Genomic DNA, 49,284 nt, shown 5'->3' with positions numbered 1-49,284 from the left:
CTCGAGTTCCATCAACTGCCGGACGGCCTGTTCACTGCAGTCCTCGCGCAGGCCGAGTCCTGCCTGGTAGCCATAGTCCTGCGGGTTTCCCAGCGAATGATCAAAGCAGCCGTATCGTGCTCGGGCACGACGGCCGGCCTCGGGGTCGACCTCGTCGAGATAGTGGATGACCGCGTCCGCCGAGCGGTACAGGCTGTAAAGGTCCAGGCCGTAGAAACCCGCGCGATCCGCCGCGTCATGGGAGGCGTTGAAGGCCGCCAGCCATTCGACAAAGTCCACTACGGCGGTATTGCGCCACATCCACTGCGGAAAACGCTCGAAGTCGGCCAGGGCCGCGGTGGCCGAAGGGTCGTTTCCCTGTCCGCGGACGTAGCGATTGACACGATAGGCGTCCGGCCAGTCGGCCTCCACGGCCACGGCATCAAAGCCCTTCTCTTCGAACAGGCGGCGGGTGATGCGCGCGCGCAGGTCATAAAACTCATGCGAGCCGTGTGTTGCCTCCCCCAGAAGAACCAGGGGCGCGTCGCCGATCGTCTCGAGGACCGCGTCCAGGGACGAGGGCCCCTCACGCAGGTGTGTGACTTGCCGACGAAGTTCGTCTGAATCGACTCGATGAACGCGAGGCATGGTAACTCCTTTTCTTCGTGAAGCGCATGCCAACCCTGCAGGCTGCTTCCGGCGACCGTTGCTTCGTCCAGGGGCGCGCGCAGAAATGAACCGGCGATCCCCTGAAACCTTAGGAGAACTCCCTCCGAGCAAAAAAGGGGTGGTAATACCAGTGCGGATAAATACGCCCCCAAAACAGGGGCAGGGGAGCGAACAGAACATGCCGAAACCCTGCCGAAACCACGGCAGTTCCTCCTGGCTCAAAAAGACCATGAAGTCCGGCAGCACCGGGTTGACCTTCAGCGCGCCGCTCAGCCATGCGGGACGGGCGGGATCAGCGCACCGGCCTGGTGCGTCGGACCGGTCAGCGGCCCCGGCCGAGCAGGTGCTCGCGCACGATGAACAGGCCGGCGATGGAGCGCGCCTCGGAGCAGTCCTCGCGCAGGAGCAGGGGGCCCAGGTCGCGAATCGGCCAGGGAACGACCTCGATCTCCTCGGGCTCGTCCCCCGGCAGGCGTTTCTCGTAGAGTCCCTCGGCCAGTACCAGATGGGTGGCGTGGGACATGTAGGCGGGGGCGAGCGAAAGGGTACGCAGGCGCGTCAGGCGACGCGCACCAAAGCCCACTTCTTCCATGATTTCGCGGTTTGCGGCCGCCAGGATGTCCTCATCCGGCTGCATTCTGCCCTTCGGCAGTCCGAGTTCGTAGCGATCGGTTCCCGCGGCGTATTCCCGGATCAGCAGCACCGTGTCGGGATCGGGCATGGCCGCGATGGCCACCGCGCCGTGGCTGCTTCCGACCAGCCGTTCGAAACGCGTGTGGACGCCGTTGCTGAATTCGAGATGCATCTCCTCGACCTCGAACAGCCGGCTGCATGCGACTGTCCGGCGGGCGTGCACTGCGGGCGGTGGCCGGCGCATTGGCGATCAGGGCCCTTCGCCGTTCACCAGCCGCAACTCGGTCTGCAGCCGCCCCTCGAAGGTGGTCTCGACGATCACGCCGTGTGGGGATTCCATGACCTCGAATCCCGGTTGTGCCTCCGGCTCGATTGCCGCCAGCGACAGGTCCAGATCCCCCCAGCTGACCGCGACGGTTACGCGCATCGGAAAATATCCGTCCAGGAAGCGGCGCATGAAGGGCCCGTTTTCCAGCAGGTATTCGCCCTCGCCCAGGACCTGGAGGATCCGGGAGCGCGCGTTCACGCAGAGTTCCGCGTCCGGCCGGACCTCGCGCAGCTGGACGCTGGCCCCCTCGACCCAGGTTTCCTCGATATTGCTCTGCGATTCGATCTCGATATCGCGCGTCGTGTCACCATTGTAGAGAATCTGGGCTCGGCGCACGCTGTCGATGTCGCTGTGGCACTGGCGCAGCATCACCCAGCCGTTGTCGAGGCTGCTGGCGGCAAGGGTGATCTGGTTGTGGTGGTGGTGCACCCGGTTTTCGGGCGGATCCGTCAGGAAGTTCAGGGTGCCCTGGTTGCTCTCGGAGCGGGGCGGATCCCAGAGGCTGTCGTCATCGAACGGGTCGGTCTCCGCAGCCGTTGCCAGCGACAGGGAAAGAGCCGTAACTGAAGCGAGCGCCATTCGATGCAGACCGCGTGCCGGTATCGTGGCCATGATCACACCCTCACTGTTTTCCGAGTATTACGCATGGACATTGCGAGCGCGTCAAAAAATCCGATGGATCCCGCCTTTTCTGCTGCCCTTCCGTGGGCGCAGATTGACACGGTACTGTTCGACATGGACGGCACCCTGCTCGACCTCCACTTCGACAACCGCTTCTGGCGCGAGCTCATTCCCGACGAGTACGCGCTGATGCACGCGCACGAACCCGAGGCGGCACGGCAGCGGCTGTTCGCGGAGATGGAACGGATTCGCGGTCGCCTGCAGTGGTACTGCCTGGATCACTGGGTGCGCTTCACCGGGCTTGACCTGCTGGCGCTGAAGCAGCGGCTCGCCGGTCACATCGCGTTCCAGCCGTACGCCACGCACGTGCTCGACACCCTGCGCCTGCAGGGCAAGCGCCTGGTGCTCGTGACCAACGCGCACCCCGAGGTGTTCGCGTTCAAGCACGCGCACACGCAGATCGGCGATCACCTGGATCAGGTGGTTTCGGCCCACACGCTCGACTGTGCGAAGGAAGAGCCCTGTTTCTGGGAACGGCTGCAGCGCGTAGAACGGCATCACACCGGACGGACGCTGCTGGTGGACGACAACCTGGTCGCGCTCGGCACGGCGCGCGAGGCGGGCGTCCGGCACCTTCGGGGCATGCGCTTCCCGGATACGCGCGGCCCGGCGCTGGAGTCGGTGGAATTCCACCTCCTGGAGAGCCTTGCGGAACTGCTGCCGGACCGGCTCCTGCACCGATGAGCCCGGAAGAGGTCACCGCACGTCCGGCCAGGTCGTGAATCGCCATCCAGGATGGGGTTGAACTGGAAGTCACGGCGATTGCCCAAACCATGTGAGCATCGGAGACAAGCACGAGGTACTCATGCGCAACGCGGCATTTGCTATTGGACAGATCATTCATGTGCGCGACGTGGACATGCGCGGCGTCGTCGTCGACGTCGACGGGCATTTCGAGGCGCCGGCGGATCTCTCGGAAAGTGTCCGTTCGTCGCTGCCCAATCCGGAACAGCCCTGGTACTACGTGCTGGTCGATGGTTCCGAGGACCGCATCTACGTGGCGGAGGAGAGCGTGCAGCCCGATGCCGACGATACGCCGGTGGATCACCCGGGCATTGACCAGTTCTTCCGCAACTTCGACGACGGCCGCTATGAGCCGCAGTATCGGCTGAACTGAGACGGCGCCAGCCACGAGGCCCGCCCCCGCCCGGGATGCCCCGGAACCGAATCGCCGAGAGGACCGGCATCGCACACGGGCGCGCGGCGCGGTATCCGTGTGCACACCGTTTCGATGATGCACAATCGGGGCATGTCCGCATCCCGCCTTCCGACCCGCCGCGCTGAGCCCCGTCCCCGCGTGCGCGGGAGGGGCAGCGCCACGTCCTGATGGATACCGGGACCCTCCTTGCCGCCTTCGCGGTCGGTGTGCTCGGTGGCGTGCACTGTCTGGGCATGTGCGGCGGTATCGTGGGGGCGATCTCCGTGAGTCATGCCGGATCGGCATCCGCGACCTGGCCGCGTCTGCTCGCCTACAACCTCGGCCGGATGAGCAGTTACGTGGTCGCCGGCGCCCTCGCCGGGCTGCTCGGTGGCGCATTGCTCGGCGCCTTGCCCCAGGGCCAGCGCCTTCTGGAACTGCTGGCCGCGGTCTTCCTGATTCTGCTGGGCCTGTATCTCGGGGGCTGGTGGCCGGTGCTTGCGCGCCTGGAGCGCGTCGGAGGGCGGGTCTGGCGCCGGATCGAGCCTCTCGGGAGGCGTTTCATCCCGGTCCGGCACGTCGGACAGGCCTTCGTCGTCGGCGGTGTCTGGGGGTGGCTGCCCTGCGGACTGGTCTACAGCGTGCTGGTGTGGACGCTCGCGGCAGGAAGCGCGGCGGATGGCGCGCTGCTGATGGCCGCCTTTGCACTGGGGACGCTGCCGAATCTGATGCTGATGGGCCTGTTCGCGGCACAGCTGGCGCGCTTCGTGCGTAATGATCGGTTCCGGCAGGGTGCTGGCGGGCTGTTGATCGCCTATGGCGTGTGGCGGATCTTCAGTATCCTCGCGTGACCCGCGTCCTCCCGGCGCTGGCCAGCCCCGGGAACCCGCTCAGTAGCGGTAGATGACCTTCTGGAAATTGACCGGCATCACCTCGTCGTCGTTGGCGGCCGTCACCTGCAGGTTGAAATCAAGTACCTCGCCCGGGCGTACCCGGACCTCCGCCAGGTGATAGACGGAATCGCCGTCCCGAACCTCCCGGAAGCGGAGGTGGCGGACCTGCCGGTTCAGATTCACGGCCTGTCCGCTGACCGTCCCCGGCACCGGCTGCATCTCCTCGCCATCACGTTTCATGATGACGACATTGACCAGGGCACGGCTCCTGCTTCGGTGCAGGTCATAGGCCCTCGCGACATCGGGTGACAGCAAATGGGTGCTGAGTACGGTGTAATGCACGACGTAGCGGTCGAACTCCACCTCGTTCGCCTGCACCGGGGCCGCCGCCACGAGCAGTGCAAGCGCGCCGAACCAGGTGATCACCAACAGATTGCGCATGCGTTCCATCCTGAAGTCTCCTTGCTGGTGCACCGGTGGCCGGTGCCGGATGTCAGTAGGCCGGGGCGGATGTGCCTTGCTGCGTCGACAGGGTTCGCAGCAGTGTAACAGCGCCCGGTACCTGGATTGCCTCTGTGCTGATTCTAGATCGAGCGCACCACAATGAGCAGTACGTAGAGACCGATAAGCGCGAGCATCGGCGAGAAATCGATCGCGCCGGTGTTCGGCAGGGTCCGGCGCAGCGGCCCGAGGATCGGCTGGTTCACGTCGGCGACCAGCCGGCCGATCGGATTGCCGGTGCGGGCCCCGCCGGCCTGAAGCCAGCTCATCACCACCTCGATCACCAGGCTGATGATGAAGATCCAGATCGTCGTGACGAGCACCTCGCGGATGGATGCGATCAACACCGCTCCGGGGGCGATGTCGATACCCGTGAGGCTCAAGCGCAGCCAGAACTCGATGAACTTGAGCAGGATGATCAGCACCACCGCCGCGAGATCCAGGCGGCCGACCGGCGGGATCACGCGCCGCAACAGCTTCAGCGGGGGATTCGTGAGCTGCACCACGGCCTGGGAGATCGGGTTGAAGAAATCCGCACGGACCAGCCCGAAGATCACGCGAAGCAGCAGCAGGATGATGTAGATTCCGAACAGGGTGCTGATCAGGAAATCGAGGATCTGGTCGAAGGGGCCTGGCATCGCTTGCTCCGCTCTACGTTAGGCCGGGCAGCGCCCGGATCAGGAAGTCTTCACGGCGGCCGTCCGCAGGTGTGGCGCCGGTGGCCGGGTGGGCATTATCCACCAAGCTCGCGGCTGCGTGCAGCCGCCGCCGCCATGGCCTGGGCAACCACCTCCGCGAGTCCGGACTCCTCGAACACGGTGAGCGCCCGCTCCGTGGTGCCACCGGGCGAGGTGACGCGGGCACGCAGTTCGGCCGGATCGGTGCCGCTTTCCTGCGCCAGCCGCGCGGCGCCGCCGACCGTGGCCAGCGTCAGCTGCCGGGCGGTGGCCTGATCCAGCCCCAGCCGCCGCGCTGCCTGCGTCATCGCCTCGATCAGCAGGAAGACGTAAGCGGGGCCGCTGCCCGAGGTCGCGGTGACTGCATGCATCTGCTCCTCGTCCTGCAGCCACACGGTCGCGCCCACTGCGCGGAGCAGCCGATCCGCGGTCTTCCGGTCGGCATCGGTCGCGAGTGGACTGGCATACAGTCCGGTGATGCCGGCGCCTATAAGCGCCGGCGTGTTCGGCATCGCGCGTACGATCCTGGTCTCCGGTCCGAGCCAGCCACCGAGGCGTCGGGTGCTGATCCCGGCGGCAACCGAGACCACCAGCGGGTCTGCGGCGGCGACCTGCGCGGCCAGATCCACCGCGAGCTCCGGCAGCATCTGCGGCTTGACGGCGAGGACCAGGGTCCGGACCCTGCCCGCCAGCTGGGCCGGGCCGAGCAGGACCAGGCCGGGAAACTGCGTGCGCAGAGTCGCCGCGCGGTCGGTGTCCGGCTCCGCGAAGCCGATGGACTCCGGGTGCACCCCGCTGCGGACGAGACCGGCGATCAGCGCCTGTCCCATGTTGCCGGCGCCCACGAAGCCGGCCTCGAGTTGCTGTTCGTTCATCACTGCCTCGCTTTCGGCCTGCGCGGCCCGAAGAGTGCGGTCCCGACACGGACCAGGGTTGAGCCCTCGAGGATCGCCGCCTCGAGGTCGTCGGACATGCCCATCGACAGGGTATCGAGCTCCAGCCCCCGTGTGTTCAGGGCGTCGCGGAGTTCGCGCAGCCGCGCGAACGGGCGCCGCTGTGCGGTCGGGTCCTCCGCGGGGGCCGGGATCGCCATCAGGCCGCGCAGCACCAGATTGGGCAGAGGGGCGACGGCTGCGGCCAGCCCGCCGGCCTCCCGCGGCGGCACCCCGGCCTTGCCCGGTTCTCCGCTGAGATCGATCTGCAGGCAGACCTGCAGCGGCGCCATGCCCGCGGGCCGCTGCCGGGACAGCCGTTCGGCGATCTTCAGCCGGTCGATGCCGTGCACCCATGCGGCGCGCTCCGCAACGGCACGGGTCTTGTTGGTCTGCAGGGCCCCGATGAAGTGCCACTCGAGCGGCGGCTCCAGGCCGGTCAGCGCATCGTGCTTCGCGATGAATTCCTGGACGTAGTTCTCGCCGAACAGGCGCTGGCCGAGCCGGTGCAGAGCCTGGATCTCCGCGTCGCTGCGGGTCTTGCTGACGGCCAGCAGCCGGACCTCCTCCCGGGCGCGGCCCGCCTGTCTGCAGGCGGTGGCGATGCGCTCTTCGACCCGTGCCTGATCGTCTTCCAGTTGCATCATGTCGCTATGATATAGTCCCAGAGGCGGGCGTGCCGTGGCAGTCCGGCTGCGGGAGTGCGCTGACGAGTGGTCGTCATCGCGAGTGTGGAACGATGGAAGGCGGCGATCCAGGGGACGATGATCGTCCTTTTGCGGTCCGGATCGCCGCACTTGGTTCAGCATGGCGGGCCGGGCAGGCCAGCGCTTCCCTAAAGCAAACGCCTGTGCTGCCGACAGGGTCTGTGAATCGGCCGTCTGCGTAGCTCGAGTTCGGGGGACTCAATGGATATCACCCAGTTGCTCTCTTTTGCCGTGAAGAACGGCGCGTCGGACCTGCACGTCTCGGGCGGCATGCCGCCGATGGTACGCATCGACGGTGACATGCGCCGGGTGAATGTGCCGGTGATGGAGCACAAGGAGGTTCAGGCGCTGATCTACGACATCATGAACGATCGTCAGCGCAAGGACTACGAGGAGTTTCTGGAGACCGACTTTTCCTTCGAGCTCAAGGGTCTGGCCCGGTTCCGGGTGAATGTCTTCGTGCAGGATCGGGGTGCGGCGGCAGTCTTCCGCACGATCCCGTCCAAGGTCCTGACCCTGGAGGATCTGGGTTGCCCGCGCGTGTTCGAGAAGATCTCCGACTACCCCCGCGGCATCGTGCTGGTCACCGGCCCCACCGGCTCGGGCAAGTCGACCACGCTGGCCGCGATGGTCGACCACAAGAACAAGAACGACTACGGGCACATCCTCACCATCGAGGACCCGATCGAGTTCGTGCACGAGTCCAAGAAGTGCCTGGTGAACCAGCGCGAGGTGCACCGTGACACCCACGGGTTCAGCGAGGCGCTGCGCTCGGCGCTGCGCGAGGACCCGGACACCATCCTGGTCGGCGAGCTGCGCGACCTCGAGACCATCCGCCTGGCGCTGACCGCCGCGGAGACCGGTCATCTCGTGTTCGGGACGCTGCACACCAGCTCTGCGGCCAAGACCATCGACCGCGTCGTCGATGTCTTCCCGGCTGCGGAAAAGGACATGGTGCGTGCGATGCTCTCGGAATCGCTGCGCGCGGTCATTTCGCAGACCCTGCTGAAGCGGGTCGGCGGCGGACGCGTCGCAGCCCACGAGATCATGCTGGGCACGCCGGCGATCCGCAACCTGATCCGCGAGAACAAGGTCGCGCAGATGTATTCCGCCATTCAGACCAGCGCGGGCATGGGCATGCAGACACTCGACCAGTGTCTCCGGGACATGATCGCCGAGGGCCTGATCACGCGCGATGACGCGAAGCGCCGGGCGGTGAATCCGGATAGCCTCTGATGGCTGCACTGTTCTTGATGGGTAACGACGTGTTCAGGCGTCACCGACAACGAGGGGTTCCGAGCCATGGATCGTGACAAGGCCATACGTTTCATGCACGACCTGCTGCGCACCATGGTCGAGCGCGGCGGATCCGATCTGTTCATCACGGTGGGCATGGCCCCGGCGGCGAAGATCAACGGGCTGGTGCAGCCGATGACCGACCAGGCCCTGACCCCGGCACACACCCAGGTGCTGGTGCGTTCGATGATGAACGACAAGCAGTCCGCGGAATTCGACCGCAGCCACGAGTGCAACTTCGCGGTCGGGCTGGAGGGTGTGTCCCGGTTCCGCGTCAGCGCCTTCATCCAGCGCGGCAATGCCGGGATGGTGCTGCGCACGATCCAGAGCAAGATCCCGAACTTCGAAGAGATCAACATGCCGCCGCAGCTGAAGGAGATCGCGATGACCCGCCGCGGACTCGTGATCTTCGTCGGCGCCACCTCCTCGGGCAAGTCGACCTCACTGGCGGCCATGATCGGTTACCGCAACCACCACTCGGCGGACCACATCATCACCATCGAGGATCCGATCGAGTTCGTTCATCCGCATGACAAGAGCCTGGTCACACAGCGCGAGGTGGGCGTGGACACCGAGAGCTACGAGGTGGCGCTGAAGAACACCCTGCGCCAGGCGCCGGACGTGATCCTGATGGGCGAGATCCGCGACCGCGAGACGATGGACTACGGCGTGGCCTTCGCGGAGACCGGTCACCTCTGCCTGACCACCCTGCACGCGAACAACACCAACCAGGCCCTCGACCGCATCATCAACTTCTTCCCGGAGGACCGTCGTCCCCAGCTGCTGATGGACCTGTCGCTGAACCTGAAGGCGGTGATCTCGCAGCGCCTGATCCGCACGCAGGACGGTGAGGGCAGGGTTCCGGCGGTCGAGATCATGATCAACACGCCGCTGATGTCGGACCTGATCCTCAAGGGGCAGGTGCATGAGATGAAGGATCTGATCAAGCGCTCCCGCGAGCAGGGCATGCAGACCTTCGACCAGGCCCTGTTCGATCTCTACGAGTCCGGCAAGATCAGCTATCCGGAGGCGATCCGCAATGCGGACTCGATGAACGACCTGCGACTGCGGATCAAGCTCGACAGCAAGCGCGCCCGTCGCGAGGAGGAGCCCGACGTGATGGACGATATGTCCGGGCTCTCGGTATCAGAAACGGCCGACGACTTCGTCTCACGGTGACTGCGATGGCGACTGCAAAGATCGATCCCTATCTGAAACTGATGGCCCAGAAGGGGGCATCGGATCTCTTCTTCATCACCGGCGCCCCCATCAGTATCAAGGTCGATGGCCGCGTCCAGCCGCTGTCCGGCACGTCCCTGAAGCCGGGCGAGGTCGCGGACATCGCCACCGAGATCATGTCGCCGGAACAGAAGGCCACGATGGATCGGGACCTGTCGGCGAATTTCGGGATCTCGCGGCCCGAGGTGGGTCGGTACCGGGTCAACGTCTACCACCAGCGCGGCCAGGTCGCGATGGTGATCCGCCACATCCAGCTCCGGATTCCCACCATCGAGGAGCTCGGTCTGCCGCTGGTGCTGAAGGACTTCGTCACGCAGCGCAACGGCCTGGTGCTGATCGTCGGGTCCACCGGTTCCGGCAAGTCGACCACGCTCGCGGCGATGGTCGATCACCGGGCCCGCCACGAGACCGGACACATCCTTACCGTCGAGGACCCGATCGAGTTCCTGCTTCCGCACCGGCTCTCGATCGTCGGCCAGCGCGAGGTGGGTATCGACACGCCCAGTTACGAACTCGCTCTGCAGGACGGCATGCGCGAGGCGCCCGACGTGATCATGGTCGGCGAGGTGCGCAGCCGGGAGACCATGCGTCAGGCGCTGAACTACGCGGACACCGGCCACCTGGTACTGACCACCCTGCACGCGACCAGCTCCAACCAGGCACTGGATCGCCTGATCCACATGTTCCCGGAGGACTTCCGCGGCCAGATCCTCACCGATCTGTCGCTGAACCTGCGCGCGATCGTCGCCCAGCGGCTGCTGCAGACGCCCGACGGCAAGCGGGTCGCCGCGGTCGAGGTGCTGGTGAACACCCCGTTCGTGTCCGAGCTGATCCGCGAGGACAAGATCGGCGAGATCAAGGAGGCGATGCAGAAGGGCTCCAAGGACGGCATGCAGACCTTCGACCAGGCCCTGTACCGGCTCTACAAGGAGGGCAGGGTCGATCTCGAGGAGGCCCTTTCCAAGGCGGATTCGCGCGCGGATCTCGAGTGGCGCCTGAGCTTCGGGGGCGGCGTGGGCACCCTCGAGAGCCAGGAGGAGGAGGACTTCCGCCTCCCCGGAGAGGCTGCCGGCCGCTGAACGCCAACCGGGCCGCTGCGGCTATCTTCAAACGGGCGGGAAGACCGTCGAGGCGGCAAACACCGGGCCGTCCACACAGACCCGCTTCATCGCGCCCCCCTGCGGCGTGTGCACCTCGACCGTGCATCCGGCGCAGCCGCCGACCGCGCAGGCCATGTATTCCTCCAGCGAGACCTGGCACGGCAGGTCGAACTCGGCGGCCAGTGCCGCACAGGCCGCGAGCATGGCGTGTGGGCCGCAGGCGTAGAGCTCGACCTGGTCGCGCAGTTCCGCACTCAGGCCCGCCAGCCAGGGCCGCGCGAGATCGGTGACGAAGCCGGGGTAGGCGCCCGGGATGTCCGCAAGCGAGGTCAGCCGGCAGGCAACGCCCCAGTCCTCCAGCAGCGGCATGGTCGCGATCGCCCCGTCGGGCAGACCCGGCCAGAGGATCTCCGAGGGCCTGGGCCGAAACGGGAACGGCACCTCCGACCCGAGGATCGCCCGGGTCTGGGCCCCCTGACCCTGCCGGCGCAGGTGATCGGCGAGGAAGATCATCGGCGGGATGCCGACGCCGCCGCCCAGCAGGAGGCGCAGCGGCCGCTCCGGGTTCAGCGTGAACGGGTTTCCGATCGGGCCGAGCACGCTCAGGCGCATGCCCACCGGCTGCCTTGCCAGCGCCTCGGTGCCGTCGCCCACCACCTTGTACAGGAACTCGACCCATCCCGCCGCCGGGTCCACCCGCTGGATGGACAGCGGCCGGCGCATCGGCAGGCGCGGGTCGCACTGCAGGTGCACGAACTGGCCGGGCTGCGCCCGGGCGGCACACTCGGGTGCGCGGAGCTTCAGCACCCACTGATCCGCGGCGTGTGCGGAATGCTCGATGACCTCTGCGCCGTCCTCGAGAAAGATGGTCCCACGGTGGCTGCGGGCGACGTCGGTGTTCATGCGCTGTCCTCGGCGGGCAGGTTCCAGGCGGGCCGCCCAGCGACCCAGGTCTCTCTGACCTGGCCGGAAAACGTCCACCCGATGAAGGGGCTGTTGGCGCCGGCACTCAGCCAGCTCTCCGGGGTGATCTCGTGCACGGCCTCCGGATCGAAGACCACGAAGTCTGCCGGTGCCCCGGGCTTCAGACATCCGCCATTGTGTCCGAGGATACCGGCCGGACCGGCCGTGAGCCGTTCCAGTGCCGCGGACAGCGGCAGCAGGTCTTCCTCGACCAGGCGCAGGGTCAGCGGCAGCAGGGTCTCCAGCCCGCTGATGCCGGGCCGGGTCTCGGCAAAGGGGCCGAGCTTGCTGTCGCTCTCGTGCGGCTGGTGATCCGAGCAGATCGCGCTGATGTCGCCGCGCGCCACCGCCGCGCGCAGGCCCTCGCGATCACGCTGGGTACGCAGCGGCGGCATCACGTGGCAGAGCGGGTTGAAATCGGCCACGTCCATCTCGGTGAGGAAGAGCTGATGTGCGGCAACGTCTGCCGATACCGGCAGGCCATCCGCGCGGGCCTTCGCGATCATCTCGGCGCCGCGGCGGGTGGACAGACGATTCACGTGCACCCGCGCGCCGGTCTGTTCGACCAGTGCCAGGATGCTGCCCAGCGCCGCGGTCTCGGCCGCCTCGGGGATCCCCGCGAGACCGAGACGCGTGGAGACGGCACCCTCGTGCACGCAGCCCGAACCGGCCAGCGAGGCGTCCTGTGCCGACAGCGACACCATCAGTTCGAAGGTGGCCGCGTATTCCATCGCCCGACGCAGCACCAGCGGACTCGCGAGCGGGTGGCGGGCATTGCCGACCCCGACGACGCCGGCGCGCTTCAGCGCCGCCATCTCGGCCAGCTGCTCGCCGTTCAGCCCGCGCGTCAGCGCGCCGATCGTGAGCACACGGACCCCGCAGCCCTGTTCGGCACGCCGCGAGATCAGTTCCACCTCGGCCGGAGAATCGATCGGTGGCATCGTGTCCGGGGACACCACCACCGTGGTGATGCCACCGCGCGCAGCGGCCTGCGTCTCGCTCGCGATCGTCGCCTTGTGCTCCTCCCCGGGCTCGCGCAGGTGCGCGGACAGGTCGATGACGCCCGGGAACAGCCAGCGGCCTGCGGCGTCGATCCGACGGCGCGGCTCGAAGCCGTCCGGAATCGCGCCGACTGCGAGGATCTCGCTGCCCTGGATGCACAGGGGCGCGATCGCATCGAGCCCGCTGGCGGGATCGATCACGCGCGCGTTCTCGATCAGGATGCTCATGCGCCGCGCACACCCATCACCATGGACATCACCGCCATGCGCACCGCGATCCCGTAGGTGACCTGCTGCAGGATCACCGACTGCGCGCCGTCCGCCACCGCCGAGTCGATCTCCACGCCGCGGTTCGCCGGACCGGGATGCATCACCAGGCAGTCGGGTTTCGCCAGGTGCAGCCGCCGCTGGGTCAGTCCGAAGAGCTGGAAGTACTCGTGCTCCGAGGGCAGGTGGGCGTGTTCCATGCGCTCACGCTGCAGGCGCAGCATGATCACCACGTCCACGTCGCGCAGGCCCTGTTCCAGATTGTGATAGACGTGAACGCCGAGATCCTCCACATGGGCGGGCAGCAGCGAATACGGCGCCACCACGCGCACCTCGCCCGCCTGCAGGATGTTCAACGCGTGGATCTGCGAGCGCGCGACGCGCGAGTGCAGGATGTCCCCGACGATCGCGATCTTCAGCCGCGTGAAGTCGCCCTTGTGGCGGCGGATGGTGAACATGTCGAGCAGGGCCTGGGTGGGGTGGCCGTGTCGACCGTCTCCGGCGTTCAGCACGCTGATTCCGGGCTCCACGTGCCGGGCCATGAAATGGGCAGCCCCGCTCTGCTGATGCCGCACCACGAACATGTCCACGTTCATGGCCTCGAGGTTGCGCAGGGTGTCGAGCAGACTCTCGCCCTTCACCGCCGAGGAGGTGCTGACGTTGATGTTGAGCACGTCGGCCGACAGCCGCTTCGCCGCGAGTTCGAAGGTGGTGCGGGTGCGGGTGCTGGCCTCGAAGAAGAGATTCACGATGGTCTTGCCGCGCAGCAGCGGGACCTTCTTCACCGCCTTCTCGTTCATGTTCGCGAAGGATTCCGCGGTGTCCAGGATCTCGCTCAGAAGATCCCGGCTCAGCCCCTCGACGGTGAGCAGGTGCTGCAGCCGACCGTCGCTGGTCAGCTGCAGGCTGTTGGGCAGGGGACCGGCCCGGGGCAATTGGCTGGCCGGATGGGCCACTGCGATCAAGTGCCGCCCTCCAGGTGTATCCGCTCCAGGCGCAGTGGGTCGGGGCCGCGCAGCTTCACCTGCTCGCCGGCGCCGAGCTCGAGATGGGCCCCGACAATGGCCGCCTCCACCGGCAGCTCACGCCCGTCGCGCTCGACCAGTACCGCCAGCGTCACCGAGGCGGGGCGGCCGTAATCGAAGAGCTCGTTCAGTGCGGCGCGGATGGTGCGGCCGGTGAAGAGCACGTCATCCACCAGCAGGATGTGTTCGTCGTCCAGTTCCTCGGGCAGCTCCGAGGGCCGTACCTGCGGATGCATGCCGATCCGCGAGAAGTCGTCCCGGTAGAAGCTGATGTCCAGTTTCCCCATCGGCCGGGTGTAGCCCAGGCGTTGGCGCAGGGCGTCCGCGATCCAGACGCCCCCGGAGTGGATGCCGACCACGATCGGCTCGGCGATTCCCTGCTGCCGGAAGTGGCGCCGGGCCTGCTCGGCCATGCTGTCGAGGAGGGGTGCGATCTCAGGCATTGCGGGTGTTCTCCATTAGCCAGCCTTCCAGGATGATCGCGGCGGCATGGGCATCGAGGCCCGGATCCTTGCCGCGGCGCCGCACGCGCTCCCGTCCCAGGTGGGAGCTCAGGCGCTCGTCCGCCCAGTATACCGCCCGGCCGTGACGCAGGCCGAGCCCTTCGCCAAAGGCGCGGATGGCCGGTCCAAGGGCGGTGGGCTGGCCGTCGTCGCGGGTTGGCCAGCCGACCACGAAGGCGTCCGGCTGCCACCGGGCGATCAGCGCATCGATGGTGCGGTCGCTGTCCGGCCGGCCCGGCCGCACGGTGACCAGACCGCGTGCGCTGCCGGTGAGCTCGTCACCGATGGCGACGCCGATGCGGCGCTTGCCGTAGTCGAAGGCCATCAGCCGCACGTCGGCGTGAACATGCGGCCATCGGGAAACCCGGACAGCCCGGAAGATGAGGCAAGGGTCGGGGACAGATCTGCAAATCTGTCCCCGGGGGGCGCCGATTCGTTTCCGTGCGTTTCCGTGGCGGGTCTTTGCATGGTCAGGGCTGGTGGCCGGCCGTAGCCGCTACGCGTGTCCGGCGACCTGGCTGATCAGGTTCATGTCGATGCCGATCAGCCGGGCCGCGGCGTTCCAGCGCTGCTCGGGGGGCAGCGTGAACAGGATGGCATGCCCGGGCGGCGCCACCAGCCAGGAATTCTCCGCGATCTCGCTCTCGAGCTGTCCGGGGCCCCAGCCGGCATAGCCGAGCGCGATCAGCGCATGCTCCGGCCCTTCTCCGCGGGCAATGGAATCGAGGATGTCGCGGGAGGTGGTCAGCGCGAGATCACCGCCCAGTTTCCGGGTGCCGCTCCATTCGTCGCCAGCCGGGTGCAGCACGAAGCCATGCTCCGGCTGCACCGGTCCGCCGCGGAAGATCGGCCGGCTGGCGGTCTCCGCGGTTGGCTGCAGTTCCAGCTGCCGCAGCATCTGTTTCAGGGTCAGCTCGAGCGTCTGGTTGATCACCAGGCCCATCGCGCCCTCTTCCGTGTGTTCGCAGATGTAGGTGACGGTCTGTGCGAAATAACCGTCCTGCAGGCTGGGCATCGCGATCAGGAACTGATTGCGCAGCCCGTCGGTGGTCGAGTCCGGAGTGCGTAGTGCCATGCCTAGAGTATCGGCCTGCGGGACCCCGGCCCGCAAGCCGTCAGCGGGCACGTTCCACGCGATCGCGGCGGAAGGCCCAGGTGCGGGTGATCACCAGGTGATCATATTGCTCGCGCATGCTGTCGGTGAACGGGGCGAAGGGGGCGGCCAGTTCCACGATGCGGATGGCGGACTGGTCCAGCACCGGTTCCCCGGAACTCTGGGCGATGGCGATGTCCTGCACCCGACCTTCCGCGTCCAGACGCACCGACAGCACCAGGGAGCCGGACAGTTCGCGCCGGCGGGCCTCGTCCGGGTAATTCAGGTTGCCGACGCGCTCGACCTTGCGTATCCAGGCCTCCAGGTAGGCCGCCTCCGGCGCGGTGCGGGCGGCGAGGGTGTCGATATACAGGGTCCTGGAGGCCTGCGAACGCAATTCCTGCCCGGTCTCGTGGGGCATCGAGCGGGCCATTTCCCGCCCGCGGGCCAGGATGGTGGCCGCGGACGGGGTCTCCGGAGCGTCGGCAGTCTCTGCGGGGGCGGGGTCGCGCGGCGCGGTATCGGGCGCCGGCTCGGACGCGGTGACCGGTTCCGGGTCCGCCGGCGGGACCGCATCGACCGCGGATGGCGCGGCCTTCGGTGGCTCGGACGCGGCCGTCTCCTCCATCGGCGGCTCCGGGCTGCGGGCCACCTGGCTGTCTTCGGCCTCACCGCTCCCGGCCTGGGCCTGCACGGCAATGTGGTCGGCATCCTCCGGTTCCGCCGACGGGACCTCCACCCAGGTCACGTCCAGCGTGACCTGCTCGGGTCGTTCTCCCGGGAAGATCTCGAACCCGACGCCCAGGATCACCAGCGCGTGCAGAACGAGCGCCACGAACAGCGTCAGGCCAAGGCCGCCGCCGTCATCGGGTTCCGGTTGTGGGAGTGTTGCGGACATGGCGTTGCATGCGCGGGTCGGAGAGCACGGAGTTGGACAGTATACCGGTGACCACGCCGGCGATCAGCGCCGCGAGCAGCAATGGCGGCAGCAGCAGTGGCAACTGCGGGTGCGGGATGATCAGGGTCCAGGCCAGCAGGAACTGCCCCCCGGTGTGGGCCAGCGCTGCGGCAACCGCGAGGCCCACCGCGCTCAGGTGACCCGGATACAGCCGACACAGCGGTGCGAGCAGCAGCAGCGCGGCCAGTGCACCGGCGAGCGACAGCCAGAACCCCGGGCTCAGCAGGGTGCCCAGCAGCAGGCTGGAACCCACCACGCGCAGCAGCGTCACCGCGACCGCCGCCCGCCAGCCCAGCGTGACCAGCGCCACCAGGGTGATCACGTTGGCGAGACCCGGCTTGATTCCGGGTACCGGGCTCGGGATTGCGGCCTCGATCACCTGCAGGCCGATCGCCAGGGCCGCAAGTGCGGCGATCCGGTGATCCGAGGCGGTGGAATCCGTGGCGACGCGTATCGCCATGATCGTCAGAAGTGCATGCTGTCGAATTCTGCTCCCGGGCCCTGCACCTGGAGCACGAGACGGTTCGGCAGGCTCACCGCCATGTCCCCCGGGCGTGCCAGCCAGCCCGCGCGCTCGCAGATGTCCCGGGTGCCCGGGGAGTCGACGCAGCGGGCCCGCCCCGGCTCGATCCGGATCGTGGTCACGCCTGCAACCCCCTGGACGCCAAATGTGCGGACGGCGTCCAGGGGATAGTGCCGGGGTGCCGCACCGGCCTGGGTCACGACCAGCTCCGTGGCCCCGCCACCCGGCGCATAGGCCAGCCCGAAGGCGGTGCCCACCAGGGCGACGGCCAGCGTCACCACCAGTGCGTCACCCCACCGCAGGCCATGCATCAGCGGGGCTCCGGGCCGGTGCCGGGACCGGACTCCCGGAGACGGTAATCGAGGTCCTGCCGGAAATCCACGCGGCCCTCCATCGCCGGCGTCAGCTCGACCGAACCATCGGCGAGCACCAGCAGGGCGTGGTCGACGCCGAGCCGCCTTGCGTACGCAGGCCACTGCTGCGGGCCGGCGATCATCAGGGTCGTCGCCGCGGCATCGGCCAGGGCCGGATCGCCATGGAGCACCGTGGCGGATGCGATGCCCTGGCTGGGCCTTCCGGTACGGGGATCGATCACGTGATGGATCCGCCGACTCTCCCATTCATAGCCGCGTTCGTAGTCCCCGGAACTGAACAGGGCCTCGCCGGGGCCAAGCGAGATGGCCGCCAGCACCCCGGTGCCCCGGGGATCCCGCACGCCGATGCGCCAGGGCCGGCCGGCGGGCTCCCCGAGGGTCATCAGGTCGCCGCCGGCGTTCACGATCGCGTGTTCCACACCGAGTTCGGTCAGCAGCTCCAGACTGCGCGCGACCGCAAGGCCCTTTGCAAGCCCCCCGAAGTCGAGCTGCAGTTCCGGGTGGCCGCCGCGCAGGCGCATGCCGTCGCGTTCGATGTCCGCGACCCTCGGCGGGTCGGCCAGCATGGTCGCCAGGGTCTCTTCGCTCGGTGGCGGTCCGGAAGGCTCGTCCTGATGAAAGCCCCAGGCGGAGACGAGCCGGCCCAGTGCCGGGTTGAACAGTCCGTCAGTGAGGCGCTCGAGCTCCCGGGCCCGTTCGATCAGCGGCAGCACCGATGCCGGGGCATCGAACTCGACGCCCTGTTCGAGCAGCCGATTGGTGCGGCCGAGAGGACCCGGTTCCCAGGCATGCCAGGCAGCGTGCATGGCATCGAGTTCGTCTCTCAGGGCGGACTCGATTCCCGTCAGATCGTGGGTATCCGCTGGGTGGAGCGTGACGTCCACGAGGGTGCCGAGGGCCTGGAAGGTGAGCCGATCGGTGTCGGGACCGTCCCGCCCGCAGGCGCTCAGGAGCAGGGCCAGGAACACCGGTAACAGCAGACGCAGGATCGCGGGCAGGTCCGGTGACAGCGGGCGCGGATTCATGGGGCGGTGGCGTTCTCCAGATGTTCGACCAGTCGTCCCGCGATGTCGATGCCGCAGGCGGCATCGAGTTCACGGATCCCCGTCGGGCTGGTCACGTTGATCTCGGTGAGATAGCCGCCGATCACATCGAGCCCCACGAAGTCGAGGCCCCTTGCCTGAAGCTCCGGTGCCAGCTCCCTGCAGATCCAGTGTTCGCGTTCGGTCAGCGGAACCGCGACGCCGCGCCCGCCCGCCGCCAGATTGGCCCTCGACTCTCCCTCGGCCGGGATGCGCGCCAGCGAATGATCGACGGGTTCGCCGTGGATCAGCAGAATGCGCTTGTCGCCCTCGCGGTACTCGGGCAGGAAGCGCTGGGCGATCACGGTCCGGCTGTCGAAGTCGGTCATCAGCTCCAGGATCACCGAGACGTTCGGATCGTGCTGGTCCACGCGGAATACCGACGCGCCGCCCATGCCGTCCATTGGCTTCACCACGATGCTGCCTTCCTGTCTCAGGAAGGCGCGGATGCGCGCGCGCTCCCGGCTGATCAGCGTGGGGGGACAGCACTGCGGGAAATGGGCGGTGAAGGCCTTTTCGTTCGCATCGCGGAGCGAAGCCGGACGATTGACCACGTGCACGCCGGCCTGTTCCGCGAGTTCCAGGATGTAGGTGGCGTAGATGTATTCGAGGTCGAACGGGGGATCCTTGCGCATCAGCACGATGTCGAATCGCGCCATCGTGCCCTCAACCGCGTCTGCCAGATCGTGGAAGTCCGTTGCCTGGTCGCGGACCGTCACCTCCCGGCTGCGGGCGTGGGCGATGCCATCCGTGACCCAGAGGTCGGAGAGTTCCATGCAGTGTGCGCGATGCCCGCGCCGGCCCATCGCCAGCAGCATCGCGAAGGTTGAATCCTTTGCCGGCCTGATGCTCTGGATCGGGTCCATCACCACGCCGATATCAAGCGTTCCGGGCATGTGCTGCGGCTCTGCTTCGGGGGCCTCCAGTATGCCACGATCGGCCCCTTCCGCAGGGCATCGGCCCGCCGCCCCTGGGTCCGGGGGCAGCCCTGTGGCACAGTAGCGTGACTGGCGGAACGCGCGGGATGTGGCCGTCTGCCGTCGATCTGTTGCCGCGGGGATGCCGCGGGTCAGCCTGATCGCCGGTGCTCGGCCACCGTTGCCGGCGCGGCCCCGTTCGGCCCCGCGCTGGACCGCGTCCTTCCCCGGTCCGCAGACTGCGCGGCCGCACGCAGCATCAAGGGATTCGAATGGAAAGCGATAGCGTAGCCTGGGACCAGGCCGAGCCCGAGGACCTGCTCTTCTGGGTCGAGCGAGCACTGCAGCGGTACGTCGAGCATCACGCCTGCGAGGAGTGTCTCGGCCTTGCTCGCGAGGGACTCGGTCGTCTCCGCCCCGGGCTCGAGGCCGCCGGGCAGCACGACGCGATTCCGTTGTGCGAGGAGCTGTTCCGCGTGACCACGGCCCTGGACGAGGGTCAGCTGCCGTGGAGCCCCGAGGCCTCGGCGCTGCTGGCGCGGGCGGCACGACGGCTTCCGGGGGCCGCGCAGCCCGCAGGATCGGCCCCGGCGGACGAACCGCTGCTGCCTCTGGTCAACGAGCTGCGTTCGCTGCGCGGCGCCGGGCCCCTGATGATGCCGGCGATCGTGACGGCCCAGGGCCCCGCGTCGTCACCGGGCACGACTGTCGAGGCCGGGGGACGTGCGCCCGGGGCCGATCACCCGGTGGCGCCGGAGCCGCGGGCGGACGAAGAATCCGGAGGGCGCGGGAGTCCCCGAAGGGACACCGGAGCGCAAACACCGCCCCCGGTGGCGGAACCGGGGCCACCGGTCGGAACCGCTTCGGCGGCCCCGGGCGCCGGGGGGAGCGACCGACCCGTGCCATCGCGGCTTGCCCACGACCGCGACCTGCTGGAACGCGCGGTCCTCGCACCGCATCTCGATCGGGCCCCGGCGCGCCTTCCCGAGGTCCTGGCCACCGCGGTCCGGGGGCTCGGAAAGGCCTTCGAGCGCTGGCGGGAGGAGGGCGCTTCCGCGGAGGGGGCCCGTGCCCTCGGTGACCGGCTGCGCATCCTGCGGAACATGGCACGCCCGGTCGCCCTGAGGTTTGGCGAATTCGCCGGAGTCATGGAGGCCCTGGCGGTCGAGCTGGCCGATCGCGGTCATCCCGCCGGCCACGAGGCCCTGCAGGTCATTGCGGACGCGATCGAGGTGATGCCCCTGCTGCTCGACGAGGTGCGCGCGGGCGGTCCCGCGGACACGCCGCTCGTCGACATCGTGCTGCGCGCCGAGGCCGTGGTGTCGGAAGAGCCACAGGCCGCCGAGGAGGAGCTGCCGCCTTCACTGTCCAGTGACCTGCCGGGCCTGGACGCGATCCGCAGCCGCGGCCGGGCCGAGATGGCGCGCCTGGCCGCGGCCTTCGAGGCGCTGGAGGAAGGCGCCGGCTCCGCAGACCGCGGGGAGGAGGGTCCGCGCGCCCCGGCACCGGAACAGACCCCGGAGGGGCTGCGCGCCGCGCTCACGCAGGCCACCGAACTCGCCGACTGGCAGCACCGGGTGGTCGACGCGCTGACCCGGATCGCCGACCAGGCGCAGGCCCTGGAGGCGCTGGCCGGACGGCTGCCCGCCCCTGCGGCCGCAGCCGGTGGCTCCAGTTCCGGGGCCGGATCCGGCGCGGGCGCAGCACTGGATGAACTGCAGCAGCTGCGGCACGCCCTGGGCGAGGCCGTGGGCGATGCCTCGGCGGCCGTGCTGCGGCAGCAGCGGCTGACCCGCATGCTGCGGGACTCGCTCGAGGGCGGCGTTCGACACGAGACCCCCGGAGATTGACCGAGCGGCGCCGCGCCCCACGCCAGCCCTCCCCAGCAAGCAAGGGGGGCGATTCCGGGCGTTCGTGGCGGCGCGTGCCGCGATGATCTTCAGCGCAGATCGCCGAACAGCGTCTGCAGCACCGCCAGACCGGCGACGCTCGCGGTCTCGGTCCTCAGGGTCCGGGGGCCGAGGCGCAGACCGCGGAACCCGGCGCCGCGCGCCAGCGCGATCTCCTCGGGACCGAGGCCGCCCTCGGGACCCACCAGGAAGGCGACGGGATCGTTCCCCGAGTCCGTCTGCACGCCGCGCCAGACCTCCGGCGGGTCGCCCGCTGGATCCGCCAGGGCCCGCAGGCCACGCGTCGGGAGTGCCTCGAGGGCCTCCGGCAGTTCGCGCGGGGGCTCCAGCCGCGCAAGCTCGTTGCGGCCGCATTGCTCCGTGGCGGCGCGCAGCACCCCCAGCCAGTGCCGGTAGCGGTTCTCCACGCGCCGGTGACCGCCACCCGAGCGGCTCCGGGCACTGAGCACCGGCCAGATCTCGGCGACGCCAAGTTCCACCGCCTTCTGGATGGCCAGGTCCATGTGGCCACCACGCGCAATGCCCTGAAGCAGGCGGATCGGCCGGGCGGGCGTGGTTGGCGCGGCCGCGACCTGGCCGATCCGCACGCTGCCCGCGCGCCGACCGGATACGCTGAGCACCGCAGCGTGCTCACGACCCGCGCCGTCGAAGACCCGGCAGGCGGCGCCGTCGCGCAGACGCAGCACCGAGACCGCATGCCGCAGCGTGCCGGCGGGCAGATCCACCACGCGCCCCGTCGCCAGCTCCGACTCGACCAGCAACCGGGGGACGCGCACGCGGTGGTTACCGGACGCCCAGGAACCGCCGGGGACGAACCCGGCTCAGGCGCTGGCCCGGAGTTCGCCGAGCCCGAGGTTCTTCCAGATCGCCTCGGCGGCCGCGGCCTGGTTCATCGAGTAGAAGTGGATGCCGGGGGCGCCATCCTCGAGCAGGCGCGCGCACAGCCGCGTGACGACTTCGATGCCGAAGGCGCGGATCGAAGCGGTGTCATCGCCGTAGGCCTCCAGGCGCTTGCGGATGAAGCGCGGGATTTCGGCACCGCAGGCATCGGAGAAGCGGGCCAGCTGCGTGTAGTTCGTGATCGGCATGATGCCGGGCACGATCGGGATCCCGACCCCCATCGCACGCACCCGCTCGAGGAAGGCCGTGTAGGCATCCGCGTTGTAGAAATACTGGGTGATGGCGGAGTCGGCGCCGGCGGCGACCTTCTGGCGGAAGTGCTCGAGGTCCTTCTCCGCGCTCGCGGCCTGCGGGTGAAACTCCGGATAGGCCGCGACCTCGATCTTGAACTGATCGCCGAAATTCTCGCGGATGAAGGCGACCAGTTCGGCCGCATAGCGGAATTCGCCCAGCCTGCCGCCGGTTCCGGAGGGCAGGTCGCCGCGCAGGGCCACCAGCCGGCGCACGCCGTTGTCCCGGTAGGTCTGCAGCAGGTCGAGCAGCTCCCCGCGCGAGGCGGAGATGCAGGAGATATGCGGGGCGGCTTCGACCCTTCCCTCGCGCTGGATCTCCAGCACCGTGTCCAGCGTGCGGTCGCGGGTGGATCCGCCCGCCCCGAAGGTCACGGAGAAATAGGCCGGCTGAAGCGCGGTCAGCCTCTGCCGGGTGCGGCGCAGCCGCTCCACACCCTCCGCGTTCTTCGGCGGAAAGAATTCGAAGCTGAACACCGGCTTGTAACGTGTAGCCTGGTTCATCACAGGTTCCTCCTTGGATGATCCGGAACACCCCTGTCCGGCCCGCCCCCGGTTCGAGCAGCGCACTGCTCCCCTCTTCCGCGTGCGGAAGAGGGGCCGGGGCGGACCGGACGAGAGGGCCGGGTGAGGGGGCCGGTGTTCAGTAGCGGTAGTGTTCCGGCTTGAACGGACCGTCGGCCGGCAGGCCGAGGTAGGCGGCCTGCTCCTCGGTGAGGTGGGTGAGCTTCGCGCCGAGCTTCGTCAGGTGCAGCGCCGCGACCTTCTCGTCCAGGTGCTTCGGCAGCACGTAGACCCGGTTCTCGTAGCGTTCGCCATGCGCGAACAGCTCGATCTGCGCCATCGTCTGGTTGGTGAAGGAGTTCGACATCACGAAGCTCGGATGCCCCGTGCCGCAGCCGAGGTTCACCAGCCGGCCTTCAGCCAGCAGGATGATGCGCTTGCCGTCCGGGAAGATCACGTGGTCGACCTGCGGCTTGATGTTCTCCCACTCGTACTGGCGCAGGCCGGCGACATCGATTTCGGAGTCGAAGTGCCCGATGTTGCAGACGATGGCCTGGTCCTTCATGCGCGCCATGTGGTCGCTGGTGATCACGTCCATGTTGCCGGTGGCAGTCACGAAGATGTCGGCCTGCTCGGCGGCCTCGTCCATCGTCACCACGCGGTAGCCCTCCATCGACGCCTGCAGCGCGCAGATCGGGTCGATCTCCGTGATCCAGACGGTCGCGCCGAGTCCGCGCAGGGACTGCGCACTGCCCTTGCCGACATCGCCGTAGCCGCAGACCACCGCGATCTTGCCGGCGACCATCACGTCGGTGGCACGCTTGATCGCGTCCACCAGCGACTCGCGGCAGCCGTAGAGGTTGTCGAACTTCGACTTGGTCACCGAGTCGTTCACGTTGATCGCCGGGAACGCCAGTTCGCCCTTCTGCTCCATCTGGTAGAGGCGGTGCACCCCGGTGGTGGTCTCCTCGGTCACGCCGCGGATGTTCTTCTTGATGTTCGAGTACCAGTTCGGGGAGGTCTCGAGACGCTTGCGGATGGCCGCGAACAGCGCCCGTTCCTCGTCGTTGCCCGGGTTGTCGAGGATGGACGGGTCCTGCTCGGCACGGGTGCCCAGCATCACCAGCAGCGTGGCGTCGCCGCCGTCATCCAGGATCATGTTCGGCGTGCCGCCGTCGTGCCACTCGAAGAGCCGGTGGGTGAAGTCCCAGTATTCCTCCAGGGTCTCGCCCTTGTACGCGAAGACCGGCGTGCCGCCGGCGGCGATCGCGGCGGCCGCGTGATCCTGGGTGGAGTAGATGTTGCAGGAGGCCCAGCGCACCTCGGCGCCCAGGGCCTCGAGGGTCTCGATCAGTACCGCGGTCTGGATCGTCATGTGCAGCGATCCGGCGATGCGGGCGCCCTTCAGGGGCTTTTCCTGCGCAAATTCCTTGCGGATCTGCATCAGGCCGGGCATCTCGGTCTCGGCGATCGCGATCTCCTTGCGACCGAAGTCGGCCTCGCCAATGTCCTTGACGACGTAATCCTGCTTACTGCTCGGGTTCATCACAGCATTCATGGTTATAGAGCTCCGTGAGTCTGGACGAGCGCCGTTCCATCAGGAAGACACCGAACTGAGCCTGACGGGGATGCCGCTGCAGCGCTCCTCAGCTGGTGTAATTTTGTAACCCATGTCAAGGGTCTGGATCCGTGCTGCCGTTTGCGTGTGGCGGGCGGCATGGATGCCGCCGTCAAGCCTGCAGGGAGGTATTCACGGCGGTCCGCCCACAGGCAGAGCGCCCCGAAGTCCAGGCACCACCCTAACCGAGTCCGGCCGCGTCGCGGAGTTCCGCCGCCCGGTCGGCTCGCTCCCAGGGCAGGTCGATATCTTCGCGGCCGAAGTGCCCGTAGGCGGCCGTCCGGCGGTAGATCGGACGCAGGAGGTCCAGTGCCTGGATCAGGCCCCACGGGCGCAGATCGAAGTGTTCCCGGATCAGCGCGGCAATGCGGTCGTCGGCGATCCGGCCGGTTCCGAAGGTGTCCACGCTGATCGACGTCGGCTGCGCGACGCCGATCGCGTAGGAGACCTGGATCTCGCACTTGTCGGCCAGTCCCGCGGCCACGACGTTCTTCGCCACATAGCGGCCCGCGTAGGCGGCGGAACGGTCGACCTTCGACGGGTCCTTCCCGGAGAAGGCGCCGCCGCCGTGCCGCGCCATGCCACCGTAGGTATCCACGATGATCTTGCGGCCGGTCAGGCCGCAGTCACCCACCGGGCCGCCGATCACGAACTGCCCGGTGGGATTGATGTGCACCTGGTCCTTCGCACACCGCGCAAGCCACTCTGCCGGGAGCACGGGCCTCAGGATCTCCTCCATCACCGCCTCCCGGAGGCTCTCCTGCGTGATCGCCGGATCGTGCTGGGTGGACAGCACCACCGCGTCGATGCCCGCCGGGATCCCGTCTTCGTAACGCAGCGTCACCTGGCTCTTGGCGTCCGGGCGCAGCCAGGCCAGCGAGCCGTTCTTGCGCACCTCGGACTGCCGCCGCACCAGCCGGTGCGCGTAGTGGATCGGTGCGGGCATCAGCGCCTCGGTCTCGCGGGAGGCGTAGCCGAACATCAGGCCCTGGTCACCCGCGCCCTGGTTCGCGCGGTCCGACACGTCGCGGTCCACCCCCATCGCGATATCCGGAGACTGCTCTCCCAGCGCGTTCAGCACCGCACAGGTGCGGCCGTCGAAGCCGACGTCGGAATCGACGTAGCCGATCCCGCAGACCGTGTCGCGCACGATCTTCTCGTAATCGATGATCGCGGTTGTGGTGATCTCTCCGGCGAGCAGCACCATGCCGGTCTTGGTGAGGGTCTCGCAGGCGATTCGGGCGTGCGGATCCTCCGCGACGATCGCGTCCACTACCGCATCGGAGATCTGATCCGCCATCTTGTCGGGATGTCCCTCCGAAACGGACTCGGAAGTGAACAGGTAACTCGTGGACATGCGTTTGTTCCTCGAACCTCAGGGCGGTGGACCAGGGCGGAAAGCCCGGTAGTGTAACCGCTCAGCACAAACATTTCTAAGCAGGCCCCGGCGGAATCCGTGACCCGCGGCGGCGGGTGCCCGGCCGCAGACTTGCCCCGGCACTCGAAACTGTACAAAATGCACCGCCTTTAAATGGGGCTGAATTCGGCTGAAAGTCGCCGGCCGGCCAAACCGGTCTTCAATGCCGCCGACACCAATAATAAGAAGGCGGCCGGCGCCCGTGCATCGTTGGCACGCAGTCCTGACCCGTTCACACGATCATTCAGCTAGGAGATCCGCATGTCTTCCCGCAGAGAGCTTGCCAACGCCGTACGCGCCCTTTCGATGGACGCGGTTCAGAAAGCCAACTCCGGTCACCCGGGCGCTCCGATGGGGATGGCGGACATTGCCGAGGTGCTCTGGAACGATTACCTGAAGCACAACCCCGCGAACCCCGCCTGGCACGATCGCGACCGCTTCGTGATGTCCAACGGGCACGGCTCGATGCTGGTGTACTCCCTGCTTCACCTTACCGGTTACGACCTGCCGATGGACGAACTCAAGCAGTTCCGGCAGCTGCACTCGAAGACGCCGGGCCACCCCGAGTACGGCTACACCGCGGGGGTGGAGACCACCACGGGTCCGCTGGGGCAGGGGGTCAGCAACGCAGTGGGCATGGCGCTGGCGGAGAAGATCCTGGCAGCGCATTTCAACCGGGACGACCACCGCATCGTCGATCACCACACCTATGTCTTCCTCGGCGACGGCTGTCTGATGGAGGGGATTTCCCACGAGGCCTCCGCACTGGCCGGGACGCTCGGGCTGGGCAAGCTGATCGCCTTCTACGACGACAACGGCATCTCCATCGATGGCGAGGTCGATGGCTGGTTCACGGACGACACCCCCTCGCGTTTCGAGGCCTACGGCTGGCACGTGGTGCGGGGCGTGAACGGTCACAGCGCCGACGAGGTGAAGGCGGCGATCGAGCAGGCGCGGGCCGAGACCGGCAAGCCGACCCTGCTCTGCTGCAAGACCATCATCGGTTTCGGTTCGCCGAACAAGCAGGGCAAGGAGGAATGCCACGGTGCCCCGCTGGGCGCGGACGAGATCGAGCTCGCACGCAAGGAGCTTGGCTGGACGCACGGTCCGTTCGAGATTCCGGAAACGATCTACGCCGGCTGGGACGCGAAGGAGAAGGGAGCCCGGGCCGAGTCCGAGTGGAACGACCGCTTCGAGTCCTACAGGGCCGCGCATCCGGAACTCGCGGCCGAGTTCCTGCGGCGCATGAACGGCGACCTGCCCTCCGACTGGACGCAGAAGGCCGAGGCCTTCATCCGGGAGACCATCGAGAAGGCGGAGAAGGTCGCCAGCCGCAAGGCCTCGCAGAATGCGATCACCGGATACGCGCCGGCACTGCCCGAACTGCTCGGCGGGTCCGCGGATCTCGCGGGTTCCAATCTCACCATGCATCCGGGCTCGAAGGGCGTGAGCCGCGACGACGCGGCGGGCAACTACATCTTCTACGGTGTGCGCGAGTTCGGCATGGCGGCGATCATGAACGGGATTGCGCTGCACGGCGGCTTCATTCCCTACGGTGGCACCTTCCTGATCTTCTCCGACTACGCCCGCAATGGCATCCGCATGTCGGCACTGATGGGGCAGCGTGTGCTCTACGTGCTCACCCACGACTCCATCGGTCTCGGTGAGGATGGCCCCACGCATCAGCCCGTCGAGCAAACGCCGAGCCTGCGGCTGATCCCGAACCTGAATGTCTGGCGTCCGTGCGACGGTGTCGAAACGGCAGTGGCCTGGAGGGCCGGCATCGAGCGCACGGACGGGCCTTCGGCCTTCATCCTCTCGCGCCAGGGCCTCGCGCCGCAGCAGCGTGACGAGGAGCAGGTGGCCAACATCGCCCGCGGCGGCTACGTGCTGCATGACAGCGATGGAACTGCCGAACTGATCCTGATCGCTACCGGTTCCGAGGTGGCCATCGCGGTGCAGGCGGCGCAGACCCTGGCGGAGAGGGGGCGCAAGGTGCGCGTCGTGTCGATGCCCTGCGTCGAACTCTTCGAACAGCAGGACCCCGGCTACCGCAACGCGGTGCTGCCCGCCGAGGTGCGGGCCCGCGTGGCGGTCGAGAGCGCTGCCACAACCGGCTGGTACAAGCACGTCGGCCTGGACGGCGCGGTGATCGGTCTGGACCGTTTCGGCGAGTCGGCTCCCGGTGGCGCCCTGATGGAGTACTTCGGCTTCACCGCGGAAAATGTCGTTAGCGTCGCGGAGTCGCTGCTGACCTGAGCACTGCCGGAAGACAGCACGACAACACAGATTTCCGAGCAAGATCACGCAACCTGGGAGAAAGAGAGTTATGACGATCAAAGTCGGTATCAATGGTTTCGGCCGCATCGGCCGCATGGCGTTCCGGGCGATTCACAGGGAATTCCCCGAACTCGAGGTGGTCGCGATCAACGACCTGCTGGATCCCGAGTACCTGGCCTATATGCTGCGCTACGACTCGGTCCACGGTCGTTTCGACGGCGAGGTGTCGGTGGAAGGCAACAGCATGACCGTCGATGGCAAGAAGATCCGCCTGACCGCCGAACGCGACCCCGCCAACCTGAAGTGGAGCGAGGCCGGTGCGGCCGTGGTGATCGAGTCCACCGGCTTCTTCCTGACCGAGGAAACCTGTCAGAAGCACATCGACGCGGGTGCGCAGAAGGTGGTCCAGAGCGCGCCGTCGAAGGATGCGACGCCGATGTTCGTCTACGGCGTGAATCACAACGAGTACGCCGGCCAGGCGATCCTGTCGGCCGCCTCCTGCACCACCAATGCGCTGGCCCCGGTGGCCAAGGTCCTGCACGACAACTATGGCGTGAAGCGGGGTCTGATGAGCACCGTGCACGCCGCCACCGCGACCCAGAAGACCGTCGACGGGCCCTCGCAGAAGGACTGGCGCGGCGGCCGCGGCATCCTCGAGAACATCATTCCGTCCTCCACCGGCGCTGCGAAGGCGGTCGGCAAGGTGCTGCCCTCGCTGAACGGCAAGCTGACCGGCATGGCCTTCCGCGTACCGACCTCGGACGTCTCGGTGGTCGACCTGACCGTGGAGCTCGACAAGGGTGCGGGTTACGACGACATCTGCAAGGCCATGAAGATGGCCTCCGAGGGCGAGCTGAAGGGCGTGCTGGGCTACACGGAGGAGAAGGTCGTCTCCACCGACTTCCGCGGCTCCAGTACCCCGTCGATCTTCGACGCCGGGGCCGGAATCCAGCTCGACGACACCTTCGTCAAGGTCGTCGCCTGGTACGACAACGAGTACGGCTACACCTGCAACATGCTGCGCATGGTGCAGCACGTCGGGCAGTAAGCGCCGATCCCGCCTGCCCGGCGGCAGCGGAGTCCCTGTGGCGCCGCTGCCGCCGGGCATCCACGCCTCGTGCGAGGAGAGGCTCGGCAAGGAACATCGCTTCTTGCCCAACCTCTTTCCCGTTTCCTGTCCCGTGTCCCCATAGGAGTGGTCTGATGTCCGTGATCAAGATGACCGACCTCGATCTGAGCGGTAAGCGCGTGTTGGTCCGCCAGGATCTGAACGTTCCCGTCAAGGACGGCAAAGTCACCTCGGACGCCCGCATCCGGGCCAGCCTGCCGACCGTGGAGAAGGCCCTCGAAGGGGGCGCCCGGGTGATGCTGATGTCGCACCTGGGACGCCCGCAGGAGGGCGAGTTCTCCGAGGCCGACTCGCTGGCCCCCGTTGCCGCCCACATGGGGCAGTTGCTGGGACGCGAGGTGCGTCTGGTACGCGACTACCTCGACGGTGTGGATCTGGCCGAAGGCGAGGTGGTGCTGCTGGAGAACGTGCGGTTCAACCCGGGGGAGAAGAAGGACGACGAGGGGCTGGCAAGGAAGTACGCCGCACTGTGCGATGTCTTCGTGATGGACGCCTTCGGTACCGCGCACCGCGCGCAGGCATCGACCCACGGCGTCGGCCGCTTCGCGCCCACCGCCTGCGCCGGACCGCTGCTGGCCGCCGAGCTCGAGGCGCTGGGCAAGGCGCTCGACCACCCGAAGCGCCCGCTGGTCGCGATCGTCGGCGGTTCCAAGGTCTCGACCAAGCTGACCGTGCTCGAGTCCCTGTCCGGGGTCGTCGATCAGCTGATCGTCGGCGGCGGCATCGCCAACACCTTCATTGCCGCCCAGGGGCACCCTGTCGGCAAGTCGCTGTGCGAGCACGACCTGATCGACGAGGCGAAGCGCCTGATGGAAACGGCTCGCGCCGAGGGGAGCGAGATCCCGGTGCCGACCGACGTGACGGTGGGTCAGGAATTCTCGGAATCCACTCCGGCCGAGGTCAAGCCGGTGACCGGAGTGGCCGAGGGCGACATGATCTTCGATGTCGGTCCCGACACCGCCTCCTCCTATGCCGAGCTGCTGCGCAGGGCGGGCACCATCGTCTGGAACGGCCCGGTCGGCGTCTTCGAGTTCGATCAGTTCGCCGCGGGCACGAAGGCGCTGGGCAAGGCGATCGCCGAGAGCGACGCCTTCTCCATCGCCGGCGGAGGGGATACCCTTGCCGCCATCGACAAGTACGGCCTGAGTGACCGGATCAGCTACATCTCCACCGGAGGCGGCGCCTTCCTCGAGTTTCTGGAGGGCAAGACCCTGCCCGCGGTGGCGATGCTCGAAGAACGCGCCCGGGACTGAACGGCCACGGCAACCCTGGAATCGCTGCATTCATGAGACGTACCAAGATCGTGGCCACGCTGGGGCCTGCGACCGACAGCGAGCGGGCCCTGGAGCGGTTGGTGGAGGCCGGAGTGGACGTGGTCCGCATCAACTTCTCCCACGGGGATGCCGCGAGCCATCGCCAGCGGGTCGCCCGGATACGGGAGATCGCCGCGCGGTCCGGGCGCTGTGTCGGGGTGCTCGGGGATCTCCAGGGTCCGAAGATCCGCATCGCCCGCTTCCGTGAAGGCCCGATCGAACTGAACGAGGGCGACGCATTCGCGCTGGACGCCACCCTCGCGAACGACGCCGGTGACCGGAGCCAGGTGGGCCTGACCTATCCCGACCTGCCGGGCGACGTACATGCCGGGGACACGCTGCTGCTCGACGACGGCCGGCTGGTGCTGAAGGTCGAGGCGGTCCGGGATCAGCGCATCGAGACGACGGTGCTGGTCGGGGGCATGCTGTCGAACAACAAGGGCATCAACCGAATGGGCGGCGGCCTGTCGGCGCCGGCGATCACCGAAAAGGATCGGGAGGATGTCCGGCTGGCGGCCGAACTCGAGGTCGACTTTCTGGCCGTGTCCTTTCCCCGTTGCGCGGAGGACATCCAGCTGGCGCGCTCCCTCCTGCACGAGGCCGGCGGGGATGCCGCGATCTGCGCGAAGATGGAACGTGCAGAGGCGCTGGAAATGGCCGACGAGATCCTGGCGGCCTCGGACGTGATCATGATCGCGCGCGGTGACCTCGGCGTGGAGATTGGCGACGCGGAGCTCCCGGCCGTGCAGAAGAACCTGATCTCCCGCGCCCGCAAGCTGAACCGCGTGGTGATCACCGCGACCCAGATGATGGAGTCAATGATCCAGAGCCCGATCCCGACCCGGGCCGAGGTCTTCGACGTCGCGAACGCGGTACTCGACGGCACTGATGCGGTGATGCTTTCTGGCGAGACGGCCACCGGGCGCTATCCGCACAGGGCCGTGGACAGCATGGGTCGGATCTGTGCGGCGGCGGAACGCCAGCGCGCGGCACGACAGTCCACCCACCGCATGGACAGCTATTTCGGCCGGGTCGACGAGGCCATCGCGATGGCCACGATGTACACCGCCAACCACCTGGACGTCGCGGCGATCGCGGCGCTGACCGAGTCCGGATCGACCGCGCTTTGGATGTCCCGGATCAGTTCCGGCATCCCGATCTTCGCGTTGACCCGACAGGCAAAGACCAGTCGGCGCATGACCCTGTACCGCGGCGTTTATCCCGTTGTCCTGCCGACGATCCCCGACACCCACGCGGAAACGAACCGGGAGGCGATCCGCCTGCTCCTGGAGGAGGGGGTCGTGAAGGACGGCGAACTGGTGATCATCACCAAGGGCGATCTCGACGGGGTGCCGGGAGGCACCAATGCCCTCAAGATTCTTCGTGTCGGCGAGACCGTCACCGTTCCCTGATACCATCTGCGCGAGAGCAACGATGCACCCCACCCGAATCCTGTAAGGAGGAAGACATGGCTCTGATTTCCCTTCGCCAGCTGCTGGACCATGCCGCCGAGCACGGCTATGGCATGCCGGCCTACAACGCCAACAACATGGAACAGGTCCACGCGATCATGGAGGCGGCCGCCGCGGTCGATTCCCCGGTGATCATCCAGGCCTCGGCGGGTGCGCGCAAGTACGCCGGCGAGCCCTTCCTGCGCCACATCATCCTCGCGGCGGTGGAGCAGTATCCGGACATTCCGGTGGTCCTGCACCAGGACCATGGCTCCGAGCCCGCGGTGTGTCTCCGCTCGATCCAGTCCGGGTTCACCTCGGTGATGATGGACGGCTCCCTGATGCCGGACATGAAGACCCCGGCCACCTACGACTACAACGTCGACGTGACCGCCAAGGTGTCGGAAATGGCCCACGCGGTGGGTGTGTCCGTCGAGGGTGAACTGGGCTGCCTGGGTTCGCTCGAGACCGGCATGGCCGGTGAGGAAGACGGCTCCGGCGCCGAGGGCCAGCTGTCGCACGACCAGCTGCTGACCGACCCGAACGAGGCCGCCGATTTCGTGAAGAAGACCAGCGTGGATGCGCTCGCGATCGCAATCGGCACCTCGCACGGGGCGTACAAGTTCACCCGTCCGCCGACCGGGGACATCCTGGCGATCCAGCGCATCAAGGAGATCCATGCACGCATCCCGGAGACCCACCTGGTGATGCACGGCTCCTCCTCGGTGCCACAGGAGTGGCTGGAGATCATCAACAACTACGGCGGCGACATGGGCGAGACCTATGGCGTGCCGGTCGAGGAGATCCAGGAAGGCATCAAGCACGGCGTGCGCAAGGTCAACATCGACACCGACCTGCGCATGGCCTCCACGGGCGCGGTCCGCAAGTTCCTCGCGGAAAACCCGAAGGAGTTCGACCCGCGCAAGTTCCTGATCCCCTCGACCAAGGCGATGAAGGACATCTGCCAGGCCCGGTACGAGGCCTTTGGCTGCGCCGGCATGGCCTCCAAGATCAAGCCGGTCGACCTTGCGACCATGGTCAGCCGCTACAAGGCCGGCGAGCTGGATCCGAAGGTCAACTGAGGGCCGGCGACACCAGCCCTTGCGCCGCGGATGCCGGGACAGGGAGGACCCGGCCCGGGCGCCGGATGATCGCAGGGGGGGCATTGGCCCCCCCTTGTTGTGACAGAATGCCCCTACCGGATACCCCCGGCGCCGTCGGAATGGCCTTCAGCGCGCGGCGGGCCCCGGATCCATGACCCGCGGAGTCCTGCCGCGAGGCCGTCTTGCAGTCCCCAGGAGGTTTCTGATGAAGAAGTTCGCGCTGCTGTTCCTGCTGTTCGTCTGGGTCCTCCCGGCGATGGCCCAGGCGCAGTTATTCACGCGGGACGTGGACCCGCAGGAGCTGATCGACGATGCGCGCGAGACCCTGCGCGACATGGCGCGGCACCCGGATTACGAGGCCCTGCAGAGCGACCTCGAGTCGGCGCGCGGTGTGCTGATCTTTCCCCGGGTGGTCCGGGGCGGCTTTTTCGTCGGCGGCTCCGGCGGCCTCGGGGTCTTCATGGCCTGGGACGACGAACGCGGGGATTACAGCCCGGTGGCCTTCTACTCACTCGGCTCCGTGAGCCTCGGGATCCAGTTCGGGGGCGAGGTCGCGGAGGTGATCATCATCGCGCGAAGCCGGAACGCGGTGGACTCGATGTTCGCCGACGTCTTCCGGCTCGGTGGCGATGCGTCGGTGGCCGCGGGGCCAGTGGGCGCTGGCCGCAGCGCGACCGTCACGGCCGACTTCGTGTCCTACGCACGCTCCCAGGGGGCCTTCCTCGGAATGAGTCTCGAAGGCTCGCGACTGCGCGTCCGCGATGACTTCAATGAGACCTACTACGGCGAGGAGCTGCGCCCTGTTCAAATCATCGAGGCGCGGCGGGTCGACAATCCCGGCACCCACGCGCTGCGCGAGGAACTTGCGTCCTACCGTCTGCCGTCCGCGGGCGAGCCGGAGGGAGCCGAACCGGAGGAGCAGAAGGGGGAAGCGCAGGGCCAATCCTTGCAGGAAGTTCAGCCGATCGAACCCGGTTCCGGCGGTCTGACCATCGATGAGATGGAGGCCGAGAGCATCTGATCCACTGCCGCCGCAGCTGCGTCCTCCGACAGACCGAGGATCGGCAGGCCGCTGCGGCGCGCCAGCTCCGCGCGGTTGTCCATCGCCGGATGCGCATCCGGGCGGCGGCGGTTCAGGACCACGGCCACGACCCGCAGGCCGCGGCGGTCCAGGGCCTCGAGCGCCAGCAGGCATCCGCTCAGCGTGCCCAGCCGGTCCTCGGCCACCAGCAGCACCGGGTCACCCAGCGCCTCGGCGAGATCGGCGTTCAGGCCGTCCTCGCACAGCGGCGAGTACAGCCCTCCCGCACCCTCGGTGATGCGCCACGCGTCCGCCGGCCGCGCGCTCGCGGCCACCAGATCGGCCAGGTGCAGCGGTGACCCCTCCAGGCGGGCCGCGAGGTCCGGTGCCAGCGGCTCGGCCAGCCGGTAGCGGTTGACCTCGGACAGCCGCTCCGGAGCCAGTCCGGCGGCGGCGGCGAGGAGCGCGGCATCCTCCGGGAAGCGCTGTCCCTCCCGCAGCGAGCAGCCGGATTCCACCGGCTTTCGCGGCGCGACGTTCAGGCCACGGGCGCGCCAGATCCGGGCGACCGAACACGCGACGAAGGTCTTGCCGACGCCGGTGTCCGTTGCGGTCACGAACAGGCCGCCGGCGCGCGGCAGGGGGGCATCGCTGGTGCTCATGCCGGGTCCGCGGTCAGGCGCCGGAGTGCCTCCTGGTAGCGCTCCGCGGTGCGGGCCACGATCTCCGCCGGAATCTCCGGGCCGGGCGCCTGCTTGTCCCAGTCGAGGCCCTCCAGGTAGTCCCGGACGAACTGCTTGTCGAAGGATTCCGGGCTGATGCCCGGCCGGTAGCGCTCCTCGGGCCAGAAGCGCGAGGAATCCGGCGTCAGGACCTCGTCGATCAGGTGCAGCCGGCCGGTCGCGTCCAGTCCGAACTCGAACTTGGTGTCCGCGATCAGGATGCCGCGGCGCCGGGCGTGCTCTCGGGCCATCGCGTAGATGCTCAATGCCGTGTCGCGCACCGCCTCCGCCATCCTGCCACCGAGCAGCGAGACCACGGCCGCGAAATCGATGTTCGCATCGTGCTCTCCCTCGCCGGCCTTGGTGCTCGGCGTGAACAGGGCCTCGGGCAGCCGGGCGGCGAGGGTGAGGCCCTCGGGCAGTTCGATGCCGCAAAGGGTCCCGGTCGCCTGGTAGTCCTTCCAGCCCGAACCGATCAGGTAGCCCCTGACCACCGCCTCGACCGGCAACGCCCGCAGCCGCCTGACCACGAGGCTGCGCCCCTCCAGCGGTTGGCGGATGCCGGGATCCGGCACCACCTCGGACAGCGGGATGTCGGTCAGCTGGTTCGGAATGCCCAGTACCTGTTCGACCCTGCGCATCCAGAAGACCGTGATGGCGGTGAGGATCCGGCCCTTGTCGGGGATCGGTGTCGGCAACACCACGTCGAAGGCCGACAGCCGGTCGGTGGTGACCATCAGCAGATGATCCTCTCCCAGCGCGTAGAGATCCCGCACCTTCCCGCGGTGGATCAGCGGCAGGCCCGGGATGTCGCTCTCGAACATCGCATCTTTCATGGGCGAATCTTAACGTGAAAATCCTGCGCACGCGCACGGCCAAACGGTCCAGTACCGAAGACGGGAATCCAAGCCGGGGACAGATTTACAAGTCTGTCCCCGGGGGTGGTCGGTGGTCCCTTGCCGGGGCACCCGTGGGTCGAGCAGCGGCTCGGTGCGGCTTCCGGCGGTTGTCGGCAGCAGGGATGCTGCCGTCAAGCCTACAGGGAGGTATTCACGGCGTCCCGCCGGAAGCCGCACCGAGCCGCTGCGACAGCGCCCGGCCAGCCCGCATGCCCAAGGCGACCCCCACGTCTTGCCCCTGCCCCGCGTGGGGGCTATCTTTGGCCTCCTATGGACGCTGCAGATGCGAAGGTGGGCGTGGTGATGGGCAGCGGTTCCGACTGGCCCACGATGGAACACGCCGTCGCTATCCTGAAGGAGCTCGAGATTCCCTCGGAGGCGCGCGTGGTGTCCGCCCACCGCACACCGGACCTGCTCTTCGAATACGCCGAACAGGCCGCGGGCCGGGGGCTGCAGGCGATCATTGCCGGCGCGGGCGGGGCGGCCCACCTGCCGGGAATGCTGGCTGCGAAGACCCCGGTGCCGGTGCTCGGGGTGCCGGTGGCCTCGCGGCACCTGAAGGGGCAGGATTCGCTGCTGTCGATCGTGCAGATGCCGAGGGGCATCCCGGTGGCGACCTTTGCGATCGGCGAGGCGGGCGCCGCGAACGCGGCCCTGTTCGCGGCGGCGATGCTCGCCAACGGAGATGCCGCGCTGCGCGCGCGCCTCGAGCGCTTCCGGGAATGCCAGCGTGACGCGGTGCTGGCACAGGAGCTGCCAGCGGTGCACCGGTGATTCTCCCTCCGGCGACCCTCGGACTGCTCGGCGGCGGGCAGCTGGGCCGCTATTTCACCGTCAGCGCCAAGACCATGGGCTATCGCGTCTGGGTGCTCGATCCCGATCCCGACAGTCCCGCCGGTCGGCTGGCGGACCGTCATCTGCGCGCCGGATTCGACGACCCGGACGCGCTCGCGGAACTCGCGGCACATGCGGCCGTGGTCACCTGCGAGTTCGAGAACGTGCCGGCGGCCAGCGCCGAATGGCTGGCCGGCCGTGTGCTGCTGCGGCCGGATCCGCGGGCACTCGCGATCGCGCAGGACCGGCTCGCGGAAAAGCGGTTCCTGGAGGATGCCGGCGTCGCGGTTGCGCCCTGGCTCCCGGTCGAGGACGCTGCGGCCGCGCGTACGGCGGCGCCGGACTGGAACCCGCCGGCCATCCTGAAGACCGCGCGCCTCGGCTACGACGGCAAGGGGCAGTTTCCTGTCCGGACCCGCGAGGCCGTCGCCCGGGCCTTCAGCCAGCTGGGCGAGGTCCCCTGCGTGCTCGAGCAGCGGCTGGACCTGGACCGCGAGGTCTCCGTGGTGCTGGCGCGGGCCCCCGACGGCAGCTGCCGCTGCTTCCCGGTCACGGAGAACGAACACCGCGGAGGCATCCTGCACCTGAGCCGGGTCCCGGCCCGGGTCCCCGAGGAGATCCGGGTCCAGGCGGAAGCGGTTGCGCAGCACATCGCCGAGCGTCTTGATTATCACGGTGTGCTTGCCGTCGAGTTCTTCCTCACCGGTTCGGGGAGATTGCTGGTGAACGAGATCGCGCCGCGGCCGCACAACTCCGGTCACTACACCCTGGATGCGGTCACCGTCTCGCAGTTCGAGCAGCAGGTGCGGGCGGTCTGCGGGCTGGCACTGGCGCCTGCCGAGCTGGTGGCGCCGGCGGCAATGCTGAACCTGCTCGGGGACCTGTGGCCGGCAGGCGCCGCCATGCCCGATTTTTCCCCCCTGCTGTCCCATTCCCGAGCCCGGCTGCATTTGTACGGGAAGCCGGCCGCGCGTCCGGGCCGGAAGATGGGGCACGTGAACATCCTCGGGGCCCCGGAAGAGGCGGATGCCGCGCGGCCGGCCCGGCTAGCCGAGACCCTGTGGGCCGGATTGCGCGGTGCCGTCACCGGGGGCGGCGCCAATGGCTGAGGGCCGGGACCTGAACAATCCCGCGGAACGGCGTCGACTGCAGCGCGAACTCAAGAGGGACATCCGCTTCGCCGACGTGCTGGCCGGGGAGTCGCTGGAGTTTGTGACCACCTGGGGCCTGTTCTCGCCGCGGCGCATCGACGACGGCACGCGGCTTCTCCTCGCTCATGCGGAGGTGCGGCCCGCCGACCGCTGCCTCGATCTGGGCTGCGGCTACGGACCGATCGGGCTGACCTTCGCGCGCAAGGCCCACCAGGGCCGCTGCACGCTGGTGGACAAGGACTTCGTTGCGGTGGAGTACAGTCGCCGCAACGCCGAGCTGAACGGCCTCGCGAACGTCGACTGCCTGCTCAGCAACGGCTTCGCCCAGATCGCCGAGCGACGCTTCGACGTGATCGCATCCAACCTTCCGGCGAAGGTGGGCCGGGAGCTGCTCTACACCTACCTGCTGGATGCGTGGGACCAGTTGAACCCCGGAGGCCGTCTCTATGTCGTAACCATCACCGGCCTGCGGCGCTTCATCGAGCGGGGCTTCAGGGAGGTCTTCGGCAACTACGACAAGCTGAAGCAGGGCCGGGACTACACGGTCGCCGTTGCCCGGCGCGCAAGCGACTGAATCCTGTCCTGCAACCGGTGCGCGCCGCCCGGATCCAATCGAGCCCCGCAGATGCATCACATCGACGTTGCCTTTCCGTTGTGGCTGCAACTCTTCTCGGCCGCCGGCCTGACCCTGCTGCTGGTCTGGATGTTCCGGGGCATGACCTGGGACGAGCTGTTCGTGCCCGGTCGCCTTCAGCAGTTCGTTCTGGCAACCCTTGCACTGGCGCTGATCTGGAGCATGCGTGCTGCCTCGGTGGACGGCCTGGCGATGCATTTTCTCGGCGTGGTTGTGGTGACGCTGGTCTTCGGCTGGCAGCTCGCCATCCTGATGACCACCCTGGTGGTGGCCGCGCTGGCGGTGCTTGGCATCGTCGACCCGATGCTGGCGCCGCTGAAGATCCTTCTGACCGGCGTGGCGCCGGCACTGGGCACCTGGGGACTGCTCCGCTTCAGCGAGCGGCGCCTGCCCCCGCACATGTTCATCTACCTCTACGTGGTCGGCTTCTTCGGCGGGATGCTGTCGGTGCTGGTGGTGATGGCCGGAAACGCCGTGGTCTTCGGTCTCTTTACGGATGCGGCGTGGGAGTCTATCTTCAGGGAGTATCTGCAATACACCCCGTTGCTGGTGTTGCCGGAGGGCGTGCTCAACGGCATGGTGATCACCGGTCTGGTGATGTTCCGTCCGGAGTGGGTGATCACCTATTCGGATGCGCGGTACGTGGACGGCCGTTAATGCCCCGTTCAGGATTGCCGGCGCAATCTGGGATCGTTCGACAGAAAAACAGGCGTCTTGCCCGCTGATCCTTGAAGGAGGATACGAGATGAAGAAACTGATGTTGGTCGCCGCGAGTGTGGTGATGGCCGCCGGAGTGACCGGCGTCGCGCAGGCCGGCGATGCCGTGGCCGGTCAGGCCAAGTACGCGACCTGCGTGGGCTGCCACGGTGCGGAAGGCCAGGGGCAGGCGATCTTCCCGGCGGTGGCGGGCAAGGACCAGGACTATCTCGTCGATGTGCTGAATCAGTATCGCGCCGGTGAGGACGTCGGACCCAACGCCGCGATGATGAAGCCGCACGCGATGAACCTGAGCGACGAGGACATCGCCGACCTGGCCGCATACATGAACTCCCTGGAGTGATACCCCCGGCATCGCAGTCTCCGGACTGCACCCCGACGGGCTGACAGGGCCGCCGCAAGCTCCACTCGCGGCGGCCTCTTTCGTTCCAGGGGAGCTCCACCGGTTTTGCCTAGCGCCAGGCCTTCCGGTAAAGTCTAGCGGCTACGCCGTGCGCCGTCCTGGCGCGGGCGTGCAACTGGTTCCGACCGCGAGGTTCCCATGGCCCTTCCCGATCTGATTGCCCCTTCCATCCTGTCCGCCGACTTCGCCCGCCTCGGGGAGGAGGTCGACAACGTGCTGCGCGCCGGCGCCGACATCGTGCACTTCGACGTGATGGACAATCACTATGTGCCCAATCTGACGATCGGCCCGCTGGTCTGCGAGGCCCTGCGCAAACACGGCGTGACCGCGCCGATCGACGTGCACCTGATGGTCAAGCCGGTAGACCGCATCGTGCCCGATTTCGCGCAGGCCGGGGCCACCTATATCACCTTTCATCCCGAGGCCTCGGACCACATCGACCGCACCCTGCAGCTGATCAAGTCCGAGGGCTGCAAGGCCGGTCTGGTCTTTAATCCGGCAACGCCGCTGTCGCATCTCGACTACGTGATGGACAAGATCGACATGATCCTGCTGATGTCCGTGAACCCGGGCTTCGGTGGCCAGAAGTTCATCCCTGCGACGCTGGACAAGCTGCGCGAGGCGCGCCGGCGCATCGAGGAGTCCGGGCGCGAGATCCGGCTCGAGGTGGACGGCGGCGTGAAGGCGGACAACATCCGCGAGGTCAAGGCCGCAGGTGCAGACACCTTCGTCGCCGGTTCCGCGATCTTCGGTGCGGCCAGCGACACCGACCCGAACCACTACGACAGCGTCGTGCGCAGGATGCGCGAAGAGCTCGCCCAGGCCTGATCCGGACTGCCACCGTGCCCCTGCCGCGTCCCCGGATGATCCTGATCGACCTGGACGGCACGCTGGTCGACAGCGTGCCCGACCTGGCCTTCAGCGTCGATGCGATGATGGACGAGCTTGGCCTGCCGCGGCGTGGCGAGCGGGCCGTGCGCAAGTGGGTCGGCAATGGCGTCGAACGCCTGGTCAAGCGCGCGCTGGTGAACGATCTCGATGGCGATCCGGATCCCGAGCTCTATGACCGGGCGCTGCCGGCCTTCATGCGCGTGTACCAGGAGAACACCTCGCGGCGCAGTCGACTGTATCCGGGCGTGCGCGAAGGCCTCGACCAACTTCAGGCCGAGGGCTTCCGCCTGGGCTGCGTGACCAACAAGGCCGGGCGCTTCACGCTGCCGCTGCTGCGCGACAAGGGCATCCTGGATCGATTCTCGATCGTGGTCTCGGGTGACACATTGGAATTCAGCAAGCCGCACCCGGCGCCCCTGCTGCACGCCGCCGCGGAACTCGGCGTGACGCCCGGGGAGTCGCTGATGATCGGCGACTCCCGCAGCGACGTGAAGGCGGCACGGGCGGCCGGCTTCCGGATCGTCTGCATGAGCTATGGATACAATCACGGCGAGGACATCCGTGCGGAAGGTCCGGACGCCGTGCTCGACCGCCTGGACGAGCTGCCGCCCCTGCTGCAGCCCGAGGCCGCCTGATGCAGTACGGCGAGGGCGACGGACCGCCGCCGGGTGGCCATGGCACCTGAGCAGTACGACCGCCTGGTGGCCGAGGGTCACAACCGCATTCCGCTGGTGCGGGAGGTGCTGGCGGATCTCGACACCCCGCTGTCGATCTTCATGAAACTGGGCAATCAGCCCTTCACCTACCTGTTCGAATCGGTGCAGGGCGGCGAGAAGTGGGGACGCTATTCCTTTATTGGCCTCCCGGCGCGCACGCTGCTGCGGGTGCGTGGCCACCAGATCGAGGTGGAGACGGACGGGGTGGTCGTGGAGAGCCTCGAGCATGCCGATCCGCTGGCCTGGATCGAGGAATTCCAGGCCCGCTTCCGGGTGCCGGACCTCGGGGGATTGCCCCGCTTCACCGGCGGCCTGGTCGGCTATTTCGGCTTCGAGACCGTGCAGCTGATCGAGTCACGGCTGGCCGGCCGGCACAAGCCCGATGCCCTCGGGCTTCCGGACATCCTGCTGATGGTGTCCGACGAGGTGGTGGTGTTCGACAACCTCGCCGGCCGGCTCTACCTGGTGGTGCACGCGGATACCTCGCGTGCCGATGGCCAGGCGGAGGCCTCCCGGCGGCTGGACCGGCTCGAGGCCCGGCTGCTCGAGCCCTTCGAGCGGCCGCAGCCACACCCGAGACCGCACGCGGTGCCGGAGTACTCCGCCGGCTGGTCCGGCGGGGACTTCAAGTCCGCGGTGGCCCGGGCACAGCAGTACATCATCGACGGCGACGTGATGCAGGTGGTGCTGGCGCAGCGCATGAGCGTCCCGTTCAGCGCGCCGCCCCTGGATCTTTACCGTGCACTGCGCGGACTGAATCCCTCCCCGTACATGTACTACATGGATCTCGGCGATCACCACGTGGTGGGGGCCTCGCCGGAGATCCTGGTGCGTCTCGAGGAGGAACGGGTCACGGTGCGCCCGATCGCGGGGACCCGCCCCCGCGGTCGCAGCCCCGAGGAGGACCAGGCCCTCGAGACGGAGCTGCTGGCGGACCCCAAGGAGCGGGCCGAGCACCTGATGCTGATCGACCTTGGGCGGAACGACGTGGGGCGGGTCGCCAGCACCGGGACCGTGAAGGTCACCGATACGATGGTGGTCGAGCGCTATTCGCACGTGATGCACATCGTGTCCAACGTGGAGGGCCTGCTGAAGCCCGGCCTGAGCGCGATGGACGTGCTGCGCGCGACCTTCCCGGCGGGCACGGTCAGCGGCGCTCCGAAGATCCGGGCACTGGAGATCATCCAGGAACTGGAGCCGGTCAAGCGGGGCGTTTATGCTGGAGCTGTCGGTTATCTCTCGTGGTCCGGGAACATGGATACCGCGATCGCGATCCGCACCGCCGTCCTGCACGATGGCGTGCTGCATATCCAGGCGGGTGCGGGAGTGGTGTACGACTCAGTGCCGGAGAACGAGTGGCAAGAGACCTTGAACAAGGGCCGGGCGGTGGTGCGTGCCGCGGAGATGGCCATTTCCGGGTTGAGTCCGCGTCGCGCCTGAGCGGCAGCGCCCGACGCATGCTGCGCGCAACCCTGTTTCTGCTGCTGCTGGGGCTCTTGCCGCAAGCGGCGCTGGCGCAGGTGATGCTGCTGATCCCCGGGGTTCAGTCCCAGCAGCAGACCCACCCCTTCCGCGAGGCCGGCGTCACGGTTCCGCTGGTGGCCTCGGGCTGGATCGACGGCGGACAGATGCTGCCGTCGGTTCGCGGCGTGGAATTCGACCGCTCGCCCGAGGCCAGAAGCAGGCTGTTCTACACCCTGGTGATGCCCACCGAGCGGCCGATCTCGATGCAGGCCGAGTGGCTGAACCTCTACCTCGATGCGGTCACGCGGCGCCATCCCGACGAGCCCGTGATCCTGGTTGCCCACTCCCTGGCCGGTATCGTGGCGCGTTATTCCCTGGTCACGCGCAAGCGCCCGGAGGTGTCTGCGCTGATCACCATCGCCAGTCCCCATGTGGACGGCACGATGATCCAGCTTGGCGATTTCTTCTGGCAGTCGCCGCTCGGCACCTACACGCCGCTTCTGGGCCAGTCTGATCTCCGGCAGCTCCTGGAGCTGTACTCCGGAATCAGCCCGGACCAGTCCGGCAACGTGCTGCGCTGGCTCAGTCACCAGACCCATCCGGACATCCGCTATGTGGGCATCGTGCGGATGGCGGATACGGTCGTGGAACCGATGCTGCAGGATCTCAACCGCGTGTCGGATCTCAGGGGGCGGGCCGAGCGGTTGCTGAGTCCGGGCGGGCACGCACTGGCGGGGAGTGACGGCACGATTCTCGCCGCCCTGTTTTCGCAGAGCGTCGGGGAGTCCGAGCGCTGACCGCAGACATGGGGTGCCCGGGCCCCGGCGTGCCGGGGCCCGGATCCTTCAGGCCGCGTTGTCGAAGATGAAGTGATGCCGCGGGCGATACTGCCGTATGTCCTGTTTCCCGAGCACCTTGAGCACCTCCGGGTGATTGGCGAACTGATCCAGCGTGATGCCGTCGAGGAAGTCGTGTAGCTGCTGGTCGAATTCCATCCAGAGCTTCTCGGTCAGCGGCGGCTCCTCTTCCGCTTCGGTCTCGTCCTGGTGCTGCTTCAGCCGGGTCAGGTTCATCGTGTCGCCGAGTGCGTCGATGATGTCGGCAACGCTGACCTGCTCGGGACGCCGCGCCAGGCGGTAACCGCCGCCCGGACCGCGGATTCCCTCGACGAGTCCACCCTTGCGCAGCTTTGCGAACATCTGCTCAAGGTAGGACATCGATATCCCCTGCCGCTCGGAGATGCCGATCAGCGTCACCGGTCCGGTGCGCTCGTGGATGGCGATGTCCATCATCGCGGTAATGGCGAAACGGCCCTTGGTCGAGAGTTTCATCGCGGACTCCTGGCTTTTGTGCTTGTTCGGCATTAGATCAAAGACCAAGTGTGGTAGTCAAGAATGACGGGTCGGACTGTGTGTGCGCAGGACGGTGGCGACTCGCGGTTCCTCTCGCCGCGGCTCAGAGGTCCTCGGGCCGCAGGCTGCCAAGATGCCGGAATCCGTCGCCTCCGAGCGGCTGAAAGACCGCAATGCCGCCCTCGTCGACGAACACGTTCGCGGCCGCGCGCAGGTTCAGGTTGTGCCCCACGATCACCGTGTTCTCCGCCGCGTCGGCGGGCGGGGTCGCCAGCATCTCGCGCAGCGCGGAGACGAGCCGTTCGCGCCGGGCCGGGTCGCGCGTGGCGGGCAGGTTGAACAGCCCGTCCAACCGCTCGTAGCGACCGAAGGCCAGTTCCGCGGTGTCCCGGTTGCGGCAGAAATCGCTCGTCAGCACATCCCCGACCGGGATGCCGTGGCGCTCGAAGGCCTGGCCGACACGCCGTGCCTCGCGCCGCCCCTCGGCGTTCAGGTTGCGCTGCGTCTCGCAGCGGTTGATGTCGGACAGGTCGGTATCGCGCTGACTCCGGTCGGTCTTGGCGTGACGCCAGTAGATCACCAGCCCGCCCGCCTGCATCTCCTCGATCAGCGGAGCAGGGCCTTCGGCGGCCAGTGCGGCGGGGATGAACAGCAATGCGGCAAGCAACAGGGCAATGAACCGTGAAGGCATGATTCTCTCTCCTCGGGAAGCCGTGGTTCCGCAGGCTCGGACCGCGTGGACGGCCCGGAAATTCAACCCGCTGGTGCCTGCGGTGCCCGGCGTCGGGGGCAGAGGTTTATCGAATCCTCGATCTGGGCGACAATCACCGGCCATCCGGGCCCCGTCCCCGCCATCCTCCGCGCTGACGGCCAACCGCAGCGACCACAGGGCTTCCAGCGCATGATCCTGATGATCGACAACTACGACTCCTTCACCTTCAACCTGGTGCAGTACCTGGGCGAACTCGGGGCGGAGGTGGTCGTGCACCGCAACGACCGGATCGATGTCGAAGGCGTGCGCCGGATCGCCCCGGACGGCATCGTGATCTCTCCGGGCCCCTGCACGCCAAACGAGGCGGGCGTGTCTCTGGACGTGATCCGCAGCCTGGCGGGCGAAATCCCCCTGCTGGGCGTCTGTCTCGGCCACCAGGCCATAGGCCAGGCCTTTGGCGGACGGGTGGGGCACGCGAAGGCGATCATGCACGGCAAGACCTCCATGGTCTTCCACTCGGGCCTCGGCGTGTTCCAGGGGCTGGACAACCCCTTCGAGGCCACACGCTACCACTCGCTGGTGATCGAACAGGACAGCCTGCCGGACTGCCTGGAGATCACCGCCTGGACCCGCGACGAGTCCGGCACGGTGGACGAGATCATGGGCGTCCGCCACCGGAGCCTGCCGGTGGAGGGCGTGCAGTTCCACCCGGAGTCCATCCTGACCCGGCACGGTCACGATCTGCTGCGCAACTTCCTGAAGCGTCTTCCGGCAGCCGCCTGAGCTCGCGGGTCGTCTGCCGGGGCGCGCCCGGTTACACTGGCGCACCATTGTTGAGCGCGACGCGGACCAGGAGTGGCGGGTGAAGATACAGGAAGCAATCGCGGCACTGATCGAGGGGCAGGACCTCGAAGCCAGGGCCATGGTCTCGGTGATGGAATCGGTGATGACCGGCCAGGCCACCCCGGCCCAGATCGGGGCCCTGCTGGTCGCGCTGCGGATCAAGGGCGAGACGCCCGACGAGATCGTCGCGGCCGCGCGCGTGATGCGCGAACTGGCCACTCGGGTGGAGGTGGCCACCGAGGGGCTGGTGGATACCTGTGGCACCGGCGGCGACGCCTCGGGCACCTTCAACATCTCCACCGCCTCCGCGCTGGTGGCCGCCGCCGCCGGTGCGCGCGTGGCCAAGCACGGCAACCGCTCGGTGTCCTCGAACTCGGGCAGTGCGGACGTGCTGCAGGCGCTGGGTGTTGGCCTGGGCATCGCGCCCGAGGGCGTGGCGGCCTGCATCGACCGCGTCGGGGTCGGCTTCCTGTTCGCTCCCGCCCATCACGGCGCGATGCGCCACGCGATAGGGCCGCGCCGTGAACTGGGCGTGCGGACCATCTTCAACCTGCTCGGGCCGCTGACCAACCCGGCCGGGGCCCCGAACCAGGTGCTGGGCGTCTTTTCGCCGGACTGGGTCAGGCCGCTCGCCGAGGCCCTGCAGAAACTGGGCAGCCGGCACGTGCTGGTGGTGCATGCAGAGGACGGCCTGGACGAGATCAGCATATCGGCCCCGACCGGAGTCGCGGAATTGCGCGCTGGCGCGATTCGCGAATACCGCCTGTCGCCCGAGGACTTCGGCCTTCCGCTGGCGCCGTCCGAGCGCATTCGGGTCGATTCGGTCGAGGCCTCGGCGGCGATGATCCGCGCGGTGCTCGACGGCGAGCCCGGCCCCGCCCGCGACATCGTGCTGCTGAACGCGGGCGCGGCGGTGTATGTGAGCGGTAGTGCCTCCAGTCACGCCGAGGGCGTGGCCGCCTCGGCTCGGGCCATCGACAGCGGCGCCGCGGCCGAGCGGCTGCGGCAGCTTGCGCAACTCACCGCGGAACTGCCGGAGTGGAAGCCGTGACCGCCGGCAGCGCCCAGGCACCTGACGTGCTGCAGCGGATCCTTGCCCGCAAGCGCGAGGAGATCGACGAGCGCTCGAGCCTGCTGGCGCGCAGCGAACTCTCGGCGCTCGCTGCGGTGGCGGAACCGCCGCGCGGCTTCCGGGCGGCCCTGCTGGAGCGCATCGACGCGGGACGTCCCGCGGTGATTGCGGAGATCAAGAAGGCCAGCCCCAGCAGGGGCCTCCTGCGAGAGGACTTCGACCCGGTCGCGATTGCGCGCGCCTACGCCGAGAGTGGTGCGACCTGCCTCTCGGTACTCACCGATGCCGACTTCTTCCAGGGCGCGGACGTCTACCTGCAACAGGCGCGCGCGGCATGCAGTTTGCCCCTGCTGCGCAAGGACTTCGTGATCGATGCCTATCAGGTCGAGGAGGCCCGCGCGCTCGGCGCCGACTGCATCCTGCTGATCGTGGCGGCGCTGAAGGACGATCAGCTGGGTTACCTCTACCGGCAGGCGCGGTACCTGGGAATGGACGTGCTCGTCGAGGTCCACGATCGCGCCGAACTCGCGCGTGCGCTGGAGCTCGGCGCGGATCTGATCGGGATCAACAACCGCGATCTGCGCAGCTTCGTTACCCGGCTCGAGACCACGCTGGAACTGTGCGCCGAGGTTCCGGACGGGGTGCTGCTGGTGACCGAGAGCGGGATTCGGGAGCCCGCCGACGTCGTGCGCATGCAGGCCGCCGGCGTCCAGGCCTTTCTGGTCGGCGAGGCCTTCATGCGTACCCCGGATCCGGGCCTGGCCCTGACGCGGCTGTTCGGCTGATCCGGTTCCGGCAACAGATACGTCAGATCGCGGCACCCCGGGGCGGCCGCGGGAGGAGATGAATCCATGCAGGTGAGGGTGAAGTGGCTGGACGGGATGGCCTTCGTCGGGGAGACCGGAAGCGGACATGCGGTGGTGATGGACGGGGCGCCGGAGCTCGGCGGCCGCAACCTGGGCGCGCGGCCGATGGAGATGCTGCTGCTCGGGCTGGGTGGCTGCACCAGCTTCGATGTGATCGCGATCCTGAAGAAGGCCCGGCAGCCGGTGCTCGACTGCGAGGTCAGCGTCGAGGCCACCCGCTCGGAGAAGGTGCCCAAGGTCTTCACCGAGATCGCGGTGCATTTCCGCGTGTACGGCAACGGGCTCTCGGAAAAGCACGTGGCCCGCGCGGTGGATCTCTCCGCAAACCGCTACTGCTCCGCCTCGATCATGCTCGGTGCGTCGGCGAAGATTACCCACGACTTCAGCATCTTCGAGGGGCCGGCCCCGCGCCAGGAGGGACCTGGCACGGCAGCGGAATGAATCGTTGACACCCTGAACGAGGTGTCTAAAATTCGGCGCTCTTTGGTCGGGGCTGGAGGAGAAGGCCATGCTGGCTCGGCACGACAAGCGCATCAAGCTCCACGGGTTCAACAACCTGACCAAGAGCCTGAGCTTCAACATCTACGACATCTGCTACGCGGCGGGTGAGCGGCACCGGAACGAGTACATCGCCTACATCGACGAGGCCTACAACGCCGCGCGCCTGACCCAGATCCTCACCGATGTCGCGCACCTGATCGGGGCGAACATCCTCGACATCTCACGGCAGGACTACGAGCCGCAGGGGGCCTCGGTGACAATGCTGATCTCCGAGGAGCCGGTGGCCACCGAGAAGATCGGCTATACCGAGGGTCCGGGCCCGCTTCCCGAGACCGTGGTCGGCCATCTCGACAAGAGCCACATCACCGTGCACACCTACCCCGAGTCCCATCCCGAGGGCGGGATCTCCACCTTCCGGGCGGACATCGACGTCTCCACCTGCGGGCGGATCTCCCCGCTGCGCGCGCTGAACTACCTGATCCACAGCTTCGAATCCGACATCGTGATCATGGACTACCGCGTGCGCGGCTTCACCCGGGACGTGCGCGGCAAGAAGCACTTCATCGATCACAAGATCAATTCCATCCAGGACTTCCTGTCGCGCGACACCAAGGACAAGTACCAGATGGTGGATGTGAACGTGTACCAGGAATACCTGTTCCACACCAAGATGGTGCTGAAGGACTTCGACCTCGACAACTACCTGTTCGGACTGGGCAAGGAGGACTACCCGGCCAGGGAGGCCGCACGCATCTCCAAGCTGCTGAAGCGCGAGATGATGGAGATCTTCTATGGCAAGAACATGACCCGCGGAGCCTGAGCCGGTCGCCCTCGCAGAGGCTGCGTAGGACCGCCGTAGGAGCGCCGTAGGAGCGGCTTCCAGCCGCGATTGCCTTAACCCCAACGCACCATCGCGGCCAAAGGCCGCTCCCACAAGGACACCACCCCGCGGAGCCCGACACGATCCCCTTGCAGGAGCGCCGTAGGAGCGCTGTAGGAGCGGCTTCCAGCCGCGATTGCCTTAACCCGACGCACCATCGCGGCCAGAGGCCGCTCCCACAAGGACACCACCCCGCGGAGCCCGACACGATC

The 49,284-nt window shown here is 67.8% G+C and carries 53 protein-coding genes and 1 riboswitch; of the genes, 27 read left to right on the top strand and 26 right to left on the bottom strand.

What is annotated here, in order from left to right; genetic code table 11:
• The 3 genes from ACESMN_RS05425 to ACESMN_RS05415 all read right to left on the bottom strand — a co-directional run.
• The coding region (locus ACESMN_RS05425; RefSeq protein ID WP_373052577.1) for an erythromycin esterase family protein at positions 1 to 627 on the bottom strand (627 nt) is incomplete at its 3' end.
• A 343-nt stretch (positions 628 to 970) separates the two neighbouring features.
• Positions 971 to 1,525, bottom strand: coding sequence for an ADP compounds hydrolase NudE (gene nudE, locus ACESMN_RS05420; RefSeq protein WP_373052576.1), 555 nt, complete (start codon positions 1,523 to 1,525; stop codon positions 971 to 973).
• Between the two features lie 6 nt (positions 1,526 to 1,531).
• Positions 1,532 to 2,221 carry an alpha/beta hydrolase gene (locus tag ACESMN_RS05415; protein WP_373052575.1) on the bottom strand — a complete coding sequence of 230 codons (690 nt, stop codon included), beginning with the start codon at positions 2,219 to 2,221 and terminating at the stop codon, positions 1,532 to 1,534.
• Positions 2,222 to 2,254: 33 nt separating this feature from the next.
• Between ACESMN_RS05415 and ACESMN_RS05410 the strand changes: the two genes are divergently transcribed.
• The 3 genes from ACESMN_RS05410 to ACESMN_RS05400 all read left to right on the top strand — a co-directional run bounded on the left by ACESMN_RS05410 (position 2,255) and on the right by ACESMN_RS05400 (position 4,279).
• Complete coding sequence (locus tag ACESMN_RS05410) at positions 2,255 to 2,974, top strand: HAD family hydrolase (protein ID WP_373052574.1); 720 nt, start codon at positions 2,255 to 2,257, stop codon at positions 2,972 to 2,974.
• Positions 2,975 to 3,095: 121 nt separating this feature from the next.
• Positions 3,096 to 3,407 (top strand): heat shock protein HspQ, encoded by a 312-nt coding sequence (hspQ, locus tag ACESMN_RS05405; RefSeq protein ID WP_373052573.1) that lies wholly within the window; start codon positions 3,096 to 3,098, stop codon positions 3,405 to 3,407.
• 206 nt (positions 3,408 to 3,613) lie between these two features.
• Complete coding sequence (locus tag ACESMN_RS05400) at positions 3,614 to 4,279, top strand: sulfite exporter TauE/SafE family protein (protein ID WP_373052581.1); 666 nt, start codon at positions 3,614 to 3,616, stop codon at positions 4,277 to 4,279.
• Between the two features lie 39 nt (positions 4,280 to 4,318).
• Here ACESMN_RS05400 and ACESMN_RS05395 read toward each other — a convergent pair whose 3' ends face one another.
• The 4 genes from ACESMN_RS05395 to ACESMN_RS05380 all read right to left on the bottom strand — a co-directional run bounded on the left by ACESMN_RS05395 (position 4,319) and on the right by ACESMN_RS05380 (position 7,078).
• Complete coding sequence (locus ACESMN_RS05395; protein ID WP_373052572.1) at positions 4,319 to 4,762, bottom strand: DUF4426 domain-containing protein; 444 nt, start codon at positions 4,760 to 4,762, stop codon at positions 4,319 to 4,321.
• A 143-nt stretch (positions 4,763 to 4,905) separates the two neighbouring features.
• On the bottom strand, positions 4,906 to 5,460 hold the full coding sequence (locus ACESMN_RS05390) for a YggT family protein (RefSeq protein WP_373052571.1): 555 nt from the start codon (positions 5,458 to 5,460) through the stop codon (positions 4,906 to 4,908).
• Positions 5,461 to 5,555: 95 nt separating this feature from the next.
• The gene (gene proC / locus ACESMN_RS05385) at positions 5,556 to 6,374 is read right to left on the bottom strand and encodes a pyrroline-5-carboxylate reductase (RefSeq protein ID WP_373052570.1); all 819 of its coding nucleotides are present in this window, start codon (positions 6,372 to 6,374) and stop codon (positions 5,556 to 5,558) included.
• Positions 6,374 to 7,078 carry a YggS family pyridoxal phosphate-dependent enzyme gene (locus ACESMN_RS05380; protein ID WP_373052569.1) on the bottom strand — a complete coding sequence of 235 codons (705 nt, stop codon included), beginning with the start codon at positions 7,076 to 7,078 and terminating at the stop codon, positions 6,374 to 6,376. Before ACESMN_RS05380 ends, proC begins: the two co-directional genes overlap by 1 nt.
• Positions 7,079 to 7,339: 261 nt before the next feature.
• Between ACESMN_RS05380 and ACESMN_RS05375 the strand changes: the two genes are divergently transcribed.
• The 3 genes from ACESMN_RS05375 to ACESMN_RS05365 all read left to right on the top strand — a co-directional run bounded on the left by ACESMN_RS05375 (position 7,340) and on the right by ACESMN_RS05365 (position 10,752).
• On the top strand, positions 7,340 to 8,374 hold the full coding sequence (locus ACESMN_RS05375; protein WP_373052568.1) for a type IV pilus twitching motility protein PilT: 1,035 nt from the start codon (positions 7,340 to 7,342) through the stop codon (positions 8,372 to 8,374).
• A 66-nt stretch (positions 8,375 to 8,440) separates the two neighbouring features.
• Positions 8,441 to 9,613: a PilT/PilU family type 4a pilus ATPase gene (locus ACESMN_RS05370; protein WP_373052567.1), complete on the top strand. Its 1,173-nt coding sequence runs from the start codon at positions 8,441 to 8,443 to the stop codon at positions 9,611 to 9,613.
• A 5-nt stretch (positions 9,614 to 9,618) separates the two neighbouring features.
• Complete coding sequence (locus tag ACESMN_RS05365) at positions 9,619 to 10,752, top strand: PilT/PilU family type 4a pilus ATPase (protein ID WP_373052566.1); 1,134 nt, start codon at positions 9,619 to 9,621, stop codon at positions 10,750 to 10,752.
• 27 nt (positions 10,753 to 10,779) lie between these two features.
• Here the strand turns inward: ACESMN_RS05365 and ACESMN_RS05360 are convergent, their stop codons facing one another.
• From ACESMN_RS05360 to gshB, 11 genes are all read right to left on the bottom strand, one after another.
• Positions 10,780 to 11,676 carry a dihydroorotate dehydrogenase electron transfer subunit gene (locus tag ACESMN_RS05360; protein WP_373052565.1) on the bottom strand — a complete coding sequence of 299 codons (897 nt, stop codon included), beginning with the start codon at positions 11,674 to 11,676 and terminating at the stop codon, positions 10,780 to 10,782.
• Complete coding sequence (locus ACESMN_RS05355; RefSeq protein WP_373052564.1) at positions 11,673 to 12,965, bottom strand: dihydroorotase; 1,293 nt, start codon at positions 12,963 to 12,965, stop codon at positions 11,673 to 11,675. Before ACESMN_RS05355 ends, ACESMN_RS05360 begins: the two co-directional genes overlap by 4 nt.
• Positions 12,962 to 13,969 (bottom strand): aspartate carbamoyltransferase catalytic subunit, encoded by a 1,008-nt coding sequence (locus ACESMN_RS05350; RefSeq protein WP_373052563.1) that lies wholly within the window; start codon positions 13,967 to 13,969, stop codon positions 12,962 to 12,964. Before ACESMN_RS05350 ends, ACESMN_RS05355 begins: the two co-directional genes overlap by 4 nt.
• Entirely contained in the window at positions 13,966 to 14,472 is a 507-nt protein-coding gene (gene pyrR, locus ACESMN_RS05345) for a bifunctional pyr operon transcriptional regulator/uracil phosphoribosyltransferase PyrR (RefSeq protein WP_373052562.1), read from the bottom strand. The genes ACESMN_RS05350 and pyrR overlap by 4 nt, the downstream gene beginning before the upstream one ends.
• Positions 14,465 to 14,866 carry a Holliday junction resolvase RuvX gene (ruvX, locus tag ACESMN_RS05340; RefSeq protein WP_373052561.1) on the bottom strand — a complete coding sequence of 134 codons (402 nt, stop codon included), beginning with the start codon at positions 14,864 to 14,866 and terminating at the stop codon, positions 14,465 to 14,467. The genes pyrR and ruvX overlap by 8 nt, the downstream gene beginning before the upstream one ends.
• A gap of 162 nt (positions 14,867 to 15,028) precedes the next feature.
• Positions 15,029 to 15,607: a YqgE/AlgH family protein gene (locus ACESMN_RS05335; RefSeq protein ID WP_373052560.1), complete on the bottom strand. Its 579-nt coding sequence runs from the start codon at positions 15,605 to 15,607 to the stop codon at positions 15,029 to 15,031.
• 40 nt (positions 15,608 to 15,647) lie between these two features.
• On the bottom strand, positions 15,648 to 16,523 hold the full coding sequence (locus ACESMN_RS05330) for a TonB family protein (protein ID WP_373052559.1): 876 nt from the start codon (positions 16,521 to 16,523) through the stop codon (positions 15,648 to 15,650).
• Positions 16,489 to 17,043: a Gx transporter family protein gene (locus ACESMN_RS05325; protein ID WP_373052558.1), complete on the bottom strand. Its 555-nt coding sequence runs from the start codon at positions 17,041 to 17,043 to the stop codon at positions 16,489 to 16,491. The genes ACESMN_RS05330 and ACESMN_RS05325 overlap by 35 nt, the downstream gene beginning before the upstream one ends.
• A 5-nt stretch (positions 17,044 to 17,048) precedes the next feature.
• Positions 17,049 to 17,417 (bottom strand): NusG domain II-containing protein, encoded by a 369-nt coding sequence (locus ACESMN_RS05320; RefSeq protein ID WP_373052557.1) that lies wholly within the window; start codon positions 17,415 to 17,417, stop codon positions 17,049 to 17,051.
• The gene (locus ACESMN_RS05315) at positions 17,417 to 18,505 is read right to left on the bottom strand and encodes an FAD:protein FMN transferase (RefSeq protein ID WP_373052556.1); all 1,089 of its coding nucleotides are present in this window, start codon (positions 18,503 to 18,505) and stop codon (positions 17,417 to 17,419) included. Before ACESMN_RS05315 ends, ACESMN_RS05320 begins: the two co-directional genes overlap by 1 nt.
• A complete protein-coding gene (gene gshB / locus ACESMN_RS05310) occupies positions 18,502 to 19,458 on the bottom strand; it encodes a glutathione synthase (protein ID WP_373052555.1) in 957 nt (318 codons plus the stop codon). Before gshB ends, ACESMN_RS05315 begins: the two co-directional genes overlap by 4 nt.
• A gap of 293 nt (positions 19,459 to 19,751) precedes the next feature.
• On the opposite strand from gshB, the gene ACESMN_RS05305 reads away from it, so the two are divergent.
• Entirely contained in the window at positions 19,752 to 21,329 is a 1,578-nt protein-coding gene (locus tag ACESMN_RS05305) for a hypothetical protein (protein ID WP_373052554.1), read from the top strand.
• Between the two features lie 89 nt (positions 21,330 to 21,418).
• Here the strand turns inward: ACESMN_RS05305 and ACESMN_RS05300 are convergent, their stop codons facing one another.
• From ACESMN_RS05300 to metK, 4 genes are all read right to left on the bottom strand, one after another.
• Positions 21,419 to 22,165, bottom strand: a complete 747-nt coding sequence (locus ACESMN_RS05300; protein ID WP_373052553.1) for a 16S rRNA (uracil(1498)-N(3))-methyltransferase — start codon at positions 22,163 to 22,165, stop codon at positions 21,419 to 21,421.
• A gap of 45 nt (positions 22,166 to 22,210) precedes the next feature.
• Positions 22,211 to 23,083, bottom strand: coding sequence for a methylenetetrahydrofolate reductase [NAD(P)H] (metF, locus tag ACESMN_RS05295; protein ID WP_373052552.1), 873 nt, complete (start codon positions 23,081 to 23,083; stop codon positions 22,211 to 22,213).
• 139 nt (positions 23,084 to 23,222) lie between these two features.
• The gene (gene ahcY, locus ACESMN_RS05290; RefSeq protein WP_373052551.1) at positions 23,223 to 24,641 is read right to left on the bottom strand and encodes an adenosylhomocysteinase; all 1,419 of its coding nucleotides are present in this window, start codon (positions 24,639 to 24,641) and stop codon (positions 23,223 to 23,225) included.
• Positions 24,642 to 24,660: 19 nt separating this feature from the next.
• Positions 24,661 to 24,737: riboswitch (S-adenosyl-L-homocysteine riboswitch) on the bottom strand.
• A 145-nt stretch (positions 24,738 to 24,882) separates the two neighbouring features.
• Complete coding sequence (gene metK / locus ACESMN_RS05285) at positions 24,883 to 26,058, bottom strand: methionine adenosyltransferase (protein ID WP_373052550.1); 1,176 nt, start codon at positions 26,056 to 26,058, stop codon at positions 24,883 to 24,885.
• Between the two features lie 321 nt (positions 26,059 to 26,379).
• Between metK and tkt the strand changes: the two genes are divergently transcribed.
• The 6 genes from tkt (at position 26,380) to ACESMN_RS05255 (ending at position 34,415) form a co-directional block, all read left to right on the top strand.
• On the top strand, positions 26,380 to 28,377 hold the full coding sequence (gene tkt / locus ACESMN_RS05280) for a transketolase (protein ID WP_373052549.1): 1,998 nt from the start codon (positions 26,380 to 26,382) through the stop codon (positions 28,375 to 28,377).
• Positions 28,378 to 28,447: 70 nt separating this feature from the next.
• Positions 28,448 to 29,446 carry a type I glyceraldehyde-3-phosphate dehydrogenase gene (gene gap, locus ACESMN_RS05275; protein WP_373052548.1) on the top strand — a complete coding sequence of 333 codons (999 nt, stop codon included), beginning with the start codon at positions 28,448 to 28,450 and terminating at the stop codon, positions 29,444 to 29,446.
• A 155-nt stretch (positions 29,447 to 29,601) separates the two neighbouring features.
• On the top strand, positions 29,602 to 30,780 hold the full coding sequence (locus ACESMN_RS05270) for a phosphoglycerate kinase (RefSeq protein WP_373052547.1): 1,179 nt from the start codon (positions 29,602 to 29,604) through the stop codon (positions 30,778 to 30,780).
• Between the two features lie 32 nt (positions 30,781 to 30,812).
• Entirely contained in the window at positions 30,813 to 32,252 is a 1,440-nt protein-coding gene (pyk, locus tag ACESMN_RS05265) for a pyruvate kinase (protein WP_373052546.1), read from the top strand.
• Between the two features lie 56 nt (positions 32,253 to 32,308).
• Positions 32,309 to 33,373 carry a class II fructose-bisphosphate aldolase gene (gene fba / locus ACESMN_RS05260; RefSeq protein WP_373052545.1) on the top strand — a complete coding sequence of 355 codons (1,065 nt, stop codon included), beginning with the start codon at positions 32,309 to 32,311 and terminating at the stop codon, positions 33,371 to 33,373.
• Positions 33,374 to 33,599: 226 nt separating this feature from the next.
• On the top strand, positions 33,600 to 34,415 hold the full coding sequence (locus tag ACESMN_RS05255; protein WP_373052544.1) for a lipid-binding SYLF domain-containing protein: 816 nt from the start codon (positions 33,600 to 33,602) through the stop codon (positions 34,413 to 34,415).
• Here ACESMN_RS05255 and bioD read toward each other — a convergent pair.
• Together bioD and ACESMN_RS05245 are read right to left on the bottom strand one after the other, a co-directional pair.
• Positions 34,352 to 35,077 (bottom strand): dethiobiotin synthase, encoded by a 726-nt coding sequence (bioD, locus tag ACESMN_RS05250; RefSeq protein ID WP_373052543.1) that lies wholly within the window; start codon positions 35,075 to 35,077, stop codon positions 34,352 to 34,354. The two genes, ACESMN_RS05255 and bioD, sit on opposite strands and share 64 nt — an antisense overlap.
• A complete protein-coding gene (locus ACESMN_RS05245; protein WP_373052542.1) occupies positions 35,074 to 35,973 on the bottom strand; it encodes a phosphoribosylaminoimidazolesuccinocarboxamide synthase in 900 nt (299 codons plus the stop codon). Before ACESMN_RS05245 ends, bioD begins: the two co-directional genes overlap by 4 nt.
• Positions 35,974 to 36,306: 333 nt before the next feature.
• Between ACESMN_RS05245 and purE the strand changes: the two genes are divergently transcribed.
• The 9 genes from purE (at position 36,307) to ACESMN_RS05200 (ending at position 43,643) form a co-directional block, all read left to right on the top strand.
• Positions 36,307 to 36,810, top strand: coding sequence for a 5-(carboxyamino)imidazole ribonucleotide mutase (purE, locus tag ACESMN_RS05240; RefSeq protein WP_373052541.1), 504 nt, complete (start codon positions 36,307 to 36,309; stop codon positions 36,808 to 36,810).
• A complete protein-coding gene (locus tag ACESMN_RS05235) occupies positions 36,807 to 37,979 on the top strand; it encodes a 5-(carboxyamino)imidazole ribonucleotide synthase (protein WP_373052540.1) in 1,173 nt (390 codons plus the stop codon). The genes purE and ACESMN_RS05235 overlap by 4 nt, the downstream gene beginning before the upstream one ends.
• Positions 37,972 to 38,595 carry a class I SAM-dependent methyltransferase gene (locus tag ACESMN_RS05230; protein WP_373052539.1) on the top strand — a complete coding sequence of 208 codons (624 nt, stop codon included), beginning with the start codon at positions 37,972 to 37,974 and terminating at the stop codon, positions 38,593 to 38,595. Before ACESMN_RS05235 ends, ACESMN_RS05230 begins: the two co-directional genes overlap by 8 nt.
• A 51-nt stretch (positions 38,596 to 38,646) precedes the next feature.
• On the top strand, positions 38,647 to 39,312 hold the full coding sequence (locus tag ACESMN_RS05225; protein ID WP_373052538.1) for an energy-coupling factor ABC transporter permease: 666 nt from the start codon (positions 38,647 to 38,649) through the stop codon (positions 39,310 to 39,312).
• Positions 39,313 to 39,400: 88 nt separating this feature from the next.
• Positions 39,401 to 39,715, top strand: a complete 315-nt coding sequence (locus ACESMN_RS05220; RefSeq protein WP_373052537.1) for a c-type cytochrome — start codon at positions 39,401 to 39,403, stop codon at positions 39,713 to 39,715.
• A 198-nt stretch (positions 39,716 to 39,913) separates the two neighbouring features.
• On the top strand, positions 39,914 to 40,603 hold the full coding sequence (gene rpe / locus ACESMN_RS05215) for a ribulose-phosphate 3-epimerase (RefSeq protein ID WP_373052536.1): 690 nt from the start codon (positions 39,914 to 39,916) through the stop codon (positions 40,601 to 40,603).
• A gap of 14 nt (positions 40,604 to 40,617) precedes the next feature.
• Positions 40,618 to 41,301, top strand: a complete 684-nt coding sequence (locus tag ACESMN_RS05210; protein WP_373052535.1) for a phosphoglycolate phosphatase — start codon at positions 40,618 to 40,620, stop codon at positions 41,299 to 41,301.
• A gap of 39 nt (positions 41,302 to 41,340) precedes the next feature.
• Positions 41,341 to 42,822, top strand: a complete 1,482-nt coding sequence (gene trpE / locus ACESMN_RS05205; protein ID WP_373052580.1) for an anthranilate synthase component I — start codon at positions 41,341 to 41,343, stop codon at positions 42,820 to 42,822.
• 17 nt (positions 42,823 to 42,839) lie between these two features.
• Positions 42,840 to 43,643 (top strand): esterase/lipase family protein, encoded by an 804-nt coding sequence (locus tag ACESMN_RS05200; protein ID WP_373052534.1) that lies wholly within the window; start codon positions 42,840 to 42,842, stop codon positions 43,641 to 43,643.
• Positions 43,644 to 43,691: 48 nt separating this feature from the next.
• On the opposite strand, the gene ACESMN_RS05195 is transcribed toward ACESMN_RS05200, so the two are convergent.
• Together ACESMN_RS05195 and ACESMN_RS05190 are read right to left on the bottom strand one after the other, a co-directional pair.
• Entirely contained in the window at positions 43,692 to 44,177 is a 486-nt protein-coding gene (locus tag ACESMN_RS05195; protein WP_373052533.1) for an Rrf2 family transcriptional regulator, read from the bottom strand.
• A gap of 124 nt (positions 44,178 to 44,301) precedes the next feature.
• Entirely contained in the window at positions 44,302 to 44,889 is a 588-nt protein-coding gene (locus ACESMN_RS05190; protein ID WP_373052532.1) for a histidine phosphatase family protein, read from the bottom strand.
• Between the two features lie 210 nt (positions 44,890 to 45,099).
• On the opposite strand from ACESMN_RS05190, the gene ACESMN_RS05185 reads away from it, so the two are divergent.
• From ACESMN_RS05185 to speD, 5 genes are all read left to right on the top strand, one after another.
• The gene (locus ACESMN_RS05185) at positions 45,100 to 45,693 is read left to right on the top strand and encodes an anthranilate synthase component II (protein ID WP_373052531.1); all 594 of its coding nucleotides are present in this window, start codon (positions 45,100 to 45,102) and stop codon (positions 45,691 to 45,693) included.
• A gap of 79 nt (positions 45,694 to 45,772) precedes the next feature.
• Complete coding sequence (gene trpD, locus ACESMN_RS05180) at positions 45,773 to 46,804, top strand: anthranilate phosphoribosyltransferase (RefSeq protein ID WP_373052530.1); 1,032 nt, start codon at positions 45,773 to 45,775, stop codon at positions 46,802 to 46,804.
• Positions 46,801 to 47,610, top strand: coding sequence for an indole-3-glycerol phosphate synthase TrpC (gene trpC, locus ACESMN_RS05175; protein ID WP_373052579.1), 810 nt, complete (start codon positions 46,801 to 46,803; stop codon positions 47,608 to 47,610). Before trpD ends, trpC begins: the two co-directional genes overlap by 4 nt.
• A gap of 66 nt (positions 47,611 to 47,676) precedes the next feature.
• Positions 47,677 to 48,132: an OsmC family protein gene (locus ACESMN_RS05170; protein ID WP_373052529.1), complete on the top strand. Its 456-nt coding sequence runs from the start codon at positions 47,677 to 47,679 to the stop codon at positions 48,130 to 48,132.
• A gap of 70 nt (positions 48,133 to 48,202) precedes the next feature.
• Positions 48,203 to 49,012, top strand: a complete 810-nt coding sequence (gene speD / locus ACESMN_RS05165; RefSeq protein WP_373052578.1) for an adenosylmethionine decarboxylase — start codon at positions 48,203 to 48,205, stop codon at positions 49,010 to 49,012.
• Positions 49,013 to 49,284 lie beyond the last annotated feature (272 nt).

The organism is Thioalkalivibrio sp., assembly GCF_041690275.1.
Classification (GTDB): Bacteria; Pseudomonadota; Gammaproteobacteria; order Ectothiorhodospirales; family Ectothiorhodospiraceae; genus Thioalkalivibrio.
This window is presented reverse-complemented; position numbering and strand designations above follow the sequence as displayed.

Bases quoted from the DNA above. Each gene is read 5' to 3' on its own strand.
- nudE (WP_373052576.1), bottom strand. From the start codon at position 1,525: ATGCGCCGGCCACCGCCCGCAGTGCACGCCCGCCGGACAGTCGCATGC.
- ACESMN_RS05415 (WP_373052575.1), bottom strand. From the start codon at position 2,221: ATGGCCACGATACCGGCACGCGGTCTGCATCGAATGGCGCTCGCTTCA.
- ACESMN_RS05410 (WP_373052574.1), top strand. From the start codon at position 2,255: ATGGACATTGCGAGCGCGTCAAAAAATCCGATGGATCCCGCCTTTTCT.
- hspQ (WP_373052573.1), top strand. From the start codon at position 3,096: ATGCGCAACGCGGCATTTGCTATTGGACAGATCATTCATGTGCGCGAC.
- ACESMN_RS05395 (WP_373052572.1), bottom strand. From the start codon at position 4,762: ATGCGCAATCTGTTGGTGATCACCTGGTTCGGCGCGCTTGCACTGCTC.
- ACESMN_RS05390 (WP_373052571.1), bottom strand. From the start codon at position 5,460: ATGCCAGGCCCCTTCGACCAGATCCTCGATTTCCTGATCAGCACCCTG.
- proC (WP_373052570.1), bottom strand. From the start codon at position 6,374: ATGAACGAACAGCAACTCGAGGCCGGCTTCGTGGGCGCCGGCAACATG.
- ACESMN_RS05380 (WP_373052569.1), bottom strand. From the start codon at position 7,078: ATGATGCAACTGGAAGACGATCAGGCACGGGTCGAAGAGCGCATCGCC.
- ACESMN_RS05375 (WP_373052568.1), top strand. From the start codon at position 7,340: ATGGATATCACCCAGTTGCTCTCTTTTGCCGTGAAGAACGGCGCGTCG.
- ACESMN_RS05370 (WP_373052567.1), top strand. From the start codon at position 8,441: ATGGATCGTGACAAGGCCATACGTTTCATGCACGACCTGCTGCGCACC.
- ACESMN_RS05365 (WP_373052566.1), top strand. From the start codon at position 9,619: ATGGCGACTGCAAAGATCGATCCCTATCTGAAACTGATGGCCCAGAAG.
- ACESMN_RS05360 (WP_373052565.1), bottom strand. From the start codon at position 11,676: ATGAACACCGACGTCGCCCGCAGCCACCGTGGGACCATCTTTCTCGAG.
- ACESMN_RS05355 (WP_373052564.1), bottom strand. From the start codon at position 12,965: ATGAGCATCCTGATCGAGAACGCGCGCGTGATCGATCCCGCCAGCGGG.
- pyrR (WP_373052562.1), bottom strand. From the start codon at position 14,472: ATGCCTGAGATCGCACCCCTCCTCGACAGCATGGCCGAGCAGGCCCGG.
- ACESMN_RS05335 (WP_373052560.1), bottom strand. From the start codon at position 15,607: ATGGCACTACGCACTCCGGACTCGACCACCGACGGGCTGCGCAATCAG.
- ACESMN_RS05330 (WP_373052559.1), bottom strand. From the start codon at position 16,523: ATGTCCGCAACACTCCCACAACCGGAACCCGATGACGGCGGCGGCCTT.
- ACESMN_RS05325 (WP_373052558.1), bottom strand. From the start codon at position 17,043: ATGGCGATACGCGTCGCCACGGATTCCACCGCCTCGGATCACCGGATC.
- ACESMN_RS05320 (WP_373052557.1), bottom strand. From the start codon at position 17,417: ATGCATGGCCTGCGGTGGGGTGACGCACTGGTGGTGACGCTGGCCGTC.
- ACESMN_RS05315 (WP_373052556.1), bottom strand. From the start codon at position 18,505: ATGAATCCGCGCCCGCTGTCACCGGACCTGCCCGCGATCCTGCGTCTG.
- gshB (WP_373052555.1), bottom strand. From the start codon at position 19,458: ATGCCCGGAACGCTTGATATCGGCGTGGTGATGGACCCGATCCAGAGC.
- ACESMN_RS05305 (WP_373052554.1), top strand. From the start codon at position 19,752: ATGGAAAGCGATAGCGTAGCCTGGGACCAGGCCGAGCCCGAGGACCTG.
- metF (WP_373052552.1), bottom strand. From the start codon at position 23,083: ATGAACCAGGCTACACGTTACAAGCCGGTGTTCAGCTTCGAATTCTTT.
- ahcY (WP_373052551.1), bottom strand. From the start codon at position 24,641: ATGAATGCTGTGATGAACCCGAGCAGTAAGCAGGATTACGTCGTCAAG.
- metK (WP_373052550.1), bottom strand. From the start codon at position 26,058: ATGTCCACGAGTTACCTGTTCACTTCCGAGTCCGTTTCGGAGGGACAT.
- tkt (WP_373052549.1), top strand. From the start codon at position 26,380: ATGTCTTCCCGCAGAGAGCTTGCCAACGCCGTACGCGCCCTTTCGATG.
- gap (WP_373052548.1), top strand. From the start codon at position 28,448: ATGACGATCAAAGTCGGTATCAATGGTTTCGGCCGCATCGGCCGCATG.
- ACESMN_RS05270 (WP_373052547.1), top strand. From the start codon at position 29,602: ATGTCCGTGATCAAGATGACCGACCTCGATCTGAGCGGTAAGCGCGTG.
- pyk (WP_373052546.1), top strand. From the start codon at position 30,813: ATGAGACGTACCAAGATCGTGGCCACGCTGGGGCCTGCGACCGACAGC.
- fba (WP_373052545.1), top strand. From the start codon at position 32,309: ATGGCTCTGATTTCCCTTCGCCAGCTGCTGGACCATGCCGCCGAGCAC.
- ACESMN_RS05255 (WP_373052544.1), top strand. From the start codon at position 33,600: ATGAAGAAGTTCGCGCTGCTGTTCCTGCTGTTCGTCTGGGTCCTCCCG.
- bioD (WP_373052543.1), bottom strand. From the start codon at position 35,077: ATGAGCACCAGCGATGCCCCCCTGCCGCGCGCCGGCGGCCTGTTCGTG.
- ACESMN_RS05245 (WP_373052542.1), bottom strand. From the start codon at position 35,973: ATGAAAGATGCGATGTTCGAGAGCGACATCCCGGGCCTGCCGCTGATC.
- purE (WP_373052541.1), top strand. From the start codon at position 36,307: ATGGACGCTGCAGATGCGAAGGTGGGCGTGGTGATGGGCAGCGGTTCC.
- ACESMN_RS05230 (WP_373052539.1), top strand. From the start codon at position 37,972: ATGGCTGAGGGCCGGGACCTGAACAATCCCGCGGAACGGCGTCGACTG.
- ACESMN_RS05225 (WP_373052538.1), top strand. From the start codon at position 38,647: ATGCATCACATCGACGTTGCCTTTCCGTTGTGGCTGCAACTCTTCTCG.
- ACESMN_RS05220 (WP_373052537.1), top strand. From the start codon at position 39,401: ATGAAGAAACTGATGTTGGTCGCCGCGAGTGTGGTGATGGCCGCCGGA.
- rpe (WP_373052536.1), top strand. From the start codon at position 39,914: ATGGCCCTTCCCGATCTGATTGCCCCTTCCATCCTGTCCGCCGACTTC.
- trpE (WP_373052580.1), top strand. From the start codon at position 41,341: ATGGCACCTGAGCAGTACGACCGCCTGGTGGCCGAGGGTCACAACCGC.
- ACESMN_RS05200 (WP_373052534.1), top strand. From the start codon at position 42,840: ATGCTGCGCGCAACCCTGTTTCTGCTGCTGCTGGGGCTCTTGCCGCAA.
- ACESMN_RS05195 (WP_373052533.1), bottom strand. From the start codon at position 44,177: ATGAAACTCTCGACCAAGGGCCGTTTCGCCATTACCGCGATGATGGAC.
- ACESMN_RS05190 (WP_373052532.1), bottom strand. From the start codon at position 44,889: ATGCCTTCACGGTTCATTGCCCTGTTGCTTGCCGCATTGCTGTTCATC.
- ACESMN_RS05185 (WP_373052531.1), top strand. From the start codon at position 45,100: ATGATCCTGATGATCGACAACTACGACTCCTTCACCTTCAACCTGGTG.
- ACESMN_RS05170 (WP_373052529.1), top strand. From the start codon at position 47,677: ATGCAGGTGAGGGTGAAGTGGCTGGACGGGATGGCCTTCGTCGGGGAG.